The organism is Actinoplanes italicus (genome assembly GCF_003001815.1).
GTDB classification, from domain to species: domain Bacteria; phylum Actinomycetota; class Actinomycetes; order Mycobacteriales; family Micromonosporaceae; genus Actinoplanes; species Actinoplanes italicus.
In genome coordinates this window covers 443575-500624 of the sequence record NZ_PVMZ01000003.1, presented here as the reverse complement: position 1 = coordinate 500624, position 57050 = coordinate 443575, and the positions used below count along the sequence as shown (strand labels likewise).

Sequence of the window (57050 nt, the reverse complement as noted above, 5' to 3'; positions counted from 1 at the left end):
CTCAGGCACACCGCCGAACCAGCACCGTCGACCTTGCGCAGCTGTCACTCACCACCGCCTCAGCTCCGCTGAAACAGCAGTCCACGACGGCCGGACCTTTCCGGCTGCGCCCCACCGCCGCCTCAGCCCCGCCGAAACAACGGTCCACGACAGCCGGATCACTCCGGCTACGTTCCAGCACAGCGCAGTTGAGGGCTTCCCGCCGCACTACAGCAGGAGGCATACGGAGCGCACTCCATCTATTTTCCTTTATTTCGTCCGCTTTGTGTCAGGGCTGTCAGCCTTCTGAGTCTGCGGCCAGGCTGCGTCGCGAACTCACTACATCTGGGGCCAGCGGGGCGGGGCGCCGGGGACGGCAGTGGGATTCGTGCCGACGGCCCGGATGTCGTGGCCTGCCCATGAGGTGTCGTGCCGTCAGCTCAAGCAGTAATGGATAACATTTGAACTACTAATAGCGAAATAGTCTATTGGAGAGGGACTTACGATCCGCCCGAATCCCGTTAACTGCGCGGCATGGGGTTGCCAGCGAGGCTGGATCGCACGCTGGCGGTCTGTGTTCGCTGGATGTTGCCGGGACGACACCGGGGTCGCACGACTGGCGTGCGTGTGCGCGTGACGTGGCCGAGTCCGCGATCCGTGTGCGCCAGACGCCGCCGGGCCCGCACTCCGGTGATACGGCCCTCTCGCACGCCCGCAACGAAAGGGCAGCCCGTGATTACGTCCGCGGCGAAAGGGCGGCCCTCGGGCATGGCCCGCGGTGACAGGGCCGCCCGTGGTGACAGGGCCGCCCGCGATGACAGGGCCGCCCGTGGTTACAGGGCCGCCCGTGATGACAGCCCGGTGGGCAGGGTCCGCGACGAAAGGGGCGGCCGACGGGTCCCCGTGTAAACCCGCCGGCCGCCGAAGGAGGAAAGTCGATGGAGAACGCCCCGGAGGGCGGGCCGGAAACCGGCCGCTGAAATGATCGTGCGGCGATCGGCACGACGCGAGTGATCCGCCTGCCGGAGCCGGTCAAGCTACCGAAAATGGCGGGACCGGATCAGAGAAACACCGACCAGACCGGGGCGAACGGCGTCATCCGCAGGGGCATTCGCGCTTCCGAGGGGGTTCGGTCGCCCTTGCGGTTGTTGCAGCGTTCGCAGGCCGCCACGGTGTTCAGCCACTCGTTCCGGCCGCCGCGGGAACGCGGCAGCACGTGGTCGATGGTCGAGGCGGCGGCGCCGCAGTAGGCGCACTTCCGCCCGTCACGCACCAGCACACCGGCCCGCGACCAGCCCGGACCCCGGCCGCGCCGCCACCGCGTCACCACGTAGGAGACCAGCCGCACCACGGTCGGCACCGGATAGACGCCGATCCGCGTGTCCGGCTGGGCCTCGTGAACCACGGCGACCTGACGGAACAGCATCCGGATCGCGTGCCGGAGGCTGACCCGGTGCAGCGGCCCGCAGTCGGCGTTGAGAACCAGAACCGCACTCATTTCGTCACCCCCGGAAAATCGTTTGCACAATCACGAAATCACAGCTCAGGGGCGTTCCACCCCGACCGGATCCGCTGAAGAAAAAATAGGCGCGACATCGATCACCGACAACCGAATAAACATCACGGCGGTACGGGAAACCGAGCGTCCCGGAGAATCCCGAGGCGGAAGCCGCGGCGAGCTGGAGCGGACCGAGGAGACCGGGCGATCGGAAAGCGGGTCAGCGGAGGGCGGCGTGGACCGCCACGGTGAGCTGAGCCAGGCCGATGACCTGCAGCAGAAGCCAGACGGCGGCTGCCGCGGTGAGCACGCCGGCGACCCAGGCCGGTACGAGGAGCGCGGCGATCGGCGCCAGGATCAGGGCGGTGACGGCGACCGAGACGCGGGCCGGGCGTTCTCCGACGGTGACGGCGCCGATCTCGGTCATCCCGGCTCCGGTGGCGCGGGCCCGCAGATACTCGTGCAGCCAGCTCGCCGCGCCGGTCGCGACGGCCAGCCAGGCGGGCACTCCGGCCAGCCAGAACGCGGTGAGCCAGGCCGCTTCGCCGAGGCGATCCGCGACCGAATCGTATACATATCCGGCCTTGGTGACTCGTCCGGTGATCACCGCGACCGCACCGTCGAGCCCGTCCGCCATCGCGGCCAGCAGCACCAGCAGGGCACCCGCCACCATCCCGGCCGGTCCGCCGAACCCGATCACCACCGGCACGGCGAGACACAGCATCAACCCCGCGACGGTCACCGTCAGTGGTGCGATCCGCTTACGGCCGAGAACGAGTCCTATGCGGTACGCCCCGCGCACCCACCCACGGACGACGGCCGAGGCGGTCCGCGGATCGAAGCCACCATGGAGCCCCGACCAGACAGCGACGTACTCGTCCCACCCGAGAAGCGCACCCGGCCGGGCAGTCGTGTCCCGGGCAGCGCCCACCGGACGAGCAGGAACCGCCGACGACGAACCGGCGGCCGGCGACGCCCCGGACGAGGACGCGCCACCAAGGGAGGAGCCGGCGGGAGACGGGTCTGCGGAGGACGAGCCGGGCCGGGCCATGGTCAGGCAGGAGCGGCGATCTCGGCGGGGGCCAGGTGCTGCCACACCTCGCGGGTCGCCGTGGAGCGGTTGAGAGTGATGAAGTGGATGCCGGGCACGCCCTCGGCGAGCAGCCGGGCGCACATCTCGGCGCACGTCTCGATGCCCAGGGCACGGACCGCGGCCTCGTCGCCGGCGACGCTCTCGAAACGGGTCAGCAGGGCCGGCGGGAACGGGGCGCCGGAGAGCTGTGTGGCCCGTTCGATGGTGGCCATCCTGGTCACCGGCATGACGCCGGGCAGGATCGGGGTGTCGCAGCCGGCCGCGGCGACCCGGTCGCGCAGACGCAGGTAGTCGTCGGCGTCGAAGAACATCTGAGTGATGGCGAAGTCGGCGCCGGCGCGGCACTTGCGGACGAAGTCGCGGGTGTCGCTCTCCACGTCGGCCGAGCGCGGGTGCTTGTAGGGGAACGCGGCCACCCCGACGCTGAAGTCGCCGGACTCGCGGATCAGCCGGACCAGCTCCTCGGCGTAGAGGACGCCCTCCGGGTGCCGCACCCATTCACCGGTCGGGTCGCCGGGCGGGTCGCCGCGGACGGCCAGGATGTTGCTGATGCCGGCGCCGGCCAGACGGCCGATGACGTTGCGCAGCTCGGCGACCGAGTGGTCGACCGCGGTGAGGTGCGCCATCGGCAGCAGGGTGGTCTCGGTGGCGACGCGTTCGGTCACCGCGACGGTGGTGTCGCGGGTGGTGCCGCCGGCCCCGTAGGTGATCGAGACGAAGCTCGGCCGCAGGGACTCGAGCTCGCGGATCGCCTGCCAGAGCGCCTGTTCGCCGGCCGGGGTCTTCGGTGGGAAGAACTCGAACGAGAACGACGGCGCCGGGTCACGGATCAGGTCGCCGACGGACGGCGTGCCGGGGAGCCGGGAGGGAAGACCGAGAGACACCCCGCCACCCTACCGACCAGGAGTGGATGCGGGTGATCTGGTCGAACGAGTGAGCACGGCACGAGATAGCGTCTCGAAGGGTGACGACTTCTCCGCTCGAGTCGGCCGGTCTGCGGCCACGCGTCGACAAGGCCCTCTCCGCGTTCCTGGCCGGCCAGCGGGCCCACCTGCTGGAGATCGACCCGGCGCTGGCCGAGGTGGCGGACGCGGTGTCGGCGTTCGTGCTCGGCGGTGGCAAGCGGCTGCGGCCGGCGTTCGCCTACTGGGGATTCCGGGGCGCCGGCGGCACCGACTCGGACGAGGTGGTCACCGCGGTCTCGGCACTGGAGCTGGTGCAGGCGAGCGCCCTGATCCACGACGACCTGATGGACCGGTCGGACACCCGGCGCGGGGAGCCGTCGGTGCACCGGCGGTTCGAGCTGCTGCACCGGGCCGAGGGCTGGCGCGGCACGGCGACCGGGTTCGGTGGCTCGGCGGCGGTGCTCCTCGGCGACCTGGCGATGGTCTGGTCCGACGAGCTGCTGCACACCTCCGGGATGGGGCTGGCCGAGCTGGCCCGGGCCCGGCCGGTCTTCGACCGGATGCGCACCGAGGTGACCGTCGGGCAGTACCTGGACGTGCACACGCAGGCGACCGGGAACACCTCGCTGGAACGGGCCGGGAAGGTGGCCCGGTTCAAGTCGGCGAAGTACACGGTGGAACGTCCGCTGCTGCTGGGCGCGGCGCTGGCCGGGGGCGGTCCGGAGATCTTCGCGTCGTACGCGGCGTTCGGCCTGCCGCTCGGCGAGGCGTTCCAGATGCGTGACGACGTGCTCGGCGTGTTCGGGGATCCGGCGCAGACCGGCAAACCGGCCGGGGACGATCTGCGCGAGGGCAAGCGGACCTATCTGGTGGCGTCCGCGCTCGCCGCGCTGGACGAGGCGGGCCGCGGCGAGCTGGACGGCTCGCTGGGCGACCCGCTGCTCGACGACGCCGGGGTGGAGCGGCTGCGGGCGATCATCCGGGACTGCGGCGCGCTGGCCGCGACGGAGAGCCGGATCGACGCGCTGAACGGCGAGGCACTGTCCGCGCTGGAGCAGGCGCCGATCGACGACGAGGCACGCGCGGTGCTGTTCGCGCTGGCCGCCGCGGCGACCAGGCGCTCCGTCTGACGAGGGTCACCGACTGAGAACGGGCGCGCGTCCCGCGTACCCGATGATGGTTTTGATCTAGAAGCCGAGGGCCTGCGCGCGCCGTTTGGCCTCCCGGGCACGGTCGCCGCCGAGGGCGACGGCCGCGTTGCCGCCGAGCGACTCGTCCGGTTCGTAGAGCCACCGGAGCGCTTCTTCGTCGTTGTACCCGGCGTCATGGAGCAGGGTCAGCACGCCGGGCAGGTGCTTGAGAACGGTCGCGTTCGCCACCAGTTCGGCGGGCACCACCCGGATGCCGTCACGGCGGACCGCGAGGAGCGAGCGCTCGCGGATCAGCTGGTGCACCTTGCTGATCGTCAAGCCGAGCTTTTCGGACACATCAGGCAGGGTGATCCAGTCGGTGGGGCCGGTAGTCACGGGTTCGGTCACCGGTACAGCGTGCCAGATCAGATCGGAGAACAGTTGATGAGCCTGTGGCGGAACATGCGTGGCGAGATGGCCGGATTATGGCGTTCGATCCGTTACGACCTGGGCCATCGGCCGGGTGCGGGCTCCGGGGTGGTGCCGGACGTCACCTCCACGGGGATGAGCACGTTCGGAGCATCACTGGTGGATCTGCCCGGTGAGCCCTCGGAGATCGACGCCCGGCCGCCGAGGCGATTTGTCGCGATCACCGCTTTCTGCGCGCTCGCCGCATGCGGGGCGGCCGGGTCGTACCTGGTCGCGACCACCGTGTTCGCCGACCGGATGACCGGCACCCCGCCGCCCGCGGTCGCCGCCGCACTGCCGGCCGAGGCCGGGACGGAGGCGGGGACGGAGGCCGGGACGGGCGGGGAGGCCGGGATGGGCGGCGTCCCGGCGAATCGGCGCAAACCCCGGACGACGACTCCCCCCGCGGCCGTACGGGCTCCGTCGCCGACCCCCGCGGCCACATCCCCGGCGACGACCGTCACCAGCAGGAACACCCGGCCGGTGACGGTGCCGGCCTCGCGCTCACCGGAGTGTGACTGCGAGACACCGCCGGTGCCCACACCCACCGCCCCGTCGCCGTCGTCGTCCGCTTCCGTATCCCCGTCGGCCGATGCCTCGCCGAGCCCGGCCGAACCGAGCGCATCCCTGACAGACAGTGACGGTCATCACCATCGCCGCTGGCGCTGACAAAACCGGAATTTCGGCCTATGTGAAAGGGTTCCGCGTCAATCGGTGCAGGTCACACGGGTTTGGGTACCCGTTTGGACTCAGCTGTGACATCCTGGGTCACCCCCACTGGAAAGACACATACACTTCACGCCGATGGACACCACAGTCGCCGATACGTTGATCGGCACAACGATTGACGGGCGCTACCGGATCACCGGTCGCGTCGCCCGTGGTGGCATGGCGACCGTCTACCGGGCCACCGACGAGCGGCTTGAGCGCACCGTCGCGCTGAAGATCATCCACCCGTCGCAGGCCACCAACGTCCACTTCGTCGACCGTTTCACCGACGAGGCCAAGACGATCGCCCGCCTGACCCACCCGAACGTCGTAGCCGTCTACGACCAGGGCCGCCACCAGGGCCTGCCATACCTGGTGATGGAGTTCGTGCAGGGCCGGACACTGCGTGACCTGTTGAGCCAGCGCACCAAGCTGAGCCCGGTCGAGGCCCTGGCGATCCTGGAGCAGATGCTCGCCGCGATCGCCGCCGCGCACCGCGCGGGCCTGGTGCACCGGGACGTCAAGCCGGAGAACGTGCTGGTCGCCGAGGCGCCGAGCGGAGGCTCGGCCGACCTGGTGGACGCCGTGGTCAAGGTGGCCGACTTCGGTCTGGCCCGGGCCATCGAGGCGAGCACCGTCGACGACACCGGCCAGCTCATGGCGACCGTGGCCTACGTCGCCCCGGAGCTCGTGCAGAACGGGCACGCCGACGCCCGCACCGACGTCTACTCGGCCGGTGTCGTGCTCTTCGAGATGCTGACCGGCCGCGTGCCGTACGACGGCGCCGAGCCCGTCGAGGTGGCGTGGCAGCACGTCGACAACGACGTCCCGGCGCCCTCGTCGATCGTCCGTGGCCTGCCCACGGTGCTGGACCGGCTCGTCGCCCGGGCCACCCGGCGCGACCCCGGCTCCCGGCCGACCGACGCCGGCGCCTTCCTGAGCGAGGTCCAGGCCACCCGCGAGGGTCTCGGTGTCACACACGTCGACACCGCGCTGCTGCGCCAGGTCCCGGGCGCCCCCGGCACCACCGACGCGACCCGGATCGTCCCGGCCGTCCCGTCGGCCGACGCGACCGCCCTGGTGCCGCCGGTCCCGGCCGGCACCTATCAGGCGTCGCACCGGCCGTCCTGGGCCCGGCTGCCCGAGCAGGGCGGCCGCACCGCGCCGCACCGCCGGGCCGCCGCTCCCGCCGGTGGACTGGCCGGCTTCTTCGACGACCGGCGCCGTGTCGTGCTGACCGCTCTGATCGCGGTGATGGCCGTGGTCGTGCTCGGCAGCACCTGGTGGGTGACGCTGGGTCGCTACACCGAGGCCCCGCAGCTGCTCACCATGAGCCAGGAGCAGGCCGTGGCGTACGCGAAGCAGCAGGGGTTCGAGGTCACCGTCGGCGACGGTGAGTTCGACCCCAACCTGCCGAAGGGCTCGGTCAAGGTCCAGAAGCCCGGCCCCGGTGACAAGATCATCAAGGGTGACAACATCACGATCATCCTGTCGCTCGGTCCCGAGGTGCACGCGGTTCCCGAGCTCGAGGGCCAGGAGCTGGCATTCGCCAAGGCCCAGCTGGAAGCGATCAAGCTGAAGGTGAAGCAGGGCAAGGGACAGTACAGCGACACCGCGGCCGAGGGCCTGGTCCTCTCCACCGAGCCGAAGGCGGGCACCGAGCTCAAGCCGGGTGACACCGTCACCCTGATCCTGAGCAAGGGCAAGGCGCCGATCACCATCCCCGACCTGGTCGGGCAGAACATCAACAACGCCCGGACGGTCCTGGCTCAGCGCGGCCTGCAGGTGGCCGAACAGTTCGAGGACAGCGACAAGCCGGCCGACGAGGTGATCGGCCAGACACCCAAGGCCGGCACCGGCGTGGAGAAGAACACCCAGGTCACCCTCCGGATCAGCCGGGGCCCCGCGCAGATCGTCGTGCAGGACGTGACCAACCGGCCGTGCCAGGAGGCGGCGGCCGCACTTCAGGGAATGGGACTCCAGGCACAGATGAACGGCGACCCCAACGCGACGGCCCGGCAGATGAACCCGGGTCCGGGCACACCGGTTCCGCCGAACACCGTGATCCAGCTGGTCTGCTTCCTGTGAGTCAGCGGATCGGATCCCACACCAAGACGTCGGGAGGGCTGGCCAAGGCGGCCCTGCCCTACGTCGACGCCGCGGGCTCGGAGACCCTTCAGGTGTACGTCTCCAACTCCCGCGGCTGGGCCCTGCCGCCGGGCGACCCGAAGCAGGACGTCCTGTTCCGCGACGGCATCGGTGAGCGCGGCCTGCCCGCGTACATCCACGCCTCGCTGCTGGTCAACCTGGGTTCGCCGACCGAGCTGACCGTGGAGCGCTCGGTCGCCACGCTGGCGCACGCCCTGGACCGGGGTAAGGCGATCGGCGCGACCGCGGTCGTCTACCACGCCGGCAGCTCGGTCGACGAGGAGCACGGTGAGAAGGCGCTGCACCAGCTCCGCGAGACCCTGCTGCCGCTGCTCGACCGGGCGGCCGCCGAGGGCCTGCCGAAACTGCTGGTCGAGCCGAGTGCCGGCGGTGGCCGCAGCCTCGCGTCGAAGGTGCAGGACCTGGCCCCGTACCTTGAGGCGGTCGAGCACCACCCGTGGATGGGCGTCTGCTTCGACACCTGTCACGCCTGGGCGGCCGGTCACGACCTGGCCACCCCGGGCGGCATGACGGCGACACTCGACGCGCTGATCGAGGCGGCAGGTCCGGGCCGGCTCCAGCTGATCCACGCCAACGACTCGAAGGACGAGTGCGGCTCGACCCGGGACCGGCACGAGACGATCGGCAAGGGGCGCATCGGTACGGCGCCGTTCGCCGAGCTGTTCAGCCACCCGGCCACCGCCGGCGTCCCGATCATCGTGGAGACGCCGACGGTCGAGCACGAGGGCCACGCCGCGGACATCGCCCTGCTCAAGGGCCTGCGAGAAGCTCGCTGAGCCGGGTCGCCGGAACACCGGCGCCCGGTGTGGCCAGCAGCTCCACACGGTGGACCATGCGGGGCAGCAGGACCCCGCGCGCCACGCCGGACGGCAGGACCGACAGGCCGTGTCCCGCCTCGATCAGCCCGAGCAGCACCGCCACGTCGGCGCCCTCGTAACGCAAGCCGGTCCGCAGGGCATCCACCGGCAGGTGCGTCAGCGGCGACACCACGGGAGCGTCGATCCAGTACGCCTCCGTGAGGTCGGCCAGCTGCAGGGTGGGACGCCCCGCCAGCGGGTGGTCGCGGGGAAGCGCCACCACGGCACCGTCCTCGGCCACCCGGACCGCACCGGCCACCGGGAGCGGCAACGGGTCGTTCGGCGCGGTGAACCCGTCGACCAGGGCGATGTCGATCTCGCCGGTGGCGGAGGCGGCGACGATCCGGTCCCGGTCGGCGACCAGCACCCGGCTGCTCAGGCGGGCCGACTCGGCCCGGATCCGGGTCAGCGCGTCGGATACCCGTTTCGACCAGGCCAGCGGGGTGAGCCCGACGGCCAGGCGGCCGGGTGGGGCCACCGCGCGGGTCACGTCGGCGCGGGCCGCGGCGAGCCGGACCAGGATGATCGCGGCGTGCCGGTGCAGCCGTTCGCCGGCCGGGGTGAGTGCCACGGGGCGCCGGGTCAGCAGCGGGGTGCCGAGGTCGGCCTCGAGGGCCGCGATCTGCTGGGAGACCGCGGACTGGGTGTAGCGGAGGCGCCCGGCCGCGGCGGAGAACGAGCCGGTCTCGGCGACGGCCACGAAGGTACGGAGCAGGTGCGGTTCCACATCAGCGATGCTAATGCCGACAGCAGAAGACATCGTTGGACCTGATCTCGTTCGGGCGGGAGAGTGGATCCATGTTGAGAATCGCCCTGGTCGGCGATCGGTCACCGGCCGTTCGCGCCCACGCCCGCATTCCCGTTCTCCTCGACGCGCTCCGCGAGGACCAGGATCTGGACGTCTACTGGGTCCCGACGCCGGACGCGGAGGAGCCGGCGGCGCTGAAGGGGTTCGACGGGATCTGGCTGATCCCGGGCAGTCCCTATCGCAGTGTCGAGGGCGCCCTGACCGCGGCGCGGACCGCCCGCACCGAGGGCATCCCATTCCTGGGTACCTGCGGCGGCTTCCAGCACGCCATGATCGAGTTCGCCCGCAACGTCTGCGGTTTCCACGAGGCCCAGCACGCGGAGTACGGCCCTGCAGGCGACGAGGAGCTGATCGTCGAGCTGGCCTGCTCGCTGGCCGGGCATCAGGCGGCGGTCACCCTGGCACCCGATTCACTGATCGAGCGGCTGCTCGGTGCCACCCGGACCGTCGAGAGATACCACTGCAGTTACGGTCTCGGCTCCGCCCACCTAGGCCTGCTGGCCGCGCACGGGATGCGTTTCACCGGTCACGACGAGGCCGGGGACGTTCGGGTGGCCGAGTTGCCCGGCCACCCGTTCTTCCTGGCCACCCTGTTCCAGCCTGAGCTGAGCGGGGACGGGACGGACCCTCATCCGATCATCCGCGGCTTCGTCGGGGCCCTTCAGTTGACGGTGTAACCGAAGGACGCGGCCGCGGTGAACCGGCTCTCCCGCTCCTCGCCGTCGACGAAGGTGACCGCGACCGGGCCGGGCGCGTCCGCCGGCGGGACGGTGCAGAGGAAGGTCACGGCCGTGCCGGTGCCCTTCTTCTCGCAGGTGGCCGGGTTCTCACCGAATTTGAAGCCGGTGGCCTGGTCGATCTTGAGTCCGGCCACCTTGAGGGTCACCCGCTTGCCGCCTGCCATCGAGTCGCTCTTGGCCGACAGGTTGGTCACGACCGGGACCATGGTGACGTTGAAGGCCTCACCCGCGACGCCGTCGTGCACGACCTTCACCGGCACCGTGGCGGTCGTGGCGGCCGGCATGGTGACCCGCAGACGCGTGGAGTCGACATAGGTGGCCGACACCTTCCGGGAGCCGACCATCACGGTGACGCGTTCGGCGGCGAAGGCCTTGGCGTCGTCACCGAGTTCGGCACCGGTGATCTTCAGGACAGCCGGCCCGCCGCTGATCCTGGCCACCGGTTCGCCGGCGATGCCGAGCGGCGCCCGGTAAGCCACGTTGCTACCGGTGACGACCGGGCTCTTGCCGCCGGTCGACGAGACTCTCACCGGGGCCGGGCCGTTCACACCCTCCGGTACCACCGCCGTGATCTTGCTTGCCGAGACCACGGTGAAGGACGTCGCGCTGGTGTCACCGAAGGTGACCGACGACGGGTCCTCGGCGTCGACACCGAGGAACCCGGCTCCGGTCACCGTCACGGTGGCACCGCCGACGGTGCTCACCGCCGCCGGTGCCACGCTGTTCACCACCGGGGTGTAACCGACGCGGGCGCTCGACTCGGGACCGGCCACGCCGGCCTGGAACAGGATCATCGTCGCGGCGGCCGCCTTCGAGGTGGCCGGTGCGGTGACCTTGAGGTGACTGTCGTCGACCCACGTGACCGGGGCTGTGACGCCGCCGATCTTCGCGGTGATCCTCAGAGCGCCGAACGCCTTCGCCGTGTCACCGGCGCCGCCACCGGTCACGGTGACCGGGATGACGGTGCCGCCGGACGCCTTGGCCGGGATCCCGTCCTCGAACTCGGCGGCGAGGGTGCCCGCGTCGGCGAGTGCGCCGGTCCGCTGGTTCGCGAAGGCCGAGACCTCGGAGGAGAGGGCGGTCGCCGCGACGACGGCGATCGCGGCGAGGCCGGCGGTCCGACGGGACTTCTTCGATGTCGCCATGGGGTGCAATCTCCCGGGAGTCATGTCTCAGTCAAGGTCGGAGTAGCTGAAGGTCGCGGTCTCGGTGAAACGGCTCACCACGTCACCCGAGGTGAACCGGACCCAGACCGGGCCGGCTTCGTCGGCGGGCGGCACGACGCAGACGTACACACTCTTGTCGCCCTCGCAGGTGGCCTCGGCCGAGCCGAACCGGAAGTCCGTCGCCGTGGTCGCACCGGCGATCTTGACGGTGACCTTCTTCCCGCCGGCGATCGTGTCGGTGGCCGAGGAGATGCTGGTGATCACCGGGATCACCGGGATCGTGACCTCGGCACTGACGGTGCCGTTGAGCAGGGTCAGGGTCACCGAGTCTCCGGTCGGGGGCGGCAGGGTGACGCTGAGGTGCGTCGGGTCCACCCAGGACGCGGTGAGCTTGGTCTTGCCCAGCCGCAGGCTGATGCCCGAGGCGCCGAAGGCCTTGGCGTTGTCTCCGAGGGTGGCACCGGTGACGGCCAGGAGGTGCTTGCCGCCGCCGGCCCGGACGAAGACGTCGCCCGTGAGGTCCAGGCCCAGCGCGCCCAGGTACGTCACCCGGGCCGCCGCCGACTCGGGGTTGCTCCCGCTCGCGGTGGTGACCTGGACAGCCGCCGATCCGGCCTCGCCCGCCGGGGCGACCGCCTGGATCACGGTGTCCGAGACGACGGTGAAGTCCGCCGCCGGCACACCGCCGAAGGTGACCGCGGACGGATCCTCCGGGTCCACAGTGCCGAACCCGGCTCCGACGATCTTCACGAGGTCCCCGCCCTCGGTGCCGACCCCGGAGGGCGTCACCGACGTGATGCCGGGCAGGTATGTCACGGTCGCGTCGGACTGCGGCCCGGCGAAACCGCCCTGCACCAGCCGCAGCGGGAAGGAACCCAGTTTCGTGGTGGCCGGGAGGGTGACCTTCACCCGTTCGGAACTCACCCAGGTCACCTTGGCGGCGACGTCACCGACGAGGGCGGTGATCTTCAGGGTGGTGAACTCCGCCGACGTCGCGCCGGCACCACCGCCGACGACGTCGACGGGGATCTGGACGCCTCCGGTGGCGGTCGTCGTGATGGCCTCGAACGCCGCGGCCAGCGCCGCCCGGTAACCGAACGAGGCGGTCCGGCTCACGCTCGGGCCGTTGGCGTTGACGACGGTGACCTGCACGTTGCCGGCGGTCCGGGCGGGAGCGACGGCGACCAGCTTGGTGTCACTCACGACCATGAGCCGGGCCGCCGGGAGATCACCGAACTTCACGGCGTCCGGGTTCGTACGGTCCAGAGTGGTGAACCCGGATCCGATGACGGTCACGGCCGTGCCGCCCTCGACCGAGCCCACCGCGGGGGTGAGGCTCTGCACGACCGGGACGGCCGAGACCGCCCGGATCGACCCGGAGGCCGACCCTAGCGGGGAGCCCGCCGAGAAAGCGGCGGACGGCTGAACGACGGTGGCCGCGACGGCGACAGCGGCGGCCAGTGCTTTTGCCCTGTGGGCTCGGGATGTGTAGGCCATAGCGGGGATACGTATCGGTCGCCCCCGGCCGGGCCCACAGGATTCCCGTGGTGCAATAAAGGTCAGGCCAGCAAATCGCTCAGCACATCAATGGCCTGGTCGACGGCTGCCTCGTCCAGATCGAGGTGGGTGACGAGCCGGGCGAGACCGGGGAGCATCGCCGCGATCAGCACGCCACGTTCGGCGGCGCGTGCCGCCAGCGTCGGCGCGTCCAGGTCGTGCTTCGACAGATTCAGCGGTACGAGGTTCGTCCGCACCTTCTCCGGGTCGACCACCCCGAACGGGGCCAGCGCCTCGGCGATCTGCCGGGCCCGCTCGTGGTCCTCGGTGAGCCGCTGGACGTGGTGGTCCAGCGCGTACCGGCCGGCCGCGGCGAGGATGCCCGCCTGCCGCATGCCGCCGCCCATCCGCTTGCGGATGACCCGTGCCTTGGCGATGCGTTCCCGGCTGCCGACGACGAGCGAGCCGACCGGTGCGCCGAGCCCCTTGGAGAGGCAGACCGAGAGGGTGTCGAAGAGGGCGCCGTACTCGTCGAGCGGCACCCCGTCGGCGATGTGCGCGTGCCAGATCCGGGCGCCGTCGCAGTGCAGGGCGAGGCCGTGCTTGTCGGCGGCCACCCGCAGATCCTGCAAGGTGGACAGCGGGACGACCCCGCCGCCACCGAGGTTGTGGGTCTGCTCGACGGCGATCGCCGCGGTCGGCACCGACGGGTAGCCGGACGGGCGGATCATGCCGGCGATCCGTTCGGCGTCCAGGGCGGCGCCGTCGGAGGCCCAGGTGCGGCTGGAGATGCCGCCGTACACGGCGGCGGCGCCCAGCTCGTATGTCACCACGTGCGCGTCCGCGCCGGCCAGCAGCTCGCCGCCGGGCGGGACGACGAGCTGCAGCGCGATCTGGTTGGCCATCGTGCCGGACGGCGCGAACAGGGCCGCCTCGTGCCCGAAGAGCGCGGCCACGTGGGCCTCGAGCGCGTTGACGGTCGGGTCGTCGCCGAACACGTCGTCGCCGACGGCGGCCCGTGCCATCGCCGTCCGCATGCCCTTGGTGGGCCGGGTGACGGTGTCCGAACGCAGGTCAGCCACGGAGCATCTCGGCCACCAGGAAGGCCAGCTCCAGGCTCTGCTGCGTGTTGAGGCGCGGGTCGCAGGCGGTCTCGTAGCGGCCCGGCAGATCGAGGTCCTCGATGCCCTGCGCGCCGCCCAGGCACTCGGTGACGTCCTCGCCGGTCAGTTCGACGTGGATGCCGCCCGGGTGGGTGCCGAGGCCGCGGTGCACCTCGAAGTAGCCGAGCACCTCGTCGACGACCCGGTCGAAGTGGCGGGTCTTGTAGCCGTTGCTCGACTCGTGGGTGTTGCCGTGCATCGGGTCGCACTGCCAGACGACCTTGGCGCCGGAGGCGTGCACCTTCTCCACGATCGGGGGCAGGGCGTCGCGGACCTTGCCGTTGCCCATCCGGCTGATCAGGGTCAGCCGGCCCGGGATGTTGGACGGGTTCAGCTTCTCGCACAGCTCGATCGCGGTCTCCGGCGACGTGCCCGGGCCGATCTTGACACCGATCGGGTTGGCGATCCGGCTGATGAAGTCGATGTGCGCGTGGTCGAGCTGGCGGGTGCGCTCGCCGATCCACAGGAAGTGGCCGCTCAGGCCGTACGCCCGGCCGTCGGAGACCCGGGTCAGGGCGCGGTCGTACTCCAGGGCCAGGGCCTCGTGCGAGCAGTACAGGCTGACCGTGCGCAGCGCCTCGCTGTCGGTCATGCCGCAGGCGCGGATGAAGTCGAGGGCGCGGTCGATCTCGCGGGCGATGGCCTCGTAACGCTCGCCGGCCGGGGAGGCGCGGACGAAGTCCTTGTTCCAGTCGTGCAGGCCGTGCAGGTCGGCGAGACCGCCCGAGAGGTAGGCGCGGAGCATGTTCATGGCGGCGGCCGAGTTCGCGTACGCCCGGATCATCCGCTGCGGGTCGGCGACGCGGGCCGCCTCGTCCGGCTCGAGCGAGTTCACCATGTCGCCGCGGTACGCGGGCAGGCCGAGCGAGTCGGTCGGCGCCGAGCGGGGCTTGGTGTACTGCCCGGCGACCCGTGCCACCTTGACCACCGGCATCGACGCGCCGTAGGTCAGCACCACGGCCATCTGCAGAAGGGTGCGCGCGTTGGCCAGCAGGTGGCTCTCGGTGTTGTCGGCGAACGTCTCGGCGCAGTCACCGCCCTGGAGCAGGAACGCGCGGCCCTCGCACACCTCGGCGAGCCGGTGCCGCAGCTGGTCGACCTCGTAGGGCGCGACGATCGACGGCACGTTGTCGAGGACCTTGCAGACCTCGGCGACCTCGCCCATGTCCGGCCAGGGCGGCATCTGCAGGCGCGGCAGGCTGCGCCACCGGTCGAGGCCGAGAGCCTCGTCCTCGGCGGAGTTCGTCGACGGGCGGGACGTCTGCAGAGCAGGGTTACCGACCCCGGGATGACTGAGCTGATGCCACTCACGGCGCATACCGCAAAGCGTACGGAAGGGGGGCACCGACCTTTCGGCCGGTGCCCCCCTTCTCAACTACTCAGGCGGATCAGATGTTGCCCTTGATCGCGCTGATCAGCTCGCCGTTGGTGGTGTCACCGGAGAGCTCCCAGAAGAACGCGCCGCCGAGACCCTGGTTCTTGGCGTAGGTCATCTTGCCGGCGATGGTCGACGGGGTGTCGTAGCTCCACCAGTTGTTGCCACAGAAGGCGTAGGCGGTGCCGCCGACCGTACCGGTGGCCGGGCACTTGGTCTTGAGGACCTTGTAGTCCTCGTTGCCGGGCTCGTAGGTGCCGGCAGCCGCGCCGGTCGCCGAACCGCCCGGGGCGGCCTGCGTGACGCCGGTCCAGCCGCGGCCGTAGAAGCCGATGCCGAGCAGGATCTTGCTGGCCGGGATGCCCTTCGACTTCAGCTTCTGGATCGCGGCGTCCGAGTAGAACCCGGCCGTCGGGATGCCGTTGTACGAGTTCAGCGGCGAGTGCGGGGCGGTCGGGCCCTGCGCGGCGAACGCGCCGAAGTAGTCGTACGTCATCGGGAAGATCTTGTCCATCTTCGTCGCCGCGGTGGCGTAGTCGGTGGCGTCGATCTTGCCGCCGTTGGTGCCGTCGGCGGTGATGGCGGCGGTGATCAGGGCGCTGGAGCCGAACTTGTTACGCAGCGCGGTGATCACGTTGTTGAACGCGTTCGGGCCGCTGGCGTCGCAGGTCAGGCCACAGGCGTTCGGGTACTCCCAGTCGATGTCGATGCCGTCGAACACGTCGGCCCAACGGGGGTCCTCGACCAGCGCGTGGCAGCTGTCGGCGAAGGCGGTGGGGTTGGCGGCCGCCTGGGTGAAGCCGCCGGACCAGGTCCAGCCGCCGACCGAGTAGATCACCTTGAGGTGCGGGTACTTCTTCTTCAGCTTGCGGAGCTGGTTGAACGAGCCACGCAGCGGCTGGTCCCAGGTGTCCGCGACGCCGTCGACGCTCTCCGCGGCGGTGTACGCCTTCTCGTAGTCGGCGTAGGAGTCACCGATCGAGCAACGGCCGCCGGTGGTGTTGGCGAACGCGTACAGGATGTGGGTCAGCTTGGACGCCGAGCCGGACGTGTCGATGTTCTTCACGTGGTAGCCGCGGCCGTAGACGCCCCACTCGGCGAAGTAGCCGACGACCCACTTGTTACCGGTCGGCGGGTTCGTGGTGGGCGGCGTGGTCGGCGGAGTCGTGGGAGGTGTGGTGGGCGGCGTCGTCGGCGGAGTCGTCGGCGGCGTGGTGGGCGGAGTGGTCGGGCCACCACCGCACGCGCCGTTGTCGATCCAGACGGCCCACTGGCTGCTGTTGGTGGCCGGAGACTCGTTCTGGGTCCACCACTTGGCGGTGTAGTTCTTGCCGTTCTGCGAGGCGACGTTGTCCTTCACATAGACGGCGGAAGCGCTCCATGCGGGGGCACAGGCGGCGGCTGCCGACGCTGACATGGTGGGAACGGCGATGCCGCTCGCGACCATGACTGCGCCGACGAAGATCGCCCGGCGGGCGGTTTTCTGCACGGGGGTGTCTCCTCAAACAGTTAGGAAACTTTCCAAAGCGAGGGATGAAGAGACGGTAGTCACATCGATTAACAACAGTCAAGCCAGGTGAACAGCTTTTAAGGTTGTTTAACGTGGTCGGCCACGTCACGACAGGGTGCAATCAGCCGGACACAACCAGTAGTCTTCCGTCATGACCGTTTTCGACGTCACCATCGGCGCCCCCACCGGTGGCGCGACCGAAATGGACCCCGGCCGCGGCCGGGTCGTTCGCTGATGGCAATTCACGTCATCGGGGTCGATGCGTACGCGTTGGGCTGGGTCGGTGTCGAGCTGCGCGACGGCGTCTTCGGCCGCGCAGTTCTCGCCTCCACCCTCTACGAGATCGTCGCGGGCAGCTCCGGCGCCGCGGTGATCGGCGTGGACATCCCCCTCGGCATGCTGCCGGACCGCTGGCGGGCCGCCGACACCCTCGCCGCCGACCAGCTCGGCCCGCGCCGCGGCAGCGTGTTCCGGGTCCCGCCGCGAGCGGTCTGGCAGGAGTCCGACTTCGCCTCCGCCAACCGGCTCTGCCGCGAGCTGACCGGCGCCGGGCTGAGCCGCCAGTCGTGGGCGCTACGCCCCAAACTGCTCGAGGCCAACGCGATCTGGGAACGCCATCCCGGCCTGCTCTTCGAGGCCCACCCCGAGGTGTCGTTCCGCACCATGGCCGGCGAGCCGCTGGCGCACGCCAAGAAGACCTGGAGCGGTCAGACCCGCCGCCGGGAGCTGCTCGCCCGCAACGGCATCATCCTGCCGGACAAGCTGGGACCGGCCGGGCAGGCGCCACCCGACGACATCCTCGACGCGGCCGCCGTCGCCTGGACGGCCCACCGCGTCGCCACGGGGTCGGCTCTGAGCCATCCGAGCCCACCTGAGGAAGAGAACGGCAGCAAGATCGCCATCTATTACTGATCCGGTACGCCTACCGTCGCACGGTTTCAGCGGGCCTGGCCGGCCAGCTCGCGGGCCCGATCGCGGGCGGCCGAGAGGGCGTCCAGCAGCGCCGCACGGATGCCGTGGTTCTCGAGTTCGCGGAGGGCGGCGGCCGTCGTCCCGGCCGGGGACGTGACCGCCTCGCGGAGCTTCACCGGGTGCTCGCCGGAGTCACGCAGCATGGTCGCCGACCCGATCGCGGTCTGCACGACCAGCTCGTGGGCGGTCTGACGCGGCAGCCCGAGCAGGACACCGGCGTCGATCATCGCCTCGACCATCAGGTAGAAGTAGGCAGGCCCGGACCCGGAGAGCGCCGTCACGGCGTCCTGCTGGTACTCCGGAACCCGGACGGTGGCGCCGAGCGGCTGGAACATCGCCTCGGCGAGGGCCAGGTGCTCGTCGGTGGCGTGCGGACCCGCCGAGATCGCCGTCATCGCCTGGTCGACCAGGGCGGGCGTGTTCGTCATGACCCGGATCACCGGTGTGCCCTCGGGCAGCCGCGACGCGAAGAATCCGGTGGGCAGGCCGGCGCAGAGCGACACGACGAGTGTGCCGGCGGAGACCTGCCCGCCGATCTCGTCGAGGAGGGTCCCGGCATCCTGCGGCTTGACCCCGATCGCGAGGACGTCCGCCTCGCCTGCGGCGGTGACGTTGTCGACGACCCGCACGCCGTGACGCTCGGCCAGCTCGGCGCGGCGGGCCGGCCTGCGGGCGGTGGCCAGCAGCCGGTCGGCGGGCCAGCCGGACCGGAGCAGGCCGGAGATGACGAGTTCACCCATCTTGCCGGTCCCCAGGACCGCGACGGTGTGCTTGGACAACGCAGACTCCTCTGTCCGGAAGCGGGCACACGGATGCCGGGGCGCACGGTCGCGGGCCCCGGCATCACGATGGCAGATCAGCTGCCGAAGAAGACCTCGGCCTCTTCGTAACGCTCGATCGGAACGGTCTTCAGCTCGCCGGTGCCCTCGATGAGCGGGATCCGGACCACGTCGGTGCCGCGCAGCGCCACCATCTTGCCGAAGTCGCCCTCGTTGACGGCGTCGATCGCCTGCAGACCGAAACGGGTGGAGAGCACCCGGTCGAACGCGGTCGGGGTGCCACCGCGCTGGATGTGACCGAGGACGACCGTGCGGGCCTCCTTGCCGGTCTTCTCCTCGAGCTGCTCGGCGAGCCACTGGCCGATGCCGCCGAGGCGGACGTGGCCGAAGCTGTCGAGCTCCTGGTTGTGCAGGACCATCTGGCCGTCGAGCGGCTGAGCGCCCTCGGCGACGACGACGATCGGCGCGTACTCGACCTGGAACCGCTTGGTCACGTAGGTGGCGACCTGCTCCACGTCGAACTGGCGCTCCGGCAGCAGGATGACGTTGGCGCCACCGGCGAGGCCGGCGTGCAGCGCGATCCAGCCGGCGTGGCGGCCCATGACCTCGACGACCAGGGTGCGGTGGTGCGACTCGGCGGTGGTGTGCAGCCGGTCGATGGCCTCCATCGCGATGTTGACCGCGGTGTCGAAGCCGAAGGTGTAGTCGGTGCCGTTCAGGTCGTTGTCGATGGTCTTCGGCACGCCGACCACGTTGACGCCCAGCTCGGACAGCTTGGTGGCGACGCCGAGGGTGTCCTCGCCGCCGATCGCGACGAGCGCGTCGACGCCCATCTCGGCCAGGTTCGCCTTGATCTTCTCCACACCGTTCTCGATCTTGAACGGGTTGGTGCGGGAGGAGCCCAGGATGGTGCCGCCGCGGGGCAGGATGCCACGGACCTCGGCGATGCCGAGCGGCTTCGTCAGACCCTCGAGCGGGCCCTTCCAGCCGTCACGGAACCCGACGAACTCGTGACCGTAAGCGGACACGCCCTTACGGACGACGGCACGGATGACCGCGTTGAGACCGGGGCAGTCGCCGCCACCGGTGAGCACGCCGATACGCATTTTTCTTCCCCCTGGATCGGGTAGCGAGATGCGGATAGCCCGTCGAGGCCCCAGGGACGATTTCGTCGGCAGCGTTGCCGGCCCGGGGCGGGCCGCAACCGAACTGTAGTCGCCACCCTGATCCAGGTGGAACGCGGCCCACTAAAGCCTGACGGTTTCGTTCTCGCCAGCGTCGGGCGTCTTTCCGGTAACGGCGGCCTTGGCGTACCCGAGGAGCGTGACCACCTTCGAACTGTGCGCCGCCTCCCAGTACTCGGCGGTGTCCGCGTGCACCTTGACCAGCGTCAGGTTCGGCGTGTCCAGCCCGTCCGGGAACCACGCCTTGAGGAGCGGGTTCCACAGGCGCTCCGCCTGCGCCCGGTCGTCGACCCGCACGGCCGCGCCCGAGATGGAGATCCAGTTGTTGTGCTTCTGGTCAGTGAAGGCGACGTTGACCTCGGGGTGCGTACCGATCTGCTCGACCAGATCGGAATCGGCGTAGGTGAAGAACCACAGATCGCCGTCGAACTCCACGTCCTGCACGGCCATCGGGCGGCTCACGTGCTTACCGCTTCCGGTCATCGAGGTCAGCATGGCGATCCTCGCGTCCGCCACCATCGCCCTGACCTTCTCGCGCTGTTCCTGCTCCGTCGCGGTCATCTCGTCCTCCTCGGCCGTGTTCGTTCCCCTCGCCTCCTTTCCTCGGAACGGGCGGCCAAACACCAGCAAGATCAACTTCAAGGGCATCCGTGCGTACGGCAAAGCAGGCCGAAACCTCGGACGAGGTGCGCGTCCGGGGCCCCTTCCACGGCCGGGCTCCGCCGGGTTACGGCCGATCCGGCCGTAACCGAAGCGGAACAGCCTCGCGAGCCGTACCCCAGCCATGGAATCTCCCTGCCGTCAGGTGGCTCAGGTACGGCTCGCGGGTCCGTCAGAGACCCTGACCCGATGGCTTTCCGGGTCGCCGATAGTGCTGAGAGATCAGTGGGCCATGGCGCGCGGGGCGTCGGGATCGACGTCGAGCGGGCCGGTGCGGAACAGCACCGCGGCGACCACGGCGGCGAGGACGAAGAAGCCGGCCGACCACCAGAAGACGGTGTGGTAGCTCTCGATCGCGGCCTGGGCCTGGACCAGCTGGGACGGCGTCTTGCCGACCATGTAGTCCGAGGCGGCGCTGGCGGCGAACGAGCTGAGCAGCGCGGTCCCGATGGAGCCGCCGATCTGCTGCACCGTGTTGATCATCGCGGAGGCCACACCGGCGTCACCGTGTTCGACGCCGGAGGTGGCGGCGTTCTGGGTGGGCGCGAAGACGAGGCCCAGTCCGAGCCCGATGACGATCAGGGCGGGAAGAACATCGGTGGCGTACGACGAATCGAGCTGGAGGCGGGTCATCAGGACCATGCCGGCCGCCGCGACCAGGGCACCGACCGGGACCAGCGGGCGCGGGCCGATCTTCGGGGCCAGCATCGAGCCCGCGGTGGTGGCGGTGAGCATCACGGCGCCGAGCATCGGCAGGAACGCGAGACCGGTCCTGATCGGGGTGAAGCCGAGGATGCCGGCCAGGTAGTAGGTGAGGAACAGGAAGATGCCGAACATGCCGGCGCCCGCGATCGCGATGGAGGCGTAGGAGCCGCCACGGTTGCGGTCGAGGACGACGCGCAGCGGCAGCAGCGGGTGCTCGACCCGGCGCTCGATCAGCACGAACACGGTGAGCAGGACCAGACCGGCCACGATCGGGCCGAGGGTCATGGCGTCGGTCCAGCCGTCGGTCTCGGCGTTGGCCAGGCCGTAGACGAGCGCCACCAGGCCGGAGACCGCGGTGATCGTGCCGGGGATGTCGATCCTCCCGTGGGCGGGGACCGGCTCGTCGCGGAGCTTCAGGAAGGCGCCGGCCACGGCGATCGCGGCGATGACCAGGTTGACGTAGAGGCACCAGCGCCATGACACGTACTCGGTGAGGACGCCGCCGAGCAGCAGGCCCATGCCGCCGCCCGCGCCGGAGATGGCGCCGAAGATGCCGAACGCCTTGCCGCGCTCGGCGGGCTCGGTGAACGTGGTGGAGAGCAGCGAGAGGGCGGCCGGGGCCAGCGCCGCGCCGAAGACGCCCTGCAGGGCGCGGGCGACGATCAGCAGCTCGAGGCTGCCGGCGGCGCCGCCGAGGGCCGACGCGAGGGCGAAACCGATCAGGCCGATGACGAACATCCGCCGGCGGCCGAAGAAGTCGGAGAGGCGGCCGCCGAGCAGCAGCAGGCTGCCGAAGGCGAGGGCGTAGCCGGTCACGACCCACTGCCGGCCGTGGTCGTCGAAGCCGAGGTCGGCCTGGGCGGTGGGCAGCGCGATGTTCACGATCGTGGCGTCGAGCACGACCATCAGCTGCGCGAGCGCCAGCACGACGAGCGCCCACCAGCGCCCCGTCTCACGTTCGGTGGACGGTGGCCGATCAATAACGGTGCTGCTCATGCGGGAGCCTTCCGGGGCTAAGTTGAGGTACGTCCTCCACTTCGGCACGCTAGCAGGAGAAGTTGAGGAGTTACCTCCGCTTAGTTGTAGGCTTGGCCACATGCCCCTCCGGCGCGACGCGCAACGCAACCGGGAACGGATCCTCGATGCGGCCCGCGAGGTCTTCGCCGCCCGCGGGTTCGCCGCCACCCTCGACGACGTGGCCCACCACGCCGGGGTCGGGATCGGCACGGTCTACCGGCGCTTCCCCACCAAGGAGGAGCTGATCGAGGCGGTCTTCACCGATCGGCTGGAGGATCTGGTCACGCTGGCCGAGGAGGCCCTCACCGCCGAGCCGGCGTGGGAGGGCCTGACCGGCTTCCTGCGCACCTCGGCGCGCTGGCACGCGGCCGACCGCGGGCTCCGCGACGCCGCGCTGAGCATGGACGAGGACCATTTCAAGAAGGCCGGCGAGCAGATCGTGCCGCTGCTCGAGCAGCTGATGGAGCGAGCGCACGCCGAGGGCAGTCTGCGGCCGGACGCCGGGTTCCGCGACTTCCCGATCATCATGGCGATGGTGACCGAAATGGCGCAGCACAGCGCGGGGTGCCGGCCGGGTCTCTACGAGCGCTATCTCGAGATGATGATCGACGGTCTGCGCGCCCGGCCGGACAACGGCGAGCTCGGCCTCGCGCCCACCGAGACCGACATCAAGGCCGTCATGCGCGAGTGCGTGCCCGCGATGAAGCCGGTCAGGCCTTCGCGGTCATAGCGTTCCACCGGGCCAGGTTGTGCCGGGCGTCGACGAGGGCGTCGTGCCGGCCGGCCATCTCCGGCAGGTGCGGGCGACCCAGGTCGTCCCAGCGCTGGCGCAGGTCCTTGGTGAACCGCGGGATCTCCCGGGGCAGGGCCGGCATCGCGCCCCACAGCTGGGCGAGCGCCACATGGTCGTACGCCGCGTACCAGGCCCAGAGCTCCATCTGCTCGCCCCGGCCACGGATCGGCTCGGTCAGGAACTCGTACAGGTCCTCGCGGATCCGTTCCCGGCTGCGCCAGGCCTTGTCGGACGGCGAGGGCAGCTTGTCGAGGACGTTGCGGCGCACCCAGGGAACGGCACGGGTGTCGTCGAACTCGGTGCTGACCGCGTAGAACTCGCGGCCGAACTCGTCGACGACACCGATCGAGACCAGATCGACGATCCGGCCGTCCTCGATGAACTCACAGTCGTAGAAATAGCGGTATGGCATCGTGGCCCATCCTCGCCCATCGTCATCCGGGCATGGACCCCAGGGCCTCTCTCGCGGCGCCGAGGGCCACCGGGCACCCGAAGCGGGCCGCCCGGACGGCCTGGACCGCCCAGCGCAGCCGCAGCAGCACGGGCAGGGCCGCGTCCATCTCGTCGGCGCCGACCGGCCCGGCCGCGAGGTAGCCGTCCAGCAGCTCGCCGGCGTGCTCCGGGCCCCCGGCGTAGGCGACGGCGGCGGCCACGTCGTAGACCAGCGGACCGGTGCCGCTCGCCCCGCAGAACAGCAGCCCCGACCGCCCGGTCGACGCGTCCAGCACGAAGATCTCCGGTGACGGGTCGCCGTGCAGGACCCCGTAGCTGAGGCGGTCGGTCACGGCCAGCCGGGTCGCCGCGGACACCGCGGCGGTCACCGTCTCGCGGAGCCAGGGCTCCGCGTCGAGATGCGCGGCGTCGGCCTCCAGCAGCTGCCACGGGCGCAGGCCGGCATGCCGGAAATGCTGAAGACACCGATGTACGGCCCCCAGGCGCTCACCCCACCACTGCTGATCGACGGGGTCGCGCCCGTCCAGGCGGCGGCCGGGGAGGCGGCGCAGCACGGCGAGCACACCGTGCGGGGTGGCCACGGTCAGGGCGCCGCTGAGGGTGCGGACCGGTTCGCCGGCGTCGATCCGGTGTCCGCGCAGGTGGGCGGCGACCGCCAGGCCCGCCTCGACCGACTGGCGCAGGCCGAGGTCGGCGAGCCGGGTCACGTACGTCTCGCCGCCTGCGGAGAACTCCCAGCCGCGCGACATGACGGTCGGCGGCAGAGCGGTCATCTCGGAGGGAACGAGGTGCCACTGGTCGCGCAGGGTGGATCGAAGGAAGTCGTCATCCGGCACCGCGGGATTATCTCGACAGATGCCGCCAATACGACGGACAGACAGGGCGACAGTAACTCAGAGAGATTGACGGTTTACAGAACGCAACCGAAGGGACATGATCGTACGAGGCGCGCGTCGATGTCCGTTTTGAAAATGGCGTTCGAGGCACGCTTCGTGCTAAGAGTGATCGTTCGCGTCGTGGGGCCGGCGCCGTCGGCCGTCGGCGTGTCCTCACCGGGGGAGGGGATAGCGCCGTGGACCATCGCATGCCGGATCCCGGCGACGCGCTCACCGGAGTGGAGATGTTCGCCGGTTTAGAGCCAGAGGTGCGCCAGCGCGTCATCGCCGCAGCCGTCCCACGCCACTACCGCAAGGGGCAGATCCTCTTCGTCGAACACGACCCCGGCGACTCGCTGATCATCATGAAGCGGGGCGCCGTCGCCGTTTTCCGGACCGCGCCGACCGGCGAGCGCGCCGTCCTCACCGTGGTCCGCCCGCCCGACGTGCTCGGCGAGGTGTCCCTGCTGGACGCCTCTACCCGAAGCGCCTCCGCCGAGGCCATCGAGGACTCGCAGGCGCTGTCGCTGTCCCGGGTCGCCTTCATGGAGCTCGTCCACTCGAACCCGCGCATCCTGGACGCGGTCATGCGCTCGGTCGGCGGCCTGATCCGCCGGCTCACCGAGCAGAACGCCGACCACGTCTTCCTCGACCTGCCCGGCCGGGTGGCCAAGACCCTGGTCCGGCTCTCCGGCGAGAGCCAGGCGCCGATGATCACCATCGAGCTCAACCAGAGTCAGCTCGCCGAGATGGCCGGCGGCTCACGGCAGAGCGTTAACCAGGCGATCGGCTCTTTCGCGAGCCGTGGCTGGCTGCGGACCGAGGGCCGGCGCATCGTCGTCACCGATGTGCAGGCCCTGCGTCGTCGTGCCGGGATGACCGGCTAGGCGGCCGTCTTCAACGTCGACGCGTAAACGTCGACGTATTCGCGGCCGGAGAGCGCCATCAGCTCGTACATGATCTCGTCGGTGATGACCCTCTCGACGAACCGGTCGCCGCGCTGCTCGGCGTAACGGGAGAAGTCGAGCGGCTCGCCGATCCTGATCCGGACGCGCTTCACCGTCGGGATCAGCGTGCCGGTCGGCTGGATCTCGTCGGTGTTCAGCAGGGCCACCGGGACCACCGGGGCGCCGCTCTCCAGAGCCAGCCGGGCCACCCCGGTCTTGCCGCGGTAGAGCCGCCCGTCGGGCGAGCGGGTGCCTTCCGGGTAGATGCCGGCGATGTTGCCCTCCCGGAGGACCCGAAGGAGCGTGTCCAGAGCCGCCTGGGCCGCCTCACCCCCCGAACGGTCCACCGGGATCGTCCCCGCGCCGGTGAAGAACATCCGCGAGAACCAGCCCTTGATCCCCTTGCCGGTGAAGTATTCGGCCTTGGCGACGAAGGTCACTTTCCGCCGCATGATCAGCGGTGTGAAGATCGAGTCGGAGAAGGAAAGGTGGTTGCAGGCGAGGATCACCGGACCGGACCGGGGCACATTCTTCAGGCCCTCCACCTTGGGGCGGAAGACCAGTCTCAGCACCGGCCCGAGGACCACCAACTTCAGCAGCCAGTAGAACACTGACGTCCTTTCATCGGATGCCACCGTGCGTCCGGGGCGAGTGGAAGCGTACGAAGCGGGGGCGGCGCGTCACAACGCACTCCCGCAACGGGTGCCTGCCGTGTCACCATTCAAGGCACGGTCGGCAAGGGGGTGTGCATCGGTGACAGCGGGTGGCGCCCGTCGTGGGCGGCGCGACAACGGGCTCGACGCCGCCGACTACGCGGCGGCGGGAGATGTGGATCCACGGATCGGCGAGCATCTGCTCGACGTTCTCGCAGCCGGTGGGATCGCGGCTTACCTTCAGCCGACGGCGGATCTCAACCCGATCCTGCGTGCGACGACCCTGCCCGCGCGGCCGACCGATCGGCTCTTCGTGGATCGCACGCATCTGGAGACCGCCAAGGAGCACCTGGAGAAGGTGACCGGCGGCGCACCGCCCACTCCCCCGGCCCCGCCGGCACCCGAGCCGAAACCACAGGCCGAGGTGGACGAGGAGTGGGCCAAGATCATCGCGGGCTTCCACACCACGGTCGACACTCCGACCACGCCGTGGCCGGCCGCCGAGGACGATCCCGGCCCGCCGCCACCACCGGCCCGCCCGGTGACCGAGGAGGGCACGCCGCACAACCGGCGGCGCACCGACCCCAAGGACGAGCCGTCGATCCTCTACGGACTCGACACGTTCGGCGCCGACCTTCCGCCGGACGAGGAGGACGAGGAGCGGTATGTCCCACCGCCGCCCCCGCCACTACCGCGCATCTCGAAGTACGCGGTGACGGCACTGCTCGGTGTCGCGGTCGGCTTCGTGCTGTTCCTCTTCCCGGAGATCCTCCCGATCGACCCCAACCTGGTCACCGTGCTCGGTTTCGCCGCGATCATCGCGGGCGCGGGCACCCTGGTCTGGCGCCTCCGGTCCGGCGATGACGACGACGAATTCGACGACGGCGCCGTCGTATAGACAGATGTCGGTGTTCAACCGATAACCTACGGTGATGCGTCAGAGTTCGCTCGTCGTCATCGCCAACCGACTGCCGCTGGATGACAGCGCCGCTCCGGACGGGGCCTGCGAGTGGCGCCGCAGCCCAGGAGGCCTGGCCAGCGCACTGCACGCGATCCTGGAACAGACCCCGGCCACCTGGGTCGGCTGGGCCGGCGGGGTCGGCCCGGCGCCGACGCTTCCGGACATCGGCAGCCTGCGGCTACGGCCCGTGTCGCTGACCGAGGAGGAGCTGCGCGGCTACTACGAGGGCTTCGCCAACTCGACCCTGTGGCCGCTCTACCACGACGCCGTGCAGCAGCCGACGTTCGACCGGGGCTGGTGGGAGACCTATCGCACGGTCAACCGGCGGTTCGCCGAGGCCGCCGCCCAGGTCGCCGAGCCGGGCGCGGCCGTCTGGGTGCAGGACTACCACCTGCAGCTCGTCCCCGCGATGCTCCGCGAGCTGCGGCCGGACGTGCTGATCGGCTTCTTCATGCACGTGCCGTTCCCGCCCCCGGAGCTGTACATGCAGCTCCCCCGCCGGGTCGAGCTGCTGCGTGGCATGCTCGGCGCCGACCTGGTCGGCTTCCAGCGTGAACAGGCCGCGCACAACGTCGCCCAGCTCGCCAAGAAGCTGCTCGGTGCGGTCACCACCCGCGACACCATCACGTTCGACGACCGGACGGTACGCACCGGCGCGTTCCCGGTCTCCATCGACGTCACCGAGATGCGGGCGCTGGCCACCCGGCCGGACGTCGTGAGCCAGGCCAAACAGCTGCGGCACAACCTCGGGCAGCCGAAACGGGTGCTGCTCAGCGTCGATCGGCTCGACTGGACCAAGGGGATCGAGCACCGCCTCACCGCGTACAGCGAACTGCTGCGTGACGGCTACGTGAAGGTGCGCGACACCGTCATGGTCCAGGTGGCGGTGCCCAGCCGCGAACGGGTGGAGAGCTATCGGGGTCTGCGCGACCGCATCGAGGGCGAGGTCGGACGGATCAACGGCGAGTTCGGCCGGGTCGGTGAGCCCGCCATCCACTACCTGAATCAGCCGTTCGCCCGGTCCCAGCTGGCCGCGCTCTACCAGACCGCGGACGTCATGGTGGTGACCCCGCTGCGCGACGGGATGAACCTGGTGGCCAAGGAGTTCGTCGCGGCCCGCGAGGACGGCTCCGGCGCGCTGGTGCTCAGCGAGTTCGCCGGCGCGGCCGCCGAGCTGGAGCAGGCCTTCCTGGTCAACCCGCACGACGTGGACGGCCTCAAGGACACCCTGCTGCGTGCCATGGAGGCCGACAGCTCCGACCTGACCGCCCGGATGACCGCGATGCGCCGGCACATCGCCGAGCACGACATCATCGCGTGGGCGCGGGCCTACCTGAGGGCGCTCGATCACACCGGCCGGCTCGCCGACCGGCTGCCGCGGACCGCCCCATCGGCGCGCCGGCGGCCGCCCCGGCAGCGTTCAGCGCGGTAACTCCTTGTCCAGCCAGTCCAGGATCGCGTCGATCGGCTCGGCCCACCCGGTCTCCAGCATCAGGTAGTGGCCCATGCCCGGGAAGAGCAGCGGCGCGCCGCCGTACCGGGCGGCCGCCCGGTCCAGGGCCGGCCGCGGCACCACCCGGTCGTCCGGGCTGCCCACCACGAGCGTGGGCGGCCCGCCGACCGGTGACGGCAGCTCGTCCCGGGCGAGCAGACCGGCCGTCGGGCGGACGCCGATCCGCTCGAGGTGCGCCTTCGCCTCCTCAGCGGGCAGCTCCGGCCCGAAAAGCTGCCGGGCGGAGAACTTGAGCCGTCCACCGAACAAGGCGGGCACCGTGCCGGTGGGGTTGCTTCGCAGGGCCGCCCCCAGCGCCGCCCAGCCGTCCAGCAGCGGGGCCACCAGAACGGCCGCGCGGGCCGGATAACGCCCCAGGGCCCGGGCGACCACCCGGCCGCCGGTCCCGTGGCCGATCAGGACCGTCTGGCGGGGCAGGGCGGCGGCCGTCTGCACCACGTCGTGGGCCTGTGCCCGGAGGTCGCCCCCGGCGCGCGGGGTGACGGCGTGCGCCGGGAAGCCACGGCCCGCGGCGTGCCCGAGCCAGTGCTCGGCGAACGCCCAGGCGCCGTGCCCCAGGCCGGGCACGAACAGCAGCGGCGGCCGGCCGGTGTCGTCCTCGGGCAGCCGGGACACGACCTCCCGTTCCGCCGGCGGAACGGGGTCGGACCAGTCCTCGAAGCGCAGGATCCCGCTCACTTCGCCGTCTCCATATTTTTCAGCAGGCTCTCCACGGCGGTCAGGTAGTCGACGTGGTCGACCTCGAACCAGTGCCGCCGGGTCGGCACCACCTTGCGGCGGGACCAGGACGCCAGCGGGCGCTTCGACTCCTCCCGCTGCACGGCGCCGGCCTTCTCCGGGTCGTCGGCGCGCAGCCGCAGCCAGCGGGCCACCGCGACGCTCTGCCAGTGCGCCAGCGGGAACACCCCGGCGGAGGCCTGCACCAGGCCGATCACGGCGAGCGTCGGGTGCTTGCGGGCGAACGCGTGCAGGTGCAGGTCGGGCCGGCCGTCCTCGTCGATCTCGAGCACCTCCGGCGCGAGGAAGTCGAAGCGGGGCCGGTATCCGGTCGCGGTGATCACCAGCTCCGGTTCGATCCGGCTGCCGTCGGCGAGTTCCACGGAGGCGCCGTCGTAGCGGGTCACGTCCGGCACCGCCTCGATGCGGCCGTGCCCCAGGTAGTGCGGCAGCAGCCCGTTGACGATCGGGTGGCTCTCCAGCGGGGCATGGTCGGGCGCGGGGACACCCCAGCGGGTCAGGTCGGCGGCGGTCCGGCGCAGGCGGCGGTCACGCAGCCAGGACGGCATCCTGCGGTGGTACGCCTGGTCGGCGGGCCGGTTGCCGAGGTACTTCGGGAAGTACCAGTAGCCGCGCCGGGTCGAGTGCCACACCCGGCCGGCGTGCTGTGCGGCCTCGACCGCCAGATCACAGCCGGTGTTGCCGCCGCCGATCACCAGCACCTTCCGGCCGCGCAGGCGGGACGGCTCCTTGTACGCGTTCGCGTGGATCACCTGGCCGGCGAAGTCCCCCGGGATCTCGGGGCTGACCGGCGACCAGTTGTGTCCGTTGGCGATCACCACGGCGGCGTAGCGCTGCACCCGCGAGGTGCCGCCGCCGGTGGACTGGATGCTCACGTCCCAGCGGCCGTCGCCGGCCGGCTCGATCGACGTGACCTCCATGCCGTACCAGATGTGCTCGCCCAGCCCGAAGTGCTTCGCGTACCGCTCCAGGTACTCCAGCACCTGGCTGTGATGCGGGTAGTCGGGCCAGGTGTCCGGCATCGGGAAGTCGGGGAACTCGGTGAGCGGCCGTGACGTGACGAGATGGGCTCCGGCGTACACCGGGCTGCGGTCGTGGCGCCAGTTCCAGGCGCCGCCGACGGAGGTCTCGCGCTCGTAGCAGTCCACCGCGAAGCCCTGCTCACGCAGGTTCTTGATGGCGGTCAGGCCGCTGGCGCCGGCGCCGACTACGCAGACGGCGCCACCACGGTCGCCGAGGTCGGGGGAGTCTTGCACCCGGCGATCCTTGCAGACCTCGCGCTTAGGAGGAAGGGAGCAAAAGGTCCGCGACGATCGGTAGATGATCACTCGCCACGCGTGCCCGATCGGTCGAGATGATCTCGTAACGTTCGATGCCCACTCCGGGTGTCACGAACAGTCCGTCGATGCGCCGGCTGGGCACCGAGGCCGGGAAGGTGGGCAGGTCCTCGGACGAGCCGAGCAGCCCGTCCCCCACCGTCCGCCAGGCGCCGCCGCCGGGACCCTCGTTGAGGTCGGCGGCGACCACCACCGGCCCGTCGATCTTGTCCAGCTCGGCCTTCCAGAACGCCGCCTGCTCGGGCCGCTCGGCCGGGTCCGTGGCCAGGTGCGAGCCGGAGACGGTGAACGTCGCCCCGCGCACCGCGCCCTCGGCGAAGACCGCGCCGCGCATGTGCCGGCCCGGCGTGAGCGGGTAGCGCACGCACCAGCTGCGCCGGACCCGGACCCGGAGGTTCACCAGGAGCAGGTTGCCCAGCGACGGCAGCCCACCGGCGGCCACCACGAGCCCGGTCTCGGCGGCGAAGGCCGCGCATTTCTGCCGCCACCGGAAGCGGCGCGGCGCCTCCTGCACGACGAGGACGTCCGGGGCCAGGTCACGGATCAGACCGGCCAGCGCGGCCCGATCGTCCCGCAATCCGTGGACGTTGTAGCTGACCACCCGCAACGGAACCCCGGACATCCCCGGCCACCTCAGGCGCGTCGCGCGAGGTCGGCCGCGCCGGCCACGCCGGCGGCGTTGCCCATCCGGGCGGCGTGCACCTCGGCCACCGGGAACCTGTTCCGGTTGGCCAGCTGATCCCGATACGCCCGCTCGATCGGCCCCATCAGCAGCGGCCCCGCGTCGATCACGCCGCCACCGATCACCATCATCTGCGGGTCGAGGCTCTGTGCCAGGTCGGCGAGCGCCACCCCGAGCCAGTAGCCGACCTGGGCGAAGGCGTCCATCGCCACCCCGTCGCCGGCCCGCGCCGCCTCGGTGATCTGCCGTCCGGTGATCGCCAGCGGGTCACCGCCGGCAAGCGCGAGCAGCTGCGCGGCCCGTTCCGGTTCCTGGCGGGCGGCCGCCCGGCCGAACCGGACCAGGGCGTTGCCGCTCGCGTACTGCTCCAGGCAGCCGAGCCGCCCGCAGCCGCACGGGTGCCCGTCCGGAACCGACTGGATGTGACCAAGCTCGGCGGCGATGCCGTTGGCGCCGCGCCACAGGCCGCCGTTGATCACGATGGCGCCGCCGATGCCGGTGCCCACCGTGATCATCACCATCGAGTCCGCGTGCCGGGCCACCCCGAAGCGGAACTCCGCCCACGCGGCCACGTTCGCGTCGTTCTCCAGCACGGTCGGCAGGCCGGTGGCCTTGCCCACGTAGTCGCGCAGCGGCTCGTCGCGCCAGGCCAGGTTCGGCGCGAAGAGCACGGTCGAGCCGGTGGCGTCGATCCACGCGGCGGCACCGATCCCGATGGCGGTGGCCTGCGGATATTGCGCGATCAGCTCAGCGGCCACCTCGACGATCGTGTCCCGGGTGCCGGCCGGGTCGTCCGCCGGTGTCGGCCGGCGGTTCGACGCGAGCACGTTGCCGTGCTCGTCGACCACGCCACCGGCGACCTTGGTGCCGCCGACGTCGATTCCGATGGTCAGCGTCACGCTGCCCGTCCCCTCTGCAAACAGTTCACACCGCGCCGCCCGGGCGGGCGTCGTCGCCCAGGCCCGGGTCGCGGTCCTCAGGCGCCGAAGCGCCCAGCTCATGATCCACGCTACGGGGCTCGGCCGTGTCGTCTGCGGCCACCTCCGTGGTGGCCATGGCCCAGACGTCGCCCGTCCGGGCTCCCGCGGCGGCCGGCGCCGGAGCGCCACGGTCCGCGGTCCCCGTGGGCCGGGTCGCCCGGGCCTTGGCCGCGGCGACCGCTTTCGCCACCGCCTCCTCGGCGGCGACGGCCCGGGCACGGGCGGCGGCCGCGGCCTCACGGGCGGCCTCGCGGGCGTCGGCAGCGCTGGCCGCCGCCCACGGATCGGTCGTGTCCCCGGGGGACTCCTCCGGCTCGGCGCCGGCTTGCGGCTCCTCCCCCTCGACGCGGGCCGCGGCGGGATGACCGGCATGCTCGGCCGCGGCACCAGTGGCGGCGGAATGATCGGCTCGGGTCGCCGCGGACCAGGCCTGATCGGGAGCGGGCGCGGGCCGCGTGCGCGGGGCGGGCGCTCGCGGAGGCTCGGCGGCCATCGAGGAGAACGCGCGCATCAGCCCGGCGACGCCGCTCGCGATGTCACCGGCGCTGGCGGCGAGCCGCTCGGCGGTCTCCGGACTGGGGTCACGCACCGCGGCGATCGCCTTGCAGACCGGGCAGACGCAGCACTCGGCGCTGCCGGTCGACCAGTCGTCGCGGGTGAGCACGCCGATCAGACCGGCCACGGATTCACCCAGGAGGCCGAATCCGTCCCCGGCGGAGTGGCCGCCGGCCGATGCCGCCGAGGCGCGTGCGAGAACCGCCGCGACCAGCCGTTCGGCCTCTTCCCGAGCTGATCCGGGCATCTCCGCGCTCCCCTCGGCCCGCGGTCAGGCCGCGGGCAGGCTCTCGACCCGGCGCTTGAGCTCCTTCAGCGCCGTATCCATGATCATTTTCTCGGCCTTGCGGCGGAACATCCCGAGCATCCCGATCGCGAGGTCCACCGCAAGGGTGTACGTCACGGAGGTGCTGCCGTCGGCGTTCTCCACCAGGTCGTAGGAGCCCTCCTGGGAACGCTGCGTCTTCGACGGCTCGACCAGGTGCCACTCGATCCGGGAGAGGTCGTCGGCGTACGCGTACTCCAAGGTGTACTCGTCGACCAGGACGGTGGCGTCGATCTGGAAGCGCACCTGAGCGGCGTACCCGTCCTCGTACTCCTCGAGGACCTGCACCTTCTTGATCGACTCGGCCCACTCGGGGTAGTGCGCGAAGTCGCAGATCACCGCAGCCACCCGGGCCAGGGGCGCATGGACCTGAATCGACTGTGTCGAGGTGTCCGCCATGCACGCGAGGCTACCCGCCGGGTACGACGGATCGCGCCACCGGGGCAGCCACGAAACGAGCCGATGTCCGCCCCGGCCGCTACCATCCGTCACGTGCCAGCCCTCGCCAGTGGTCCCGTGCGCATCCGTCCGGCCGAAGCCGCGGCCCGCGTCGTCATGCTCGCGCTGGTCGCCGCCCTGACCTACGCGTTCACCGGCAGTGCCGCCCAGCTCGGCTGGATCGTCCTGCTGGCCGTCGCGGCCGTGCCCTCGTTCCTGGCCCGCGGCCACGCCGTGCTGGCGCCGCTGGGACGGGCCGGTGAGGTCCTGGTGACCTGCCTGGCCGCCGGTTCGGTCGCCGCCGCGGCCGACACCGCCGACCGGGTCACCGGCGGCTTCGGCGCCGAGGCCGTCCTGCCGTACCTCGCCGTGCCTCTGCTCACCGCCGCTCTGCGACGCCGCCAGACCGAGGGCATCGGCCTGCTCGTGCTGTCCGCCGTCACCATGGCGGCCAGTGGCCTCCTCTTCGACACGATGCACGGGGGCTATGCCGCCGTCTGCATCCAGTGGCTGGTCCAGGGCGCGATCATCACGTTCGCCACCGAGACGATGCGGCAGCTGCTCCAGCCGCCCGACCCCACCCCCCAGCCGTACGCGGAGGCCACCCGCCTGCTGACCCAGCTGCGCAGCGTGGCCCGTTCGCTGCCGGGCGCCACGCTCGACCCGGGCGGCATCTCCGAGCACCTGCTGGAGGAGCTGCGCGCGGTCGCGCCCGGCCACCGCGCGGCGGTGCTGTCGGCCAGCGGCGGTGGGCGGCTCGTGGTTCTGGCGCAGACCGGCGCCGAGCGGGTCGACTGGGAGACCACCCTCGACGCCGACTCCGGCATCGCCGACGCCTGGGCCACCCAGCAGCCGCAGACCGCGAGCCGCTCGCAGGCCCGCAGCCACCCGGGCGGCGACGTCTCCTCGCTGGTCGTGCCGCTGGTCGCCGGGGTGCGCACGATCGGGCTCGTCATCCTGGAGACGGACGCCTCCGGGGCGTACCCCTCCTCGGTGGTCCAATCGGTGACCGAGGTGACCGGCCCGGCCTCGCTGCGGCTGGAGGCCGCCCTGCTCTTCGACGACGTGCGCTCGCTCGCCACCAACGAGGAGCGCCAGCGCCTGGCCCGGGAGATCCACGACGGGGTCGCGCAGGAGCTGGTGATGGTCGGCTACGGCATCGACAACGCGCAGGCCACGCTGCCGGAGGGGGCCGAGGAGACCGCCGAGGAGCTGCGCACACTGCGCGCCGAGGTGACCCGGGTGATCACCGAGCTGCGGCTGAGCCTGTTCGAGCTGCGCTCCGAGGTCGACCGCAACGGCGGCCTCGCGGCGGCCATCGCCGAGTACGCGCGGACCCTCGGCACCAGCGCCGGCCTGCGAGTGCACTTCACGTTCGACGAGTCGACCGCGCGGCTGCCCGCCGCGACCGAGGCCGAACTGCTCCGGATCGCCCAGGAGGCGATCACCAACGCGCGCAAGCACGCGGGCGCCTCGAATCTGTGGGTCACCTGCACCGTCGACCCCCCGTACGCGGAGATCGAGGTGTCCGACGACGGCAAGGGGTTCGCGGACACGCGCCCCGACGGCCGCTACGGTCTTACCATCATGGCGGAACGCGCCGAACGCATCCGCGGTCGTCTCAAGATCACGCCGCGACACCCCAGCGGGACAACCGTCGCTGTAGTGCTCGGAACACCGCCTCGGCGCGATAGCGTGCGGGATAGCGTTTCAGCTCCAGAAGGGGAGTAACCCGAGCATGTCGACCAGTCCTGCGCCGACGACGCGCACCAAGGTCCTCCTTGTCGACGATCACGATCTGATCCGTAAGGGGCTGCGACACGCATTCGAGCGCGACCGGCAGTTCGAGGTCGTCGGCGAGGCAGCCACCGCCGCGGAGGCGGTGCGCCAGGCCGGTGCGCTGCAGCCCGATGTCGTCATCATGGATTTGCGCCTGCCCGACGGCAGCGGCCTGGAGGCGACCCGCGCCCTGCGGAAGAACAACGCCAACATGGGCATCGTGGTCCTCACCATGTATGCGGGCGACGACCAGCTCTTCGGCGCTCTCGAGGCCGGGGCCAGCGCGTTCGTGCCCAAGACGGCTCCGGCCGACGAGGTCGTGGCGGCCGCCCGGCACGCCGCGTCGGCACCCAGCGCCTTCACCGCGGCCGATCTGGCCGAGGCCATGAAACGGCGTCTCGCCCCGTCCGGCCCGCAGCTCTCGCCGCGTGAGGGTCAGGTGCTGCGCCTGCTGGCCGACGGCATGAGCGTCGCCGGCATCGCCAAGCAGCTGTTCGTCTCCGAGTCGACGGCGAAGACCCACATCTCGAAGCTCTACGAGAAGCTGGGTGCCGCGAACCGGGCGCAGGCGCTCATGACCGCGCTGCGACTGGGCCTGCTCGAAGCACCCGACGCGCCTAAGTTCTAGACAATTCAGACAGATTCGGCGTTTCTGTATTTCAGACGCCGAATCAGGATATAAGCCTCGCAGCCGAGGCAGAGCCCGAAGGCTGCGTTGAGAAACGCGGCCAGCAGACCCAAAGCGGCCGCGACGACTCCTGCCGCCGTCACCCCGCTCAGATAGCCGAGCGCGGAGACGGCCAGGAAGGTGAACCCGACGAGCTGGGCGAAACGCACCGGCGCGGCGGGTTCCCGTTCGGCCGGCGGCCCCAGCCTGGGCAGGATCACTGCCCGGAAGATCAGCGAATAGGGGCCCCGGCGGGGATTCCATGCCGCGACGGCGAAGACGACGGCCTGCGCGAGCGCGAGCCAGCCGGAGCCGGTGACCAGCACGAGCGTGATGACGACGGTCGTGAGCGCGGCGGCGAAACGCTGGCCGCGGGGATCGAGTTCCATAGACCCATTATTCCTCCAGGGAAAGTAGGACTTTCCGCAGGAGGTCGTTGAGCTGCCGCAACTCCTCCATGTTCAGTCCGTGCAGGGCGCGCTGGTCGACAGCCATGCCCTTGAAGATGTATTTGCTCCAAATGTCCCGCCCCTCCTGAGTGGGCCGGACCAGCACCCGGCGCCGATCGACGCCGTCCACCTGTCGCGTGATCAGCCCCGCCTCCGCCAGCCGGTCGAGCCGGCTGGTCATCGCCGCGCGGGTCACGTTCGCCGCCTCGGCCAGCTGCGCCGGAGTCGCCTCGGTGGGCCACGGCTGCACCATCAGCACGTGCAGGGTCTTGAAGTCCTGGACCGTGAAGCCCTCCGTGAAGATCGACAGGTCGGCCCGGTCGATCCAGCGCTGAATGTGCTTCATCCGGGTCAGAGCGCCCTCGACCTCGGGCGCGAAGGCCGGCTCGTCCTTCCAGAACGTCGCCCACCGGGCCACATGCTGATCCACGCTGTCTTCCATGCGCTCAATTCTGCCATGCTTCTGATTATTAGATTGCCGATAGTTAGACGGTGAACTACTCTCGCCGTCATGACTCGTGATTTCCGCCTGCTCGCCATCGGGCAGGGCCTCTCCTGGCTCGGCAACGCGTTCCAGACCGTCGCCCTCGCCGTCGCCGTGATCGCCACCGGCGGAGGCGCGGGCGACCTGGGCCTCGTCATGGCGACGAACATCCTCACGCTCCTGGCCGGCACTCTCTTCGGCGGCGTCTGGGCCGACCGGCTCCAACCCCAGCGGGTCATGGTCGCCTCGGACCTGATCCGCTTCGCCGCCACCGCCGGCATCGCCGCCATGTTCGCCACGGGCGGCTACCACCTGGCCGGCCTCTGCGCCCTCACCGTCGTCTCGGCCGGCGCCGGCAGCTTCTTCAGCCCGGCGATGAGCTCCCTCAAGCCGCTCCTGGTCCCGGCCGAGGAGCGCCAGAAGGCCAACGCCACCCTCAGCCTGCTGCAGTCCGCGTGCGGCGTCGCCGGTCCGGCCACGGCCGGCATCACCGTCGCGGCCTTCGGCGCGCCGGCCGGTTTCACCATCAATGCGGTCAGCTTCCTGGCCTCCCTGGTCGCTGCCGCCATGATTCGGGTACGGGCTCCGCGCGGCCCCCGCTCCCCCATGCTGGCCGAGCTGAACTCCGGCTGGCGGGAGATCCGCAGCCGCGACTGGTTGCTCGCGAACCTGCTCGGCGCCACCACGTACCACATCGCCAACGGCGTGATCCTGGTGCTCGTGCAGGTGGTCGCGATGCAGCGGCTCGGCGGCGCACACGCGATCGGCTGGATCGCCGCGGCCGAGGGCCTGGGCGGAGTGATCGGCTCGGCGATCGGGATGCGGTTCCGGCCGCGCCGCCTGCTCCTTGCCGGCCTGCTGGCCCTGCCGCTGATGTCGGTGTGGGCGTTCGCGTACGTCTGGCCCGGCACCCTGGCCGCCATCATGATCGGCGCCGTGATCGGCTACGCCGGCCTGCTCTTCTACGACGTAGCCTGGGACACCTCGCTGCAGGAGAACGTGCCGCACCGGGCGCTGGGCCGGGTCAGCTCCTGGGACTACCTGGCGTCGTTCCTGGCCATGCCGGTCGGCAACGCCCTGGCCGGGCCGCTGTCCGACCGCTACGGCATCGACCCGGTCCTGACCGTGTGCGCGGCGATCCTGCTCATCGCGGCGGTCGGCATGCTGGCGGTCCCCGGTTCACGGCGCCTGACCCGAACCGGCGAGCCCGCTCCCGACCACGACCCGGCCCCGCTGCCCACCGACCCGGCCCCGACCCCGCTGCCCACCGACCCGATCCCGGCCGCCGCCCTGCCCACCGACCCACGCGGCTGACCCGGGCTGCCCGGCTCCAGGCGGCCGGCCCCCGGCCAATCTCCGCAGCCCGGCCCCGGCGACCCCCACGGCTGCTCCTGGCGACCCCCACGGCTGCCCTGGCACCGCCCCGTGATCGAAGCGGCCGGTGTGGCCCCTCCCTATCCACCCGAGCCGCTGATCGGCCCACCCGTCTATCCGGGCGGTAGACCCGGCCCGCCCCCACCCCAGCCACCGACCAGCCCGCTGCTCCCCCGCGCCGATGACCGCCCGCCCTTCCATCCGAGCGGTCGACCTGCCTGCCGAGCGTCGATGGGCAGGCGGTGACCGGACTCAGTGCTGGACTGATGGTGCCGGGTCGGCGGCGAGCCGGCCTATCGCCGGACGGGCTTCAGCCTGGCTCAGTGCTGCGGAGCAGCCCGGCTCAGCGCTGGGCGGGCAGCAGCTCCGCCAGGGCGGCGATCAGGTGTGGCTTGGTAGGCACTCCGGTCGCGCGGCGGATCTCGCGGCCCTGGGCGTCCAGGATCAACAGGGTCGGGGTCCGCCAGATGTTCAGTTCACGGACCTCGTCGAGGTGGCTCTCCGCGTCCACCTCGACGTGCCGGACGCCCGGTAGCAGGGCCGCGACCTCGGCGCTGACCCGGCGCACTGCCCGGCACGGTGCACAGAAGGCCGTGGAGAACTGCAGCAGCGTGACCGGGGCCGCTTCCACTCCGAGTTTCGCGAGAAGGGCCGGCTCCAGCCGTACGCCGTCAGTCATCCCTTGATCTTGGCTCTTGACCGCCGAACCCGCCAGCCGCCCGTCGTGGCGGCGCCGCCAGAGCCCGAACACCATGCCCGCGACCAGCACCGTCGCCACCGCGACCAATCCCACTGGATCCATGGGTCGACTGTGACATGCGGCCCCGCCGAACGGTAGACCTCGGCCCGCAGCACGAGCAACCACGCAGACGGGCCACCGGCCGCCAGTCGCGGCCCCTCGACGACGGGCCATGATCTCGGATCCACCCCTTTGGAGCACGAGCCGACACCGGTCTGCGTGTTCTCTTCCGCCAGACGTCGTCGTTCTCTTTTTGTCAGACCCCGCTGTTACGTTCCCGGTCATGACCACCGACGCACCCGGCGCGAAGATCCCCATCCCGGCCGACGAGGACCGTTTCTGGCAGCTGATCGAGTCCGCCTGGGCCGAGCTGGGCCCGGAGCCAGCCGAGATCCGGCACCACCTCGTCAACCGCACGCCGGACGCGGACGAGGAGTCCCTCTACGCCCTCGACGCGTGGCTCGACAAGTTCACCGAGCGGCTCCGAGCGGCCAGCATCGATCTGTCCGCGGCCGAACTGACCGCTCTCGACAGTGTCCTCGAGCGGAAGCTCTACGACATCGACCGCGAGGACATCCACGAGTTCACCGACGGGTCGGACGACGGCTTCCTGTATGCGCGAGGCTTCATCGTGGCCGCGGGCCGCGTGTTCTATGAGGCGGTCATGGCTGACCCCGCAAAGGCGATCATGGACGCTGAGTGCGAGGAGATGTGCTACTTCTTCGCCCACCTGCACAACGATCGTTTCGGTGCCTACCCGAAGACCGGCTCCACCATCAGCCGTGAAAGCCACAGCAACCCAGCCGGCTGGCAGTAAGAATCAGCCGGCCAGAGCCGGCAGCGCGCCCGCCGCGTCGGCCTCGGCGGACATCAACGCGTCAGCAAACGCCTTGACCAGGGACTTCAGCACATCAGGGCTCGCCGATTCCAAATGCGTGTCCAGCAAACCGGCCAGGTCCAGACTCTCTTGTGCGGCCATCGCAGGTCTCTCCTTCTGATCTAGGCAATCCGAAGGATCTCCGGTGGCCGCCTCTTTAATCCCGAAAAGTCCAGATCATACACCACTTCGATGGACGCGACCCGCGACTGCCCGCTGAACGCGACTGCCCGCTGAACGCGACTTCTCGCTGAACGCGACTTTCCGCTGAACGCGACTTCTCGCTGAACGCGACTTCTCGCTGAACGCGACTTCTCGCTGAACGCGACTTCTCGCTGAACGCGACTTCTCGCTCGGAGGTCGCGTCGCAGGCCGCTCTCGCGGAGTCCGGTTTGTCACCGTACCTTCGGCGTTTACCTACCCCGGATTCCTCTGCGCCTCGAAGTGGACGGCGGCCCCGTTCCCTCGATGTCTTCTACCTTTGCGTCGCCACATTTCTTCCAGCGGCAGGTGGGCACAGGAGCTGACCGTCAACATGCGCTGCTGACGGGCGGCTGGACGTATGTCGCCCGACTCCGGGTGGACGCGCGCCAGCAGGCCGCGGTCATCAGTCTCACGACCAGAACCCACCGACCTCGTGCGGTTGCACCTAATCGACAGGCTTCAATCTCAACGTTCGCAAAGGCGAACGGCCCGACCAGCGGCGATCTTGTGAGCTTGCGCCCCGCGAGCAACCCCAACATCACAAGATCGGTGAAAGGCAGGGGCAAACGACAGCCCGCCACAACACCTCACCAACCTCCCGGCAATCTTGTGAGATAGCGCCCCGCCAGCAACCCCAACATCACAAGATCGCGCGGGTAGGTGTCGATACTCGCCGCGGATGCGTCGTGATCGCCTTGGTGGTGGGAACAACGGGCCGGAGGCAGGCAGCGCCACCCGCGACAGGCCGCGCACGCAAATGTCGGGCGAGGGGAGATGGGGCGGCCGGTAAGGGGCGGCGAGGAGATGGGTGGCACGTAACGGGGCGGCTTGGATATCGGGCAATGAAATGGGACGCGCGGAAACAGGGACGCGAACCGAGGCCCGGCCAACAGACGGGACGCCAAAAGACGAGGACGCCGAGCGAAGCACGGACAAGAGACGAGACACCAGAAGACAAGAACGCCAAAGAAAGCACGGACAAGAGACGAAACGCCGAAAGACAAGGACGCCGAACGGAGCACGGACAAGAGACGAGACGCCAAGAGACAAGGACGCCGAACGAAGCACGGACAAGAGACGAAACGCCAGAAGACAAGGACGCGAAACGACGCCCGAGCCGGAGACGGGACGTGGTGGGTCAGAGGCTGGCCAGCAGGGTGGTCAGGCGGGCGGCCTGGGTCTCCCAGCGCCACTCCCGCTCGACCCATGCACGGCCCGCCTCGCCCATCGCCTTCGCCTTGAGGGGGTCGCCGAGCAGTTCGGCCGTGCGGGCGGCGATGGCCGGCACGTCGGAACCGCCGACCACGTAGCCGGTCTCGCCGTCGCGGACGGCGTCGGGGGCTCCACCGGAGTCGCCGCCGATGACGGGCAGGCCGGTCGCCGAGGCTTCCAGGTAGACGATGCCCAGGCCTTCGACGTCGAGGCCGGCGGCGCGGGTGCGGCAGGGCATGGCGTAGACGTCACCGGCCGCGTAGTGGTCGGGTAGTTCGGCCCACGGGACCGAACCGGTGAAGACCACGTCGGACTCGACGCCGTTCTCGCGGGCCAGCCGTTCCAGGGTCTTGCGGTACGGGCCGCCGCTGACCAGCAGCAATGCCGCCCCGGGGACTCGTCGGCGGATCTCGGGCAGCGCGCGGATCAGCATGTCCTGGCCCTTGCGCGGCACCAGCCGGGAGACGCAGACGACTACCGGACGGTCGCTCAGGCCGTGGCGTCTGCGGACAGCGGAGCCGTCGACACCGGGGTGGAACTTGTCGACGTCGACTCCGGGGGCCAGCCGCCGCAGATCGGTCAGGCCGTGCAGTGCCTTGTCCAGTCGGGTGTGCTGGTACTCGCCGAGGTAGGTGATGACGTCGTTGCCGCGGGCGATGCGTCGGAGCAGGCCGCGGGCGCCGGGCAGCGCGGCCCAGCCGATCTCGTGCCCGTGGGTGATGCCGACGGCCCGCCGGATGCCGGAGCTGCGGCGCAAGCCGTGGGCCAGCAGGCCGAGCGGGGCTGCGGCACCGAAGAGGACGCTGTCGCAGTCGTGGGCTCGGGCCAGTTCGGCGGCTCGGCGGGCGACGGCCGGGGTGGGCAGCAGGATGCCGGTGTTCTCGCGGACCACCTCGAACGGCTGCTCGGCATCGAACTCGGCGGCTCCGCGCCAGGTCGACGAGTAGACGACGATCGAACCGGCGGGCTGACGCACCGCCAGGTTGTGCACGAACTGCTGGATGCCGCCGGGCCGTGGCGGGAAATCGTTCGTGACGAGCAGCGTGCGGGCCATCAGCGAACACCCCCGACCGAGCCGGAAGCGGCAGCAACCGGGCCCGCGGGCAGAAGGCCGGACACGACAGGGACCGGGCCGGACCGAAGACCGGAAACAGCAAAGGCCGACACCGGCCGAAGGCCGGACACGACAGGGACCGGGCCGGACCGAAGACCGGAAACAGCAAAGGCCGACACCGGCCGAAGGCCGGACACCACAGGGACCGGGCCGGACCGAAGACCGGAAACAGCAAAGGCCGACACCGACCGAAGGCCGGACACCACAGAGGGCGGGGCGGGCGGAAGGATGGCCATCAGCGGTCTCCCCGGGCCCAGGCTCGGGCGGCGGCCATGCGCTGCACGGTGGACGGGTGCGAGGCGAACATGGCGTGCTCCCAGGCTGGCGGGTCGGGATCGGACAGGTTGACGGTGCCGAGGCGGCGCTGCATGGCCTCGAAGGTTTCGGCGTCGGCGGTCAGCTCGAGGGCGTGGGTGTCGGCGCGGGCCTCGACGCGGCGGGACACGAAGGACTGGGCCGGGCCCGAGATCAGGCCGGCGATCGTGGTGACGGCCAGCAGCAGGCCGATGGCTCGTGGCTCGGCGATCGAGTCGACGCCGGCCAGGCGGAGCAGCGATGGCCAGGAGCCGAGCAGGTAAAGGGCGACCACGGCGACGGCGGCGCCGAGCGCGCCCATGATCGTGCCGGTGAGGACGTCGTTGTCCTTGGCGTGGCCGAGTTCGTGGGCGGTCACCGAGACGATCTCGTCGGGCGTGGCCTCGGTCAGCATGGTGTCGTAGACGACGATCCGGCGGGTGGGGCCGAGGCCGGAGACGTACGCGTTGACCGCACGGGTGCGCCGCGACGCGTCGGCGACCAGCACGTCCTTGACCGGCACGCCGTCGCGGGCGGCCAGCTCCAGCAGCTCGGTGCGCAGCGGGCCGTCGGGCATCGCGGTGAACCGGTTGAAGACCGGCTCGACCACCACCGGCAGCACGAAGGAGAGCAGCACCACGAGCCCGGCCGCGCCCGCCGCGCCGATCGCCCACCACCAGCGGGGCGCGAAGTGGGTGACGGTGAAGAAGCCGGCCAGCACGAGGCCGCCGAGGACCGCACCGACGCCGAAACTCTTGAGCAGGTCGACGGACCAGCCGCCCCAGGTCTGGGTGGAGATGCCGTAGCGGACCACGATGGTGTGCCGCCAGGCCGCGAGCGGCAGGGTGAGCAGTTCGGTGAGCAGGACGACGAGCAGACCGCCGAGGACGGCCCGGGCCAGCCAGTGGTCGTTGAACGGACGGCCGGCCAGCTCGACCAGGCGGGCGCCGAGCGGGGTGAGTCCGAGAAGCAGGGCGATCAGCAGGGCCAGGGCCATGCCGGCGTACGACCCGGGCCGCAGCGCGGCGTGGAAGGCGCGGGAGCGGGCCACCTGCTCGGCGGGCAGCTGGCCGAGGGCGGCGAGCTGGTCGGCGCGTGGCGCGGGGGCACGGTGCCACGGGACGGCCACGGCCGCGTACCCGATCAGGGCCACGAGAAGCACGACCAGCGTGCCGACCGCCCAGAGCCGCGGAGTCACCGCTCGACCCCTGCCAACATCAGAATCCCTCCGAGAGTACGCCCGAAGCAGCCCGACACCGGCGAGGCGCCGACCGGGAGCGACCCGGGCAGCGGACGACGCCGACGCGGCCGACGCCGGAGCGAACGGCGCCGACCGGAACGGTGCCGATTCGGCAACGGTCCGAGCGTTGTGATCGCCAATCCTAGAGTTCGCGCCCACTCCCGGCTGACCGGCCGGTTCGGTCGGAGCTTCCGGGGAGTGTGCTCACCTCGTACGCCACCATCTGTCCGTGTCTCGTGATCGGGAGCCGCCGCGCCGACGCCGCTGCCCGCAATGGTCGCGGCCGTGATGGGCGCCGGGGCCACACCACCGCTTTCATGATCACGCCACGTCACGGCGGGGCGGGTCGGCCGGGAGGAAGACGGGTGGGGGCGGGGTCTGGAGCAGCTCCACCTCGAACCCGGCCAGCTCGAACACCTCGATCGCCCGCAGCTCGCCCGGCGTCAGGTCGGCGATGCCGTCGGGCGTCTCCATGAGCACGCTGACCAGGCATCCGTTGCAATCGACGCTCCGCTCGGCGCAGCGCCCACAGTCGATGATCATTACCCCTCCTCATCGGAGGTCGGCCACGTCCTCGGTGAAAGCAACGGACCGGCCACCATCGGTGACAGTCACGCTATGCGAGGGGTATGACAGTTTTACGAGCGCGCGAGCCGGCGCAGCAGAGAATCCGCGCCCATCGGGTAAGCGCCGTGCCGGCGGACCCCGTCGGCGACCTCGCGGTCGGAGGAGACGACCACCACCGGACGGCCCGGCGGCTCGGCCCGGACCAGCTGGCGGATCAGCTCGTCGGCGGTGGTGCCCTTGCGCGAGAACAGCACCCGGACCCCGCGCGGCGCCGGTGGCAGGCCGTGCACCCGCTCGGCGCCGTCGAACACCGCGGTTATCTCGTCGCCGGTCTGGGCGGCGATCCCGCCGAGCCCGGTGATGAGGCGTTTGCGCTGCTGCTCGAGGGACATGTCGGCGAAGCCGCGCTTGGTCACGTTGTAGCCGTCGACGATGAGGTGCGCGCGCGGCAGGGCGAGCAGCTGGTCGAGGCGGCCGGGGTCGTCGGTGTCCTGGGCCCGGGCACGGGACCGCTCGGGGGCGCCCGGCTTGTCGGCCGAGGTCTCGGCGACGAAATCGGCGGGCAGCTTGTCGGCGGGGCCGAGGGCGAGCTCGCGGCGCAACCCGGACGCCGCCTGGCCGATGGTCTCGAGCAGCAGCCAGAGGCGGGCGTCGTCGACGGCCCGGGCGTCCTTGGCGGCCTGCTTGCCGGTGGCGGCGGCGGCCTCGGCGTCGGCCAGGCGCGATCGCAGACGGCGCAGCTCGGCCTCGTGGTCGAGCGTTGCGCGCGCGGCCCGGCCCTTCTCGGTGGCGTGCAGGTCGGCGGCGCGTTTCTGGGCGGCCTGCGCCTCGCGCAGGGCCTTGGCCGCGCTGCGGGCCTCCTCGCGGACCTGGCCGAGCTCCTCGCGGACCCGGGCGAGCTCGTCGCGGAGCTTGTCGGCCTCGACGCGGGCGACGGCACGGTCGTGCTCGGCCCGGGCGGCGCGCTGCTCGGCTGCCCGGACCTGGGCGGCCACGGCCGCACTGTCGGCCTCGGCGCGGACGGCGTCGCCGGCCGCCCCGATCAGCTCCCGCCAGCCCTCCGGCCGGGCAAGGTAGGCGAGGGCCGCGACCTCGACCGGGTCGGCGGCGGCCGGGGCGACGCCGCTGGTCACGGCTGCGCCGAGGTCGCCCGCGTCGGCGACGATGCGGACGCCGATGCGCTGCCGGAACAGCGGGTCGGCGACGAGCTGGGCGGCGATGTCACGGCCACCGAGGCGGGCCCGGCGGTTGGGCGCGAAACGGGCGACCCGGCGCAGCGGGACCGGCATCTCGTCGGCCGGCAGACCCGGCAGGGCCGCTGCGGCCAGCACGGTGATCCGCTGGCGGACCGCCTCGGGCAGCACCGGTTCGGGTGAGATATCCGTTTCGAGGGACAGGTCCGCACCCATCGGCACCGCCTCCTCATCGGGGCGGTCGTCGGGGTTCAGCAGTGCGGACATCCACCCATTCTCACACCGGTCACCGGGGATTAGCCCAGTGGAGCAAGTGATCTTTTCGCGCCCCGGTCCCGGTTTGTGTCGTACCCCCTCTCTATCGTTGCCGCCCGTGACGCAACCGGCCTACGTGCAGGGCACTCTGGACTCGCTGCTGTCCGCCGACGGCTCGGTCGATCCGGCGGCGGTGTCCCTGGCGGACACCACTTTCGTGGTGCTCGACCTGGAGACCACCGGCGGCGCGGCGGACGGCGCCGGGATCACCGAGATCGGCGCGGTCAAGGTGCGCGCCGGTGTGCCGCTCGGCGAGTTCGCGACGCTGGTCAACCCGGGTGAACCCCTGCCGCCGTTCATCACCGTCCTGACCGGCATCACCGAGGCGATGCTGCGGCCGGCCCCGCCGATCGAGACGGTGCTGCCCGCCCTGCTGGAGTTCCTGCGGGGCGCGGTCCTGGTGGCGCACAACGCGCCCTACGACGTCGGCTTCCTGAAGGCGGCCTGCGCCCGGCACGGCTACCCCTGGCCGAACCCACGCGTGCTGGACACCGCGGCGCTGGCCCGGCGCGCCCTGACCCGCGACGAGGTGCCCAACCGGAAACTGGGCACCCTCGCGCACTTCTTCAGGTCCACGGTGCAGCCCAACCACCGGGCGCTGGACGACGCGAAGGCCACGGTCGACGTGCTGCACGGGCTGATCGAGCGGCTGGGCAGCTTCAAGGTCCACACGCTGGGCGACGCGATCGAGTTCGCCAAGGCGGTCACCCCGGCGCAGCGCCGCCAGCGGCACCTGGCCGACGGGCTGCCACACGTTCCGGGCGTGTACATCTTCCGGGCCGGCGACGACCGGCCGCTCTATGTCGGCAAGTCGAAGGACATCGCGACCCGGGTCCGCACGTACTTCACGGCCACCGAGAAGCGGTCGCGGATCTCCACCGAGATGATCACGGCGGCGGTCCGGGTGGAGGCCGTGGAGTGCGCCCACTCGCTGGAGGCCGAGGTCCGGGAGCTCCGGCTGATCGCGGCGCACGCGCCGCCGTACAACCGAAGGTCGAAGTTTCCCGAGAGGGTCGTCTGGCTGAAGCTCACCGCGGAGGCCTACCCACGCCTGTCGGTGGTGCGGCGGCTGACGGAGGACGGCAGCACCTATCTGGGGCCGTTCTCGTCGCGGCGCACGGCCGAGCTGGCCGCGGCCGGGGTCTACGACGCCGTGCCGCTGCGGCAGTGCAACCACAAGCTCTCGCTGCGCACCAAGACGCCGGCGTGCGCGCTGGCCGAGCTGGGGCGATGCCCGGCACCGTGCGAGCACGAGATCACCCCCGAGGAGTACGACCTCCGCGCCGCCCTGCCCTTCCGGACGGCCACCTCAGGCGATCCGGGGCCGGTGATCTCGGCGATCCTGGCCCGCATCGACGCGCTGTCGGAGAAGCAGCGCTACGAGGAGGCCGCGGTCGTCCGGTCCCGGCTGATCGCGCTGCTCCGCGCGCTGGTCCGGATGCAGCGGCTGGACGCGCTGACCCGTCTGCCCGAGCTGGTGGCGGCCCGCCGTGACGACAGGGGCGGCTGGGAGATCGCCGTCGTGCGGCACGGTCGGCTGGCGGCCGCGGCGACGTCCCCGCCGCGCGAGCATCCCCGCCCGACCCTGGACGCGGCACGCCTCACGGCCGAGACGGTGCTGCCCGGTCCGGGCCCGGTTCCGGCCGCGACGGCGGAGGAGACGGAGCGGATCCTGGCGTGGCTGGAACTCCCTGACACCCGGTTGGTGGAAACCTCGGGCGACTGGGTGTCACCGGTTCGTGGCGCGGCGCGATTCTCTGGCCTTCTCACCAGGGCTGAAGCCGCCGCATCGACCCAAGACTCGTCCGTTCGCCTATCGGTAACTGACCGTTCGGATGACGCTCGCTCGCTTAGGCTGTAAGGCACGCGCAAACGTCGCAATGATTCGTCACATTTGCGGGCCGCTACCTTGGCGATGGCCCCTCTCTGATGATTCGCTTGCGACAGGAACGCGGAGCGACTCCACGCACCGTGTGTTGCGTGGACGATCGGTGAGGGGGTGTCCGGGTGGACGTCGACGCCGGCCACGGCGCCGCCTTCGGTCGTGCCCTGCCGGCCAATTCCGCTGAAACGTCCTTCACCCGGCGCCTGCGCTCGCTGCTGAGCTTTCAGAACAACGACGACGATCCGGTCGCCGAGCTGGCCCGCACCCATCGCAGCATCCACGCCTCGGCCGATGTCGCGATCCTGCGCCGCAGCTACCAGATCGCCGAGAGCATGCACCGCGGGCAGTTCCGCAAGAGTGGCGATCCGTACATCACGCACCCGCTCGCGGTCGCGCAGATCTGCGCCGAGCTCGGCATGGACACCACCACCCTGGTCGCCGCGCTGCTGCACGACACCGTCGAGGACACCAGTTACACCCTCGAGGCGCTGCAGGGTGACTTCGGTCACGAGGTGGCCCACCTGGTCGACGGTGTGACCAAGTTCGACAAGGCCTACTACGGCAAGGCCGCCGAGGGCGAGACGATCCGCAAGATGATCGTCGCGGCCGGCAAGGACGTCCGGGTCCTCATCATCAAACTGGCCGACCGGCTGCACAACATGCGCACCCTGGGCGCCCGCGGCACCGCGAGCCGCGCCCGGATCGCGACGGCCACGCTCGACGTCCTGGTCCCGCTCTGTGACCGGCTCGGCATCCAGGCCCTCAAGCGCGACCTCGACGACGTGGTGCTGTTCCACCTCGAGCCGGACTCGTTCGCCCGCATCGACGAGCACGTCAAGAACCGGCCCGGCTGGGACGAATACCTCGCCGACGTGTCACACAAGGCCCGCTCCGCGATGCGCCGCCAGAAGGTGACCGCCGAGGTGACGCCACGCCCCCGGCACTACTACTCGATCTGGAAGGACACGGTCGCCGGCAACCACCCGGTGCCGCTGGACCTGCCCCGGATCGCGGTCGTGGTGGACGGGCCGGACACCGACTGCTACGCGGCCCTCGGCGCGATCCACGGCCGATGGCGCCCGGTCGCCGGCCGGTTCAAGGACTTCATCGCCTCGCCGAAGAACAACCTCTACCGCTCGCTGCACACCACCGTCGTCGGGCCCGAGGGCAAGCTCGTCGAGGTCCTGATCCGGACCAAGACCATGCACCGCTACTCGGAGTACGGCGTGGCCACCAGCTACCGGTACCCCAAGGAGTCGGACGAGCCACCAGGCGCCGACCAGCTCACCTGGCTGAAGCGGGTGCTCGACTGGCAGCAGGACACCACCGACGCGGGCCAGTTCCTCGACTCGCTGCGATGTGACCTCGCCGAGGGACAGATCACCGTCTTCGCGCACGGCAACGCCTACGAGTTGCCCAGCCAGTCCACGCCGGTCGATCTGGCGTACGAGCTGGGCCCCCGTCACGGTGACCAGTGCCTCGCCGCCACCATCAACGGACGTCTCGCACCGCTCTCCTCCCCGCTTCGCGACGGTGACGTCGTGGAGATCTTCTCGGAGACCGAGAGCCAGGTCGACGTCGAGCCGAACTCGCAGCGCGGTCCCCGCAAGGAGTGGCTCGGGTTCGTCAAGTCGAGCCAGGCGCAGATGCAGATCAACCGGTACTTCGACGAGAAGAACGAGCCGGGCATCAGCATCGCCGACAAGGTCCGCCTCGGCCGCGCCACCATCGGGCTCACCCTGCGCAAGCACGACCGGGGCCTGGCCAGTGAGGTGCCGCTGCGCCGGCTGGCCGAGGAGCTCGGCTACCCCGACCTGGAGACGCTGCTGGTGGCGGTCTGCGAGCGCAGCCTCGAACCCGACGCGGTGGTCGAGCAGCTGATCGCCCTCGTCGACCACCCGGACTGAGGCTTTCAGCATCTCCGGTTAGCCTTACGCGCGTGAACATTCAGCGGCAGATCCGCGGCCTCGCCTATCAGGCCTTCTACGGGCTGCCCCTCCCGATGCGCCGTCACATCGCCCGCTTCGTGTCACCGAAGTACCTGGTCGGAGCGGTCGCGATCATCCGGGATTCGGAGGCGGCGCACCCCGGGCGCATCCTGCTGCTGCGCCAGCCTCCGGGACGCGGGTGGGGCCTTCCGGCCGGGATCCTCAAGCGCCGCGAGCTGCCCGCGGCCGGCGCGGCCCGCGAGCTCTTCGAGGAGTCGGGAGTACGGCTGGAGCCCGGCGATCTGACGCCCGGCAATCCGAACGCGATCGTCCACCCGAACGGCGGCGTCGTCGACACCGTCTGGTTCGGTGCGGTCCCGGCGTCCAGCACGCCCCTGGCGGTGGACGGCGGCGAGGTGCTGGAGGCGCGCTGGTTCCCGATCGACGGGCTGCCCGACCTGACGTGGCCGACGGCGCGGCTGCTCGGCATCTACGGCCTCGGCCCTCGCGCCGGTGAGCTGCCACCGTCGATACCTGCCGGCAGCTATCAGACCCCCTTCCCGACCGTCGGCGACGCCCAGTGACCGCCGTCTGCGGGGTGGTGCTGGCGGCCGGCGAGGGCCGGCGGCTGCGTCCGCTCACCGAGACGCTGCCGAAAGCCCTGTGCCCGGTCGGCAACCTGCCGCTGCTCGATCACGCACTGGGCCGCCTGACCGGTCTCGGGCTGTCCGGTCGCGAGTCGGTCGCGGTGAACGCCGCCTACCTGGCCGACCGGATCGTCGCGCACGTCGGCGACCGTGCCCACCTGTCGGTCGAGCCGGACGGCCCCATCGGCACGTCCGGCGGCCTGGCCCGGCTACGCCCGTGGATCGACGGACGCGCGGCCCTGGCCGGCAACGCCGACGCCTACCTGCACGATCCGGCACGCGACCCGGGCAAGGACATCGCGGCCCTGCTGGAGGGCTGGTCCGGCGACACGGTGCGGATGCTGACGATGCCGTGCTTCCCGGGTGACACCGGCGGATTCAGCGGCCGCCGCTTCGCCGGCTTCTCGCTGATCCCGTGGCGCTATCTGAAGGATCTCGCCGAGGTGAACAGCGATCTCGTCCGTACCGTCTGGAGGCCCGCCGAAGCCGCCGGAGACCTGGAGTTGATCGCCTACGAGGGTCACTACCTCGACACCGGCACGGCCGCCGACTACCTGGCCGCCAACCTGCACGCCGCCGCCGGTGGCACTCTCACCGACGCGGCCGCGCACGTCACCGGGAACGCCGTCAACTCGGTCCTGGGCGCCGGCGCGCTCGTCGAGGGCACGGTCACCCGCTGCGTGCTGCTGCCCGGCGCCCGTGTCGCCGCGGGCGAGACGCTCACCGACGCGATCCGCACGGCCTCCGGCCTGACCATCAAGATCTGAGATCTCCTGCGGTACGTCCGAAGCCGGCACCCGTATCGAAGCGGGGCCGGAGCGGCATCGGGCGGGCGCATGCGGGAGCGGCTCTCGACGGCATAGCATGGGCGCGACGCATCCGTCCTCATAGGCGAGGAGCCCGCCGGTGAACACCGCCATCGTCCACATCGACTGCGCGACCGACTCGATCCCGGAGGTGGCCGAAGCACTGGCCGCGCTGGAGGGTGTCAGCGAGGTCTACTCGGTCGCCGGCGGGGTCGACCTCATCGCGATCGTCCGGGTGCCTCACTTCGACGACATCGCCGAGGTCATCGCGGGCCGCATCTCCAAGACGCCCGGCGTGATCAACAGCGAGACGTTCGTGGCCTTCCGTGCCTACTCCAAGCACGATCTGGAGGACGCCTTCGCGATCGGTCTCCCGGACGCCGACTGAGCTCGCCCTCCGCACCGGTAACCACGCCGCGCCGGCTGCTCGATGACGTCTTCCTGGAGCCGGTCCTGGGTGGCACCGCCGACGACTGCACCTGGCTGTGGGACGCGACAGTGGTCGCGATCGACGGCGACCGGGTCGAGCTGACCGGCCGGTCCAGCAGGAACGACATCTGCAACCGGACACCGAGCCGCCATAGGCCGAGGAGTTCCGGTTGACACTCGGCGACGACACCCTCCTGCCCGCTGCCGCAGGGCCGACGGCGTCTTCCGGGAACGCCCGGGCGCTCGCCCGGCCACCGGTGACCCTGATCGGTTTCCGGCCCGAGCCCTGGTTCGAGGCTTTGCTGACCGCCGGGCGACCAGATGACAGGGCTCCCTGCAGCCCCGCCGCCGGAAAGCCCGGCCGGCCGGGATGGGAGCGGCGTGAGGGGCGGGGATCGGTGCGGCCGGCCGCCACCTATCGCCGCACGGGCCGCCGATGGGCACAGCCTGAGCACCCTCCAGCCCGGTGCCTTCGGCGTCGAGCCTGACCGGGCGCCGCGCACCAGTTGGACGGACGCCACGTCACCCGACCTGGACGCCTTCTTCTGCGCCCTGGGTGAGGCGGTCAACGGCCCGGGTGGCTACTTCGGGTGGAACCCGGCCGCTCTGGAGGACTGCCTGCACGGGAAGTGGGGCGCTGCGACCCCCTTCCGGCTGGTCCAGAACGACGCCGCGGTCGCCCGCCGCCACCCGGGTGAGGAGGGCCTCACCACGGTCATCGGCCGGCTGACCGCGAAGGACGTCGACATGGTCCTGGAGTAGGACCGCGGAGCCTTCGAGCAGGAATGCGGAAGGCCCGCCGGGTGAACCCGACGGGCCTTCGGAGAACGTCTGCCGATCAGCGACCGGACTTGATCTCCTCGCGCTTGACCGGACCGCCGACCGCCGGGGAGACCGGGATCTCGGCCGGCTTCTCGACCGGGTAGAAGAAGCCCTTGATCGCCGGAGCCAGGGCTCCGAGGCGGTTCATCTTCTTCGGGACGACCCAGCCGGCGTACTCCAGCGGGATCGGGTGGCCGTGGTCGTCGACCGGGCCGAGCGGCTGGTGGACCTCGACGAACTGGCCGTTCGGCAGCCGCTTGATGATGCCGGTCTCCACGCCGTGCGCCAGCACCTGGCGGTCGTGCTGTTGCAGACCGAGGCAGATGCGGACGGAGATGTAGTAGGCCAGCGGCGGCAGGATGAGCAGGCCGATACGACCCGCCCAGGTCATCGCGTTGAGGCTGATGTGGAACTTGTCGGCGATCACGTCGTTGGCACCGGAGAGGGTGGCGACGACGAAGAACGTCAGCGACATCATGCCGATGCCGACGCGCTCCGGGTTGTCACGCGGCCGTTCCAGCAGGTGGTGACTGCGCTTGTCCTTGAGCTTGCGCGCCTCCAGCCACGGGTACGCCATGGGCAGCGTGAACAGGGCCCCGAGACCCACCACGGCCGGCCAGAACATCGGCGGGATGCTGTAGCCGTCGCCGAACGGGATGTAGATCTGCCAGTTAGGCATGAGACGGACCAGGCCGTCCATGAACATGACGTAGAAGTCGGGCTGCGAGGCGGACGACACCTCGGCAGCGCGGTACGGCCCGAACAGCCAGATCGGGTTGATCTGGAACATGCCCGCCATCAGCGCGATGACGCCGAAGACGGCCATGAAGAAGCCGCCCTGCTTCATCGCGTAGCGCGGGAACATGCGCTCGCCGACCACGTTCTCGTTGGTGCGCAGCGGGCCGGGCCACTGGGTGTGCTTCTGCTTGAACACGATGCCCAGGTGGGCCGCGATCAGAGCGAGCAGGATGCCCGGGATGAGCAGCACGTGCGCGATGTAGAACCGGCCGATGATCAGCTCGCCCGGGAACTCGCCGCCGAAGATGGCGGCGGAGAGCCAGGTGCCGATGACCGGGAGGGTCAGCATGATCGCCGAGGCGATGCGCAGACCGGTGCCGGAGAGGCCGTCGTCGGGCAGCGAGTAACCGGTGAAGCCGGCGAAGAAGCCGAGCAGGAACAGCAGGACGCCGATCACCCAGTTGATCTCGCGCGGCTTGCGGAACGCGCCGGTGAAGAAGACGCGGGCCATGTGCACGATGATCGACGCCATGAACAGCAGCGCCGCCCAGTGGTGCATCTGCCGCATGAAGAGACCGCCGCGAACCTCGAACGACAGGTTCAGCGAGGACTCGTACGCGGCGGACATCATGGTGCCGCGCAGGGCGAGGTAACTGCCGTCGTACGGCACCTCCTTCATCGACGGGTCGAAGAAGAGGGTGAGGAACACACCACTGAGCAGCAGCACGATGAACGAGAACAGCGCGATCTCGCCCAGCAGGAACGACCAGTGATCGGGGAAGACCTTGTTCAGCAGTCCCCGGAGGGGCGTCGCGGCCTGGAAGCGGTCGTCGACTCCCTTGGCGAAGGTTTTGGGGGCCTCTGCGAGGTCCATTTTCCGGCGTTTCACGGCCGCTCCCAGAAGTCAGGTCCGACGACGTCTCGATAGTCTTCCGCCGCCACGAAGTAGCCTTCCTCGTCCACTGTAAGCGGCAGCATCGGCAAACGCCGAGTCGCGGGCCCGAAGACCGGCTGCGCGTTGTCGGTGATGAGGAACTGCGACTGGTGACACGGGCAGAGAAGACGGTTGGTCTGCTGCTCGTAGAGGCTGGCGGGGCAGCCCGCGTGCGTGCAGATCTTGGAGTACGCGACGTAGTTGCCGTACATCGAGCCCTTGTTGCGGCCGTTCTTGTCGGCCTCGGCGTTCGCCCGGGTCTCGGCCGCGTCGTCCGCCCGGAGGTGGATGAGCAGCGTCGGCGAGTCGGCGTAGTGGTTGGTGGCGCCGTGCGGGATGCCCGGGTAGACGGTCATCTGACCGCCCGCGCTGACATCGTCCGGCCGGATCGGGCTGCCGTCCTCACGGGTCAGGCGGACCTTCTTGCCGGCCTTCTCCGCCTCCTCGCCGAGTTTCGACGGGTGGAACCCGGTCGTGTACATGATCGGGTGCTTGTCCTTGTGCGGGTTCTGGATCAGGCCGCCGACCAGCGGGGCGCCGACGGCCAGGCCGAGCGGAGCCGCGCCGAGGGCGATCGCGCCCTTGAGCAGTGGCCGCCGCTGCACTCCCAGCTCGTCACCGACGAACATCATGGTCTGACCGGTGATCAGGCGCTCGTCGTCGGACGACGGCTCGCCGTGCCGCTGCTGGATGGACAGCTCGTGCGGCAGGAGCTTCTTGGCCCAGGCCAGGATCGCGAAGCCGAGCGCCAGCAGGCCGAGGCCCAGGGACACACCCAGGAGCGGCGTGTAGTAGTCGCTCATCGTGTGGCCGAGCTCGAACTCCCACGGCCAGACGATGTAGAAGACCAGGAAGGCCAGGGTGAACAGCCCGGAGAGCAGGAACAGGAAGGAGATGTTGCGGACTACCCGCTTCTCCGCCTTCGAGTTCGGCCCGTGGAACTGCGACTCGTACGTGATGATCTCGATGTCATCGCGCCGAAGGCCTTCTTTGACGATGTCGAACCGCGTCAGGTGCGGGTCGTTGACGTCGACCGCTTCGCCGGTCGCGCCGTTGTGCGCCGTCATGACTTCCCCGCAATCCAGAGCGACGTGAAGACCAGGAGCGTGATGCCGACCAGGAAGATGGCCATGCCCTCGGTCGACGGGCCGTACCGGCCCAGGTTGAACAGGCCGCCCGGGTCCTTCTCCTGCTGCAGCTGGAGCTGGATGTAGGTGATGATCTGCTTCTTCTGGTCCGGCGTGAGCTGGTTGTCACCGAAGACCGGCATGTTCTGCGGGCCGGTGAGCATGGCCGCGTAGAGCTGCTCCGCCGTGGCGTCGTGCAGGCCCGGGGCGAACTTGCCCGAGGAGAGCGCGCCGCCGCCGCCACCGAAGCCGTGGCAGGAGGTGCAGTTGACCCGGAACAGCTCGCCACCGCGGGCGAGGGCGTCCGGATTGGTCTTGATGTCCTCGACGAGGGGGCCCTCCGGCAGCTCGGGGCCACCGCCGAGCTCCTGCACGTACTGCGCGAGCTGCTCGGTCTGGGCGTCGTCGAACTGCGGCGGCTTCTGCTCCGCCTGAGCCTCCTGGCGGGTCATCGGCATGCGGCCGGTGCCGACCTGGAACTCGACGGAGGCCGAACCGACGCCGATCAGGCTCGGCCCACGCCCCTCGACACCCTGCCCGTCACGGCCGTGGCACGTGATGCAGCTGGTGTCGTAGAGAGCCTTGCCCTCCTGTGCGACAGCGGAGAGCTGGACGGTGTCCTCGGCGAACGCGCCCGGGGCGAATGCGGTGTAGACGCCGCCGGCCAGAGCCAGGGCGGCGATCATGCGAACCGCCGCGCCGAGCCTCCGGCGCGCCCGGCTCGGCGCGCCGCGCCGCCGGGAGAACACCCGGGCGCGCCTGCGGGCGGGGGTGTCAGAAGTCATGGGCTATGTCCCTTGGGGTTCGAACCTGATGCACGGCGGATTACGGGCGCGTCACTGAAGCCAATAGATCATGGCGAACAGGGCGATCCACACGACGTCCACGAAGTGCCAGTAGTACGACACGACGATCGCGGACGTGGCCTGGGCGGGGGTGAACCTACCCATGGTCGTCCGGATCATGTAGATGATGAAGGCGATCAGGCCGCCGGTCACGTGCAGACCGTGGAACCCGGTCGTCAGATAGAACATCGACCCGTAGCCGTCGGCGTTGATCTTGACGCCGTGGTGCACCAGGGTGACGTACTCGTTGACCTGACCGAGAACAAAGATCAGGCCCATCACGAACGTGATCGTGAACCAGCGCCGCAGCGCGAACACGTCACCCTTCTCCGCCGCGAATACGCCGAGCTGGCAGGTCACCGACGAGAGAACCAGGATGACCGTGAACGTGGTGGCGTACGGGATGTTGAGATGCTCGGTGTTCTTCTCCCAGATCTCCGGCGCCGCGGCGCGGATGGAGAAGTACATCGCGAACAACGCCGCGAAGAACATGAGCTCGCTGGAGAGCCACACGATGGTCCCGACGCTGACCATGTTCGGTCGGGTCAGCGAGTGGATCCGGCTCTTGTCGATGGCTGCCGCTGTCACGGCCTCATTATTCATCCGAGATAGCCCCAAGGTCCGCCGGGGTCCCCAATCCGGCCATGTGGGAGGCCCGGAATATTCCGTGACCAGCCGGTAGGCCTAGCCTCGAGTCGTGCAGCTTCACGTTTTGCCCCCAATCGCGGCCGACGGCGGGGATACTGGA

General features: G+C 70.7%; 56 protein-coding genes (1 of these 56 running past the window's edge). 20 read left to right on the top strand and 36 right to left on the bottom strand.

All coding sequences use genetic code 11. The features are described 5' to 3' along the window. Positions 1–1039 precede the first annotated feature (1039 nt). The 3 genes from CLV67_RS10250 to metF form a co-directional block, all read right to left on the bottom strand. Positions 1040–1477, bottom strand: coding sequence for an HNH endonuclease (locus CLV67_RS10250; protein WP_106316935.1), 438 nt, complete (start codon positions 1475–1477; stop codon positions 1040–1042). Between the two features lie 220 nt (positions 1478–1697). Next, positions 1698–2408, bottom strand: coding sequence for a CDP-alcohol phosphatidyltransferase family protein (locus CLV67_RS10245; protein ID WP_239166276.1), 711 nt, complete (start codon positions 2406–2408; stop codon positions 1698–1700). 122 nt (positions 2409–2530) lie between these two features. Then, positions 2531–3454 carry a methylenetetrahydrofolate reductase [NAD(P)H] gene (gene metF, locus CLV67_RS10240; protein ID WP_106316933.1) on the bottom strand — a complete coding sequence of 308 codons (924 nt, stop codon included), beginning with the start codon at positions 3452–3454 and terminating at the stop codon, positions 2531–2533. A gap of 80 nt (positions 3455–3534) precedes the next feature. Between metF and CLV67_RS10235 the strand changes: the two genes are divergently transcribed. Beyond that, positions 3535–4605, top strand: coding sequence for a polyprenyl synthetase family protein (locus tag CLV67_RS10235; protein ID WP_106316932.1), 1071 nt, complete (start codon positions 3535–3537; stop codon positions 4603–4605). A gap of 57 nt (positions 4606–4662) precedes the next feature. Here CLV67_RS10235 and CLV67_RS10230 read toward each other — a convergent pair whose 3' ends face one another. Both CLV67_RS10230 and CLV67_RS51785 read right to left on the bottom strand, forming a co-directional pair. Beyond that, positions 4663–5031: an Rv2175c family DNA-binding protein gene (locus CLV67_RS10230; protein ID WP_373873155.1), complete on the bottom strand. Its 369-nt coding sequence runs from the start codon at positions 5029–5031 to the stop codon at positions 4663–4665. 74 nt (positions 5032–5105) lie between these two features. Continuing rightward, positions 5106–5621: a hypothetical protein gene (locus CLV67_RS51785; RefSeq protein WP_170153799.1), complete on the bottom strand. Its 516-nt coding sequence runs from the start codon at positions 5619–5621 to the stop codon at positions 5106–5108. 256 nt (positions 5622–5877) lie between these two features. Here CLV67_RS51785 and pknB point away from each other — a divergent pair, with 256 nt between their 5' ends. Next, positions 5878–7869, top strand: a complete 1992-nt coding sequence (gene pknB, locus CLV67_RS10220) for a Stk1 family PASTA domain-containing Ser/Thr kinase (protein ID WP_106316930.1) — start codon at positions 5878–5880, stop codon at positions 7867–7869. After that, a complete protein-coding gene (locus CLV67_RS10215; protein WP_373873152.1) occupies positions 7866–8726 on the top strand; it encodes a deoxyribonuclease IV in 861 nt (286 codons plus the stop codon). Before pknB ends, CLV67_RS10215 begins: the two co-directional genes overlap by 4 nt. Here the strand turns inward: CLV67_RS10215 and CLV67_RS10210 are convergent. After that, positions 8701–9534, bottom strand: coding sequence for a LysR family transcriptional regulator (locus CLV67_RS10210; protein WP_106316929.1), 834 nt, complete (start codon positions 9532–9534; stop codon positions 8701–8703). The two genes, CLV67_RS10215 and CLV67_RS10210, sit on opposite strands and share 26 nt — an antisense overlap. 71 nt (positions 9535–9605) lie before the next feature. On the opposite strand from CLV67_RS10210, the gene CLV67_RS10205 reads away from it, so the two are divergent. Next, the gene (locus tag CLV67_RS10205; RefSeq protein WP_106317160.1) at positions 9606–10292 is read left to right on the top strand and encodes a CTP synthase C-terminal region-related (seleno)protein; all 687 of its coding nucleotides are present in this window, start codon (positions 9606–9608) and stop codon (positions 10290–10292) included. Here CLV67_RS10205 and CLV67_RS10200 read toward each other — a convergent pair. The 5 genes from CLV67_RS10200 to CLV67_RS10180 form a co-directional block, all read right to left on the bottom strand. Next, positions 10277–11500 (bottom strand): IPT/TIG domain-containing protein, encoded by a 1224-nt coding sequence (locus tag CLV67_RS10200; protein WP_106316928.1) that lies wholly within the window; start codon positions 11498–11500, stop codon positions 10277–10279. The genes CLV67_RS10205 and CLV67_RS10200 overlap by 16 nt on opposite strands. A 27-nt stretch (positions 11501–11527) precedes the next feature. Continuing rightward, positions 11528–13018 (bottom strand): IPT/TIG domain-containing protein, encoded by a 1491-nt coding sequence (locus CLV67_RS10195; RefSeq protein ID WP_106316927.1) that lies wholly within the window; start codon positions 13016–13018, stop codon positions 11528–11530. A 62-nt stretch (positions 13019–13080) separates the two neighbouring features. After that, positions 13081–14100 carry a threonine aldolase family protein gene (locus CLV67_RS10190; protein WP_106316926.1) on the bottom strand — a complete coding sequence of 340 codons (1020 nt, stop codon included), beginning with the start codon at positions 14098–14100 and terminating at the stop codon, positions 13081–13083. After that, the gene (locus CLV67_RS10185) at positions 14093–15499 is read right to left on the bottom strand and encodes a class II 3-deoxy-7-phosphoheptulonate synthase (RefSeq protein ID WP_106316925.1); all 1407 of its coding nucleotides are present in this window, start codon (positions 15497–15499) and stop codon (positions 14093–14095) included. Before CLV67_RS10185 ends, CLV67_RS10190 begins: the two co-directional genes overlap by 8 nt. Positions 15500–15569: 70 nt before the next feature. Beyond that, the gene (locus CLV67_RS10180) at positions 15570–17045 is read right to left on the bottom strand and encodes a glycosyl hydrolase family 18 protein (protein ID WP_106316924.1); all 1476 of its coding nucleotides are present in this window, start codon (positions 17043–17045) and stop codon (positions 15570–15572) included. Between the two features lie 255 nt (positions 17046–17300). Here CLV67_RS10180 and CLV67_RS10175 point away from each other — a divergent pair, with 255 nt between their 5' ends. Further along, entirely contained in the window at positions 17301–17978 is a 678-nt protein-coding gene (locus CLV67_RS10175; protein ID WP_106316923.1) for a DUF429 domain-containing protein, read from the top strand. Positions 17979–18004: 26 nt separating this feature from the next. Here CLV67_RS10175 and proC read toward each other — a convergent pair whose 3' ends face one another. The 4 genes from proC to CLV67_RS10155 all read right to left on the bottom strand — a co-directional run bounded on the left by proC (position 18005) and on the right by CLV67_RS10155 (position 22362). Further along, a complete protein-coding gene (gene proC / locus CLV67_RS10170; RefSeq protein ID WP_106316922.1) occupies positions 18005–18817 on the bottom strand; it encodes a pyrroline-5-carboxylate reductase in 813 nt (270 codons plus the stop codon). 77 nt (positions 18818–18894) lie between these two features. After that, the gene (locus tag CLV67_RS10165) at positions 18895–19923 is read right to left on the bottom strand and encodes a 6-phosphofructokinase (RefSeq protein WP_106316921.1); all 1029 of its coding nucleotides are present in this window, start codon (positions 19921–19923) and stop codon (positions 18895–18897) included. Positions 19924–20064: 141 nt separating this feature from the next. Beyond that, positions 20065–20664 (bottom strand): pyridoxamine 5'-phosphate oxidase family protein, encoded by a 600-nt coding sequence (locus CLV67_RS10160; RefSeq protein ID WP_239166275.1) that lies wholly within the window; start codon positions 20662–20664, stop codon positions 20065–20067. 219 nt (positions 20665–20883) lie between these two features. After that, positions 20884–22362 (bottom strand): DHA2 family efflux MFS transporter permease subunit, encoded by a 1479-nt coding sequence (locus tag CLV67_RS10155; protein WP_106316919.1) that lies wholly within the window; start codon positions 22360–22362, stop codon positions 20884–20886. Between the two features lie 100 nt (positions 22363–22462). Between CLV67_RS10155 and CLV67_RS10150 the strand changes: the two genes are divergently transcribed. Then, complete coding sequence (locus CLV67_RS10150) at positions 22463–23113, top strand: TetR/AcrR family transcriptional regulator (RefSeq protein WP_106316918.1); 651 nt, start codon at positions 22463–22465, stop codon at positions 23111–23113. Here the strand turns inward: CLV67_RS10150 and CLV67_RS10145 are convergent. Further along, entirely contained in the window at positions 23094–23588 is a 495-nt protein-coding gene (locus CLV67_RS10145; protein ID WP_106316917.1) for a polyadenylate-specific 3'-exoribonuclease AS, read from the bottom strand. The two genes, CLV67_RS10150 and CLV67_RS10145, sit on opposite strands and share 20 nt — an antisense overlap. A gap of 22 nt (positions 23589–23610) precedes the next feature. Further along, entirely contained in the window at positions 23611–24465 is an 855-nt protein-coding gene (locus CLV67_RS10140; protein ID WP_106316916.1) for a phosphotransferase enzyme family protein, read from the bottom strand. 248 nt (positions 24466–24713) lie between these two features. On the opposite strand from CLV67_RS10140, the gene CLV67_RS10135 reads away from it, so the two are divergent. Further along, positions 24714–25391 carry a Crp/Fnr family transcriptional regulator gene (locus CLV67_RS10135; RefSeq protein WP_373873154.1) on the top strand — a complete coding sequence of 226 codons (678 nt, stop codon included), beginning with the start codon at positions 24714–24716 and terminating at the stop codon, positions 25389–25391. Here CLV67_RS10135 and CLV67_RS10130 read toward each other — a convergent pair. After that, the gene (locus tag CLV67_RS10130) at positions 25388–26062 is read right to left on the bottom strand and encodes a lysophospholipid acyltransferase family protein (protein WP_106316914.1); all 675 of its coding nucleotides are present in this window, start codon (positions 26060–26062) and stop codon (positions 25388–25390) included. The genes CLV67_RS10135 and CLV67_RS10130 overlap by 4 nt on opposite strands. A gap of 142 nt (positions 26063–26204) precedes the next feature. Here CLV67_RS10130 and CLV67_RS10125 point away from each other — a divergent pair, with 142 nt between their 5' ends. Next, on the top strand, positions 26205–27002 hold the full coding sequence (locus tag CLV67_RS10125; protein ID WP_106316913.1) for a hypothetical protein: 798 nt from the start codon (positions 26205–26207) through the stop codon (positions 27000–27002). Between the two features lie 34 nt (positions 27003–27036). Continuing rightward, positions 27037–28497 (top strand): alpha,alpha-trehalose-phosphate synthase (UDP-forming), encoded by a 1461-nt coding sequence (locus CLV67_RS10120; RefSeq protein WP_106316912.1) that lies wholly within the window; start codon positions 27037–27039, stop codon positions 28495–28497. Here CLV67_RS10120 and CLV67_RS10115 read toward each other — a convergent pair. From CLV67_RS10115 to CLV67_RS10090, 6 genes are read right to left on the bottom strand one after another with little or no spacing between them, the layout of a single operon-like run. Then, positions 28486–29256 carry an alpha/beta hydrolase gene (locus tag CLV67_RS10115; RefSeq protein WP_106316911.1) on the bottom strand — a complete coding sequence of 257 codons (771 nt, stop codon included), beginning with the start codon at positions 29254–29256 and terminating at the stop codon, positions 28486–28488. The two genes, CLV67_RS10120 and CLV67_RS10115, sit on opposite strands and share 12 nt — an antisense overlap. Further along, positions 29253–30572, bottom strand: a complete 1320-nt coding sequence (locus CLV67_RS10110) for a flavin-containing monooxygenase (RefSeq protein WP_106316910.1) — start codon at positions 30570–30572, stop codon at positions 29253–29255. Before CLV67_RS10110 ends, CLV67_RS10115 begins: the two co-directional genes overlap by 4 nt. 25 nt (positions 30573–30597) lie before the next feature. Beyond that, a complete protein-coding gene (locus tag CLV67_RS10105; protein ID WP_106316909.1) occupies positions 30598–31275 on the bottom strand; it encodes an endonuclease/exonuclease/phosphatase family protein in 678 nt (225 codons plus the stop codon). 11 nt (positions 31276–31286) lie between these two features. Further along, on the bottom strand, positions 31287–32234 hold the full coding sequence (locus tag CLV67_RS10100) for an ROK family glucokinase (protein ID WP_106316908.1): 948 nt from the start codon (positions 32232–32234) through the stop codon (positions 31287–31289). A gap of 25 nt (positions 32235–32259) precedes the next feature. Beyond that, entirely contained in the window at positions 32260–33117 is an 858-nt protein-coding gene (locus tag CLV67_RS10095; protein ID WP_106316907.1) for a hypothetical protein, read from the bottom strand. 24 nt (positions 33118–33141) lie between these two features. Next, on the bottom strand, positions 33142–33594 hold the full coding sequence (locus tag CLV67_RS10090; RefSeq protein ID WP_106316906.1) for an SRPBCC family protein: 453 nt from the start codon (positions 33592–33594) through the stop codon (positions 33142–33144). 93 nt (positions 33595–33687) lie between these two features. Between CLV67_RS10090 and CLV67_RS10085 the strand changes: the two genes are divergently transcribed. Both CLV67_RS10085 and CLV67_RS10080 read left to right on the top strand, forming a co-directional pair. Next, the gene (locus CLV67_RS10085) at positions 33688–35364 is read left to right on the top strand and encodes a GAF domain-containing sensor histidine kinase (protein WP_373873151.1); all 1677 of its coding nucleotides are present in this window, start codon (positions 33688–33690) and stop codon (positions 35362–35364) included. 7 nt (positions 35365–35371) lie between these two features. After that, positions 35372–36040 (top strand): response regulator transcription factor, encoded by a 669-nt coding sequence (locus tag CLV67_RS10080; protein ID WP_014688640.1) that lies wholly within the window; start codon positions 35372–35374, stop codon positions 36038–36040. 5 nt (positions 36041–36045) lie between these two features. Here CLV67_RS10080 and CLV67_RS10075 read toward each other — a convergent pair whose 3' ends face one another. Continuing rightward, positions 36046–36468: a DUF4395 domain-containing protein gene (locus CLV67_RS10075; protein ID WP_106316904.1), complete on the bottom strand. Its 423-nt coding sequence runs from the start codon at positions 36466–36468 to the stop codon at positions 36046–36048. Between the two features lie 7 nt (positions 36469–36475). Then, positions 36476–36970 carry a MarR family winged helix-turn-helix transcriptional regulator gene (locus CLV67_RS10070; RefSeq protein ID WP_106316903.1) on the bottom strand — a complete coding sequence of 165 codons (495 nt, stop codon included), beginning with the start codon at positions 36968–36970 and terminating at the stop codon, positions 36476–36478. A 69-nt stretch (positions 36971–37039) separates the two neighbouring features. On the opposite strand from CLV67_RS10070, the gene CLV67_RS10065 reads away from it, so the two are divergent. Continuing rightward, entirely contained in the window at positions 37040–38326 is a 1287-nt protein-coding gene (locus CLV67_RS10065; RefSeq protein WP_106316902.1) for an MFS transporter, read from the top strand. Positions 38327–38729: 403 nt separating this feature from the next. Here the strand turns inward: CLV67_RS10065 and CLV67_RS10060 are convergent, their stop codons facing one another. Then, positions 38730–39188, bottom strand: a complete 459-nt coding sequence (locus CLV67_RS10060; protein ID WP_106316901.1) for a TlpA family protein disulfide reductase — start codon at positions 39186–39188, stop codon at positions 38730–38732. 220 nt (positions 39189–39408) lie between these two features. Between CLV67_RS10060 and CLV67_RS10055 the strand changes: the two genes are divergently transcribed. Next, positions 39409–39942 (top strand): DUF4240 domain-containing protein, encoded by a 534-nt coding sequence (locus CLV67_RS10055; protein ID WP_106316900.1) that lies wholly within the window; start codon positions 39409–39411, stop codon positions 39940–39942. Positions 39943–39945: 3 nt separating this feature from the next. Here the strand turns inward: CLV67_RS10055 and CLV67_RS51780 are convergent, their stop codons facing one another. The 5 genes from CLV67_RS51780 to CLV67_RS10035 all read right to left on the bottom strand — a co-directional run bounded on the left by CLV67_RS51780 (position 39946) and on the right by CLV67_RS10035 (position 46042). Continuing rightward, entirely contained in the window at positions 39946–40104 is a 159-nt protein-coding gene (locus CLV67_RS51780) for a hypothetical protein (RefSeq protein WP_170153775.1), read from the bottom strand. A 1240-nt stretch (positions 40105–41344) separates the two neighbouring features. After that, the gene (locus CLV67_RS10050) at positions 41345–42472 is read right to left on the bottom strand and encodes a glycosyltransferase family 4 protein (protein ID WP_106316899.1); all 1128 of its coding nucleotides are present in this window, start codon (positions 42470–42472) and stop codon (positions 41345–41347) included. Positions 42473–42767: 295 nt separating this feature from the next. Then, positions 42768–44024, bottom strand: a complete 1257-nt coding sequence (locus tag CLV67_RS10045) for a M48 family metallopeptidase (protein ID WP_106316898.1) — start codon at positions 44022–44024, stop codon at positions 42768–42770. Between the two features lie 363 nt (positions 44025–44387). Then, complete coding sequence (locus CLV67_RS10040; protein ID WP_106316897.1) at positions 44388–44609, bottom strand: hypothetical protein; 222 nt, start codon at positions 44607–44609, stop codon at positions 44388–44390. A 95-nt stretch (positions 44610–44704) separates the two neighbouring features. Beyond that, positions 44705–46042 carry an NYN domain-containing protein gene (locus CLV67_RS10035; RefSeq protein ID WP_239166274.1) on the bottom strand — a complete coding sequence of 446 codons (1338 nt, stop codon included), beginning with the start codon at positions 46040–46042 and terminating at the stop codon, positions 44705–44707. A 157-nt stretch (positions 46043–46199) separates the two neighbouring features. Between CLV67_RS10035 and CLV67_RS10030 the strand changes: the two genes are divergently transcribed. The 6 genes from CLV67_RS10030 (at position 46200) to CLV67_RS52625 (ending at position 52598) form a co-directional block, all read left to right on the top strand. Beyond that, positions 46200–48002, top strand: a complete 1803-nt coding sequence (locus tag CLV67_RS10030) for a DEDD exonuclease domain-containing protein (protein ID WP_106316895.1) — start codon at positions 46200–46202, stop codon at positions 48000–48002. 146 nt (positions 48003–48148) lie between these two features. Continuing rightward, positions 48149–49933 (top strand): RelA/SpoT family protein, encoded by a 1785-nt coding sequence (locus CLV67_RS10025; RefSeq protein WP_106316894.1) that lies wholly within the window; start codon positions 48149–48151, stop codon positions 49931–49933. A 32-nt stretch (positions 49934–49965) separates the two neighbouring features. Continuing rightward, complete coding sequence (locus CLV67_RS10020; protein ID WP_239166273.1) at positions 49966–50538, top strand: NUDIX hydrolase; 573 nt, start codon at positions 49966–49968, stop codon at positions 50536–50538. Next, on the top strand, positions 50535–51368 hold the full coding sequence (locus CLV67_RS10015) for a sugar phosphate nucleotidyltransferase (protein WP_106316893.1): 834 nt from the start codon (positions 50535–50537) through the stop codon (positions 51366–51368). The genes CLV67_RS10020 and CLV67_RS10015 overlap by 4 nt, the downstream gene beginning before the upstream one ends. 139 nt (positions 51369–51507) lie before the next feature. Then, entirely contained in the window at positions 51508–51795 is a 288-nt protein-coding gene (locus CLV67_RS10010) for an Lrp/AsnC family transcriptional regulator (protein ID WP_106316892.1), read from the top strand. A gap of 422 nt (positions 51796–52217) precedes the next feature. Beyond that, positions 52218–52598, top strand: a complete 381-nt coding sequence (locus tag CLV67_RS52625; protein WP_239166272.1) for a barstar family protein — start codon at positions 52218–52220, stop codon at positions 52596–52598. Between the two features lie 76 nt (positions 52599–52674). Here the strand turns inward: CLV67_RS52625 and qcrB are convergent, their stop codons facing one another. From qcrB to ctaE, 4 genes are read right to left on the bottom strand one after another with little or no spacing between them, the layout of a single operon-like run. Next, positions 52675–54285: a cytochrome bc1 complex cytochrome b subunit gene (gene qcrB / locus CLV67_RS10000; RefSeq protein WP_106316890.1), complete on the bottom strand. Its 1611-nt coding sequence runs from the start codon at positions 54283–54285 to the stop codon at positions 52675–52677. Then, the gene (qcrA, locus tag CLV67_RS09995) at positions 54282–55397 is read right to left on the bottom strand and encodes a cytochrome bc1 complex Rieske iron-sulfur subunit (protein WP_106316889.1); all 1116 of its coding nucleotides are present in this window, start codon (positions 55395–55397) and stop codon (positions 54282–54284) included. Before qcrA ends, qcrB begins: the two co-directional genes overlap by 4 nt. Next, positions 55394–56242 carry a cytochrome bc1 complex diheme cytochrome c subunit gene (gene qcrC / locus CLV67_RS09990; protein ID WP_106316888.1) on the bottom strand — a complete coding sequence of 283 codons (849 nt, stop codon included), beginning with the start codon at positions 56240–56242 and terminating at the stop codon, positions 55394–55396. Before qcrC ends, qcrA begins: the two co-directional genes overlap by 4 nt. Before the next feature lie 51 nt (positions 56243–56293). Further along, positions 56294–56890: an aa3-type cytochrome oxidase subunit III gene (gene ctaE, locus CLV67_RS09985; RefSeq protein ID WP_106316887.1), complete on the bottom strand. Its 597-nt coding sequence runs from the start codon at positions 56888–56890 to the stop codon at positions 56294–56296. Positions 56891–56999: 109 nt separating this feature from the next. On the opposite strand from ctaE, the gene CLV67_RS09980 reads away from it, so the two are divergent. Beyond that, positions 57000–57050, top strand: partial view of a cytochrome c oxidase assembly protein gene (locus CLV67_RS09980; protein ID WP_239166271.1) — the 5' end (the start) only. 900 nt of this gene lie beyond the right edge of the window; 51 of the gene's 951 nt are visible here — the first part of the coding sequence; it begins with the start codon at positions 57000–57002; the stop codon falls past the right edge of the window.

Coding starts and splice junctions, on each gene's coding strand:
- CLV67_RS10250 (WP_106316935.1), bottom strand. CDS start 1,477: ATGAGTGCGGTTCTGGTTCTCAACGCCGACTGCGGGCCGCTGCACCGG.
- pknB (WP_106316930.1), top strand. CDS start 5,878: ATGGACACCACAGTCGCCGATACGTTGATCGGCACAACGATTGACGGG.
- CLV67_RS10205 (WP_106317160.1), top strand. CDS start 9,606: ATGTTGAGAATCGCCCTGGTCGGCGATCGGTCACCGGCCGTTCGCGCC.
- CLV67_RS10200 (WP_106316928.1), bottom strand. CDS start 11,500: ATGGCGACATCGAAGAAGTCCCGTCGGACCGCCGGCCTCGCCGCGATC.
- CLV67_RS10195 (WP_106316927.1), bottom strand. CDS start 13,018: ATGGCCTACACATCCCGAGCCCACAGGGCAAAAGCACTGGCCGCCGCT.
- CLV67_RS10185 (WP_106316925.1), bottom strand. CDS start 15,499: ATGCGCCGTGAGTGGCATCAGCTCAGTCATCCCGGGGTCGGTAACCCT.
- CLV67_RS10175 (WP_106316923.1), top strand. CDS start 17,301: ATGGCAATTCACGTCATCGGGGTCGATGCGTACGCGTTGGGCTGGGTC.
- CLV67_RS10165 (WP_106316921.1), bottom strand. CDS start 19,923: ATGCGTATCGGCGTGCTCACCGGTGGCGGCGACTGCCCCGGTCTCAAC.
- CLV67_RS10155 (WP_106316919.1), bottom strand. CDS start 22,362: ATGAGCAGCACCGTTATTGATCGGCCACCGTCCACCGAACGTGAGACG.
- CLV67_RS10150 (WP_106316918.1), top strand. CDS start 22,463: ATGCCCCTCCGGCGCGACGCGCAACGCAACCGGGAACGGATCCTCGAT.
- CLV67_RS10145 (WP_106316917.1), bottom strand. CDS start 23,588: ATGCCATACCGCTATTTCTACGACTGTGAGTTCATCGAGGACGGCCGG.
- CLV67_RS10135 (WP_373873154.1), top strand. CDS start 24,714: ATGCCGGATCCCGGCGACGCGCTCACCGGAGTGGAGATGTTCGCCGGT.
- CLV67_RS10120 (WP_106316912.1), top strand. CDS start 27,037: ATGCGTCAGAGTTCGCTCGTCGTCATCGCCAACCGACTGCCGCTGGAT.
- CLV67_RS10105 (WP_106316909.1), bottom strand. CDS start 31,275: ATGTCCGGGGTTCCGTTGCGGGTGGTCAGCTACAACGTCCACGGATTG.
- CLV67_RS10095 (WP_106316907.1), bottom strand. CDS start 33,117: ATGCCCGGATCAGCTCGGGAAGAGGCCGAACGGCTGGTCGCGGCGGTT.
- CLV67_RS10090 (WP_106316906.1), bottom strand. CDS start 33,594: ATGGCGGACACCTCGACACAGTCGATTCAGGTCCATGCGCCCCTGGCC.
- CLV67_RS10080 (WP_014688640.1), top strand. CDS start 35,372: ATGTCGACCAGTCCTGCGCCGACGACGCGCACCAAGGTCCTCCTTGTC.
- CLV67_RS10075 (WP_106316904.1), bottom strand. CDS start 36,468: ATGGAACTCGATCCCCGCGGCCAGCGTTTCGCCGCCGCGCTCACGACC.
- CLV67_RS10070 (WP_106316903.1), bottom strand. CDS start 36,970: ATGGAAGACAGCGTGGATCAGCATGTGGCCCGGTGGGCGACGTTCTGG.
- CLV67_RS10065 (WP_106316902.1), top strand. CDS start 37,040: ATGACTCGTGATTTCCGCCTGCTCGCCATCGGGCAGGGCCTCTCCTGG.
- CLV67_RS10060 (WP_106316901.1), bottom strand. CDS start 39,188: ATGGATCCAGTGGGATTGGTCGCGGTGGCGACGGTGCTGGTCGCGGGC.
- CLV67_RS10055 (WP_106316900.1), top strand. CDS start 39,409: ATGACCACCGACGCACCCGGCGCGAAGATCCCCATCCCGGCCGACGAG.
- CLV67_RS51780 (WP_170153775.1), bottom strand. CDS start 40,104: ATGGCCGCACAAGAGAGTCTGGACCTGGCCGGTTTGCTGGACACGCAT.
- CLV67_RS10050 (WP_106316899.1), bottom strand. CDS start 42,472: ATGGCCCGCACGCTGCTCGTCACGAACGATTTCCCGCCACGGCCCGGC.
- CLV67_RS10040 (WP_106316897.1), bottom strand. CDS start 44,609: ATGATCATCGACTGTGGGCGCTGCGCCGAGCGGAGCGTCGATTGCAAC.
- CLV67_RS10035 (WP_239166274.1), bottom strand. CDS start 46,042: ATGGGTGCGGACCTGTCCCTCGAAACGGATATCTCACCCGAACCGGTG.
- qcrA (WP_106316889.1), bottom strand. CDS start 55,397: ATGACGGCGCACAACGGCGCGACCGGCGAAGCGGTCGACGTCAACGAC.
- qcrC (WP_106316888.1), bottom strand. CDS start 56,242: ATGACTTCTGACACCCCCGCCCGCAGGCGCGCCCGGGTGTTCTCCCGG.